Raw genomic sequence first — 52,606 nt, 5'->3', positions numbered from 1 at the left:
ATCCTGAAGTTCGGCGAGGACGCCCAGGCCGCCACCCCGGTGTACGAGGACAGCAAGCCGCAGGCCGTGGTCACCCTCGCCCCCGGCGAGACCGCCTACGCCGGAATCCGCACCTCCTCCGCCGACGGCTCGGGCCAGAACGGCTACAAGGTCACCTCCCTGGAGGTCTACCTCGAAGGCTCAGACGACTCCAAGTCCGTCGAACTCCCCGGCGGCTCCGTCTACATCGACGACACCGCCCAGGTCACCTACTGGCAGAGCGACCTGTCCAACGCACTCGACTGACGACCGCCGGCCTTCGCCGGCCCACAGACCCGGGGAGCCGACTTCCCCCCGGCTTCCCGTCCCGATGGCCCCCGCCGCTGCCCTGCGGCGGGGGCCATCGGTTTTCCGGGCGAGGCCATCCCCTCGACGCCCCCGAGGTGCGCGGTGCCGCGAACCGCGTGTCCTCGATTCTCGGAGTGGCGCCGGGCCCGCCGCCGTGCAGCGGTCTGGAGCACCAGGTGGACCGCGTCGGTGTCGCGCCCGATCGAGCAGCCCGGCGGCAGACCGGGACTTTGCCGTCGATCCGGCGGGCGCGAGCGCTGGTGGCGCGCGGTGCGCCGACTGGACATCCGCCGACCGCCGCAGGGCGAGCTGACCGAGGCCGAGCGGGCCGTCGTCGGCGAGCGGCAACCTGGACGTGCCGCTCTCGGTGACCCCGTCCGCAAGGACCAGCCCGCGGCTCAGATCCGTACCGCCCTTCACCCTCGTCCAGCGGTCCAGGCGGGAATCAGTGCATCGGGCACGGGATCGTCGGGCGGGTCCGATTCGCGCTGCACGCGACCACTTGCACCGAGGCGAATCCAGTACCCCGCAGGTACCAGCCGCCGACGACGTCTCCGCCCCAGCTGAGCCGGTCTTCCGCGGTGGCGAAGCGCTCGGCTTGCCGGGCGGGGTTCTTGTCGTGGGCGGTCATGAAGGACGGGGTTAGGCCGGTGACCTGGTCTCGGTACCAGGCAGAAGCCTTGTCCGGCGCTTCGAAGGTCGCCTTGATCGTTCTGGCTGGGCGTAGCAGCCAGTGTGCTACCTCCAGGGGTGGTACGTCACTTGCCATGAAGGCGGGGCTGGCAGCTGCGATCTGCTTCCACCCCTGGGGCGGGATGTTGTGGCTGCTGAGGTGGGGTGGTCGACGCGCCGATTCGTCGTCGTAGGTTCGGCGTTCTCCGGTCCAGCGGTAGCAGTGCCAGTGGTCGGGCTTGGGGGGTGCCGTCATGATGGGGCTCCTGCGTGGTGGGGAGCGGCCCCGCCCTGCGGCGGGGGTTGTCCAAGGGCGGGGCCGCGGTCTACCTATGGCGCCTGGCGTGGGCTACCTCGCGTACTGGCGCCCGTCGTCCGAGTCGCCAGGCGTCTGCCCGCCCGGTGTCGGGGCGTCGGTGTCGGGCATGGTGTCGCGGTCGCCCGGGTCGTGGCGGGCGGTGTGCTGTAATCGCATGGGCTACTCCTGTGAGTTGGGGTGTCCCCGCGCTGGTTGCGCGGTCCTCGTCCCGGCCCACTGGCCTGCAAGCGGGAGGCCGGGGCGAGGGGTCCGTGGGGTGGGCCGCCAGCGGTCCACCGGTCTATGTGGCGTCCGCCTTGTGGCAGTCGCAGTCACAGCGGACGGTGAAGATGAGCGCGCCGACGGTCGCGGGCGGTATGGGTGCCGCGCGTACCTCGCCTGGCCCTTTGCAGAAGGCGTGGATCTCGGCGGGCGTGGTGTCGGGCTCGGTCGTGTGCAGAGCGCAGTACGGGGACATGCGCCGGTTGCCGACGGGGACGGTCACCTCGTCTGCCGCTCGCGCTGCAGGGTGACCAGCACGTCGTACAGGTCGGCGTCGGGGTGCGGTCGTCGGCGGTTGCACTCCGGGCACAGGTGGCGCAGGCAGCCGGGCCCGGAGGCTGACGCGCGCAGCACGGTGATCGGTTCGCGGGTGGGCTTGTCGCAGCGATAGCAGCACTCGGTCACCGGGCGGCCCCCTCGCGTGGGCCGAGCGCCGCGCTGGTGGCGATCTTCAGCGCGGCGAGGAGAGCCGTCGGGTCGGTGAAGTACCGGCCGCACCGGAGCGGCACGCGCCAGTGCACGCCAGGCCCGGTCGTACGGGCCACCGGTGGCACCTCGATGTAGGCGGTCGCCCCCCACACCTCGATGCTGGGCAGCCGGCTCATGTCCCATGCGGCGGCTGAGCCGGGCGCGATCAACCAGTAGAGGACCTTGTCGAAGGGGTTCTTGATGACCGCGCCCGTCGCCTCGCCCAGCAGGTCGAGGGTGCGTTTGCCGATGCCGATGGAGAGGGGAACGCGCACGACGTCCCAAGATCGGCCAGCGGACTGCAGCTCCGTGTTACGGCCGCTTGGCGGTGCCCACGATCCGAAGTTGAGAGGGTCGGCGTCCATCGGGCTCGCCTTGGTCGCGGCGGGCACCCGCAAGGGTTCGGCCATGGTCGGAGTCGTCCCATCTGCCTGGTCGGTGTGGACAGGTAGATGGTTCTCCGCGGACAGCGCCACAAGTGACCCAGCGAGGGTCAGTCAGGGTCACTCGCCGGCGTGGCACCATTCCGCGAAGTTGCTGAGGCTCGCGGCATCGCCGCGCCGCAGTCGGCGGAGCGTGGCGATGTCCTCGCGCACCCATGGGTGGTCGCGGGTGTGCTGTGGAGCGATGTGACGGGCGGTCTGCAACGATTGGTACGCGTCGCGGGCCAACCCCGACCAGAGCTGGGCGCGAGCCAGATCGATATAGAACCCGCTCCGGCGCTCGGCAGGCAGAGAACGCGGCGGGGCCCAATCGCTGGCGACGGCCAGGGCCCGACGTACATGGTCACCGCCGAGGCTGACGGCAACGGAGACTTCATGGACGCGGACGCTGCACGGCCCGAACGCTGTGCCCTGGTAGACGTCCTCAGGTACAGCGGCCCCCAGGCGCAAAGCCTCCGTGAGGTGGTGATCCGCAGCCTCCACAAGTCTGGCTCGTCCAGCGATAACAGCGGCTCGCATGTGCAAGGCACCCAAGGCAGCGATCGCCGTATCGTCCTGACCAGTGGGTGCGTTGTCGATCGCAGCCTGCAGCGCGCGCAGCCCGGGGACGTACGCGCGGGCCGCGAAGAAGGTCTCGGTGCGGACGTAGGCGACGGTTGCGTCCAACAGAGGGTCCGAGGCGTATGGAACCGCCCACCGCATCAGGTCCACCAGGCGCGCAGACAGGTCCCGGGCGCCGTACTTGTACGCCACGGCGTCAGCGGTTCGCAGCGCGGAAACCAGCAGGCTCGCGGCCTCGGCGCGCTCTTCGGCCGGGGCGAGATGGAAGGCACGGGTCAGCTCGCCGATGAGGGACGGCAGATGGCGAGCGATCCGCACGTATTGAGCAGCCAAGCGCCATGTCACTGCCTCGTCCACTGCGGTGCGCAGCTCGGCCAGTGGCCGGACTGGCCCGTCGTCTGGGGCGTCATACGCGGCAATGACGGCTGACAGAGACGGCATGGCGGCGTGAACACGCGCGTCCGCCCGATCCCGGCTCCCCAGCAAGCGGGAGGTGTCGACGCCGATCGCAGCCGCTAATGCCTCCACGACACCGTCGCCGGCGCCCCGAGCACCCCGCTCGATCTTCCGTAGGGTGCCGACATGGACCCCGGCCGCGTCGGCCAACTCCTGCTGTGTCATACGTGCGATGCGGCGGTGGTAGGCCACGCGTTTGCCGAATGCGCGGGCGTTCTCAGTCGGCATGCTGGTGCTCCGTTCGGTGCGTCCACTCCGAACGGTAGCGAGCGGCCCCATATGTACGAGGCCACTTGCTTCATGCGGCGGCGAGCCGTACGAGGTCGAGCAGCGAGTCGATCTGCCAGTCCGCGGCGGCCGCCTCCACTGTGCCGGACCACAGATGGCCCCAAGGACCACGGCGCAGATGCGCGGCGCGCAGGCCCGCGGCCTTCGCCGGCTGCGTGTCGTTCGCGGGGTGATCGCCTACGTACACGGTCTCGCTGGGCGCGGTTCCTGCAAGGCCCAGAACGCGGGCGAAGAAGCGCGGATCGGGTTTGGCGATCCCCCACTCTCCCGAGGTGGCGATCTCGTCAACGGGCAGCTTGAGGTCCCGCAGCAGAACACCAGCGCGCACCGTCTGGTTGCCCGCGATGACGACGCGGATGCCCGCCTCACAAAGAGCAGCGAGCGCTGGACGCACATCTGGATACAGGTCGGACTCGTCGAGGTCCTCGCCGACTCCAGCGGCCTCCATCGCGGCTCGCTCGGCCGCTATGTCGATGTCGGGCCGGATGAGCCGCAGGGCTTCGGCGTTGTCACGCCCTTGAGCGACCACGGCGCCGACGAGGGCGGAGAGGGTATGGCGGGGGATGCCCAGCCAGTCAGCCCATGCCCCCCAAACGCGGTCGTCCCGGATCAACGTCTCGCCGACATCGAAGACAACTGCGCGAATCATGCGTGCAGCCTAGAACGGGGGCAGAACGGGTGAGTGCCAGATGCTCACCCTGACCCTGCGCAATCTGGAGCGCGACGGTCTGGTCACGCGACTGACTCCGGCCAGTCGGCGCGACAGCTCGCCGTAGCGCATGGGGCCGTCGGCCAGGGCGGCGAGGGCGAGGCCTGGGAACCGTGACCGAGCAGACCGTGATGCGCGCCGCCGTGGCACGGACGTACGGCGGACCGGAAGCCATAGAGATCCCCAAGGCGCCACGGCCCGCGCCGGGCCCCGGGCAGGTGCGGATCCGCGTGGCGGCGGCGACCGTCAACCCCGTGGACCTGCTGACCCGCGCCGGGACGCTGGTCACGGCCAGCCGGATCGCGCTACCCGTCCTCGTCCATCCCCGCCAGCACCAGCGGCAGCCTGGTCGCACCGCCGTCGGTGACCCGGACCGGGACGCCCCAGTCCTGCTGGTGCACATGGCAGGCCGGGTATTCGTTCAGCGGGTCGTCGTCGCAGGAGGCGGCCATCGCGGAGACGTGCAGCACACCCTCCGTCACCCCGTCCGTCAGCACCAGCTCGCGGCTCAGGTCCGTACCGGCCCCCTCGCCTCCCGCCAGCAGCTCGGGCGGGGTGGAGCTGACGAGCAGGCGGGTGGAGGGGCCGTAGCGGGTGTCGAGCTTCTGCCCGGCGGGGGCCTGGAAGACGACGTCGAGCCGCAGCGTCCCCGGGGCGATCTCGGTGGCGGCCCGCTGGGTGCGGTGGGCCACCGCCGCCACGCGTACGGCCTCCTCGGGCAGCCGCAGCCGGGTCAGCCGGTGCCGCGCCGACTCGACGACCACGATGTCGCCGTCCACCAACACGGCGTCCGACGGTTCGCGCAGATCCGTGGCGAGGGTGCTGACCTCGCCGGACGCCGGGTCGAAGCGGCGCAGCGCGTGGTTGTAGGTGTCCGAGACCGCGACCGAGCCGTCGGGCAGCGCGGTCACGCCGAGCGGGTGCTGGAACAGCGCCTGGTCGGCGGGGCCGTCGCGGTGGCCGAAGTCGAACAGCCCGGTGCCCACGGCCGTATGCACCACAAAGCCACCCTGACCGTCGCGCTCGACGTACCGCACCGCCGAGGTCTCGGAGTCCGCGATCCACAGCCGGTCGGCGGCCGCGGCCAGCCCGGACGGCTGGGCGAACCACGCCTCGGCGGCCGGCCCGTCGACCAGGCCCTCGTTCGTCGTACCGGCGGCCGCGCGCACCGTCCCGTCCGCCGGGTCGTACGTCCACAGCTGGTGGACGCCCGCCATGGCGATCCACAGCCGGTCCGCGAACCAGGCCACGTCCCAGGGCGAGGACAGGTCGACCTCACGAGCGGGCCCGGCGGCCGGGGACCCCTGCCACCACTGCCGCCCGGTCCCGGCGACCGTCCGCACCTCGCCGGTCGCCAGGTCCAGGGCGCGCAGCGCGTGGTTGACCGTATCGGCGACGATCACCGTGCCGTCCGGCAGCAGTGCAAGCCCCTGCGGCTCGCTGAACCGCGCCCGGTCGGCGGGCCCGTCGACGAGCCCCCGCTCACCGGCCCCGATCCGCCGCAGCACGCTCTCACCGTCCGCCGCCAGCTCCACCAGCTGGTGCCGTGTGGTGTCCGAGACCAGGAAGGTGCCGCCGGGCAGCAGCAGCGCCTTGCCGGGGAACCGCAGCTCGGTGGCGACCGGCTCCGGCGGCACATACGGACCGTCACCGCGCCGCAGCGTGCCCTTGACACCGTGCTCGGCCTCCAGCTCGGCCACCAGCGTCTCGAGCGCGTGCGCATGCCCCTCGCCCGCGTGCTGGGCGACCACGTACCCCTCGGGGTCGATCACGACCAGCGTCGGCCAGGCCCGTACGGCGTACTGCTTCCAGGTGGCCAGCTCGGGGTCGTCGAGCACGGGGTGATGCACCTCATAGCGCTCGACGGCGTCGACGACCGCCTGGTGCTCGGCCTCGTGGACGAACTTCGGCGAGTGCACACCGACGATGACGACGGTGTCGCGGTGCTTTTCCTCCAGCTCACGCAGCTCGTCCAGGACGTGCAGGCAGTTCACACAGCAGAAGGTCCAGAAGTCCAGGATCACGATGCTGCCTCGGAAGTCCGCGAGGGACAGTTCCTTGCCGCCGGTGTTGATCCAGGTACGTCCTTGCAGCTCAGGGGCGCGGACACGGGCTCGCTTGCTCATGACGTCAAGAGTGCCACTCGTACGCCGGTGGGCGTCGGGTGCCCCTCGCGTATCCGTGGGCTCGCCTGGCCAAGGCGAGCCCACAGGCATCACCCGGTGGGTTACGCCGCCGGGTACGCGGAGCCGCCCGCCTGGTGGGTCCTGGGCTTGGTCACCTTATTGACCCGGTAGGTGCCCGTCCACGCCCTCATGGCGGTGCTGGTGCCCAGCTTCACCCAGGTGGGCTGCTGGTAGGACTGGCAGATCAAATAGTCCCCGTACCAGTTCCAGAAGCCCCGCTCCTCGTAGACGTCGAACTGGTACTGCTTGTAGACGATCGCGGCGCGGACCAGATAGTGCGCCTTCTCCGGAAGGTTGAGCTCGGCCTTCTTGGTCCTGCTCTCCGTCTTGCTGATCTCGAATCCCAGGCCGGCGCTGATCCCGTCCTCGCTCATGCCGAAGGTGGCACTGACCTTGCTGGTGAGGTCCACCTTGTACTCCCAGGTGGTCTTCGCCGGCCCCGGCATGCTCTGCACGTAGTCGGGGGTGTCAGGCCACTCGTAGACGGTCTTGACGAACTTCTTGTTCTTGATCTGCTTCGTGCCGGTCGAGCAGGACGTGCCCTGCTTCTTGGACTGCTTCGTCGACTGCTTTGCCGCCGCGATGCCGATGGTGTCGGCGGGCTTCGCGGAGGCGTCGGTGGTGAAGAGGTCGTCGCCCGCGACGACCGCCGCGCCGCCGGCGAGCAGGCTGCCGGCGAGGGCCGCGACCACCAGGTTGCGGGTCCGCCCGGCTCGTGTGTTGCGCATGCTGATGCTCCTGCGTTGAAGGAATGAGGCTCCTGTCGCGCCTGCCTGCGGTCGTCGACACCGGTGAGCGGCAGGGCGGGCCCGGCAGTACGCGGGGTGGCGCCTTCGACGGGGGCGCTGCCCGGCGGTGCGGGGCGATGGGCAAGAGCCTCGGGGTGTCCGGCGCGTCCGGCAACGGTTCCGGGCGTCCGGGCCCGTCCAGGATCGTCTGTGCAGGTCAGCGTGGGTGTCCGGGCTTGTGTCCGCGAGGTGGGACAAGGTCCGGAAAGCCGGGATCCCGTCCGGTCGGGGCGGTCGGACGGGATCTCGGTGGGGGCAGCGGCCGTCAGGGACGGCTCAGCAGCAGCGCATCTCCGCCTGGGCCTTGCTGAAGTCCCCCGCCGCGAAGGCCTTGGCGGGGATCGTGAAGTACATCGTCCCGGAGTCGCCCCAGCCCCATCCGAGCTCCGAGTCCTCCGGCAGCTGGAGCAGATGGACCGCCGGGCCGTCGGCGTCGCGGCGGGTCACCCAGAACGCGTACGAGGTGTCGGGCCAGCCGAAGGCGCAGTGGCTGCCGGAGGTGTTGCCGTTGAGGTCGCTCATCACATCGAGAATGAGCGAGGGCGCGCCCCAGTGCTCCTCCCGGTCGTACTCGACATCGCCGTCCTCGACGTCCCAGGAGTCCGGGAGCATGGTGACCTCGACCGCGTGGACGGGGGTGGCCGGATAGCTCCGCGCCGGTGCGGGGGCGGCGGTCTCGACCGCCCGTGCCGGATCGGCGGGTATGACGCGGCACGCCTCAGGCTCGTCCGCCAGCCTCGAGTACTTCTCGTACGGCAGGTCGGGATCGAGATAGAAGAAGTTGAGCAGGCCCGGCCGTGTGGGCAGTTGGTCCCCGAGCCAGGGGGCGAGGGCGTCGGTGTCGAGGACGGCGTGCAGGGACAGCGGGATGCCGCCGACCTCGGGCCAGGCGGTGCCCGGTTCGAGGAGGGCGGGGCCGCCGAGCCGGCAGCGGCCGGTGGCCGGGGCGTCGTCCGTGGGGGATTCCAGTCGAAAGCCGCGGCGGGCCATGGCGGCGAACTGCCGGCCGGCCTGCTCGCCGAGCCGTTCGGCGCACTCTCGGCTCATCTCGGAGGGATCGTCGAATTGCATACCGGCATGGTCCCAACTCGCTCTGACAGGAGGCGAGGTGCGGCTGTCCGAAGGGGTCTGAGCTGCGCAGACAGATCCGGACTGTCCCAGACGGCCCATGCGTTGCCGGACACCCTCGCGCCCCAGCAGCCTCCCTTCCATGCCCCGAGCCAGGGGCACCGCGAAGGAGGTTGTGATGGGAGAGCACATACGGGCCGCCGAGCGCCGCACCACGTCGTCGTCGGCCGCCCACGCCAAGCCGCGCGCCGCGCGGCGAGGGCCGCTGGCCACAGTGGTACGGGCGGCGGTGCGCACCGCCGCCATGGCCGTGCTGACCGTCCTCGCGGTCCTGGCGGGGGCGCTGCTGGCCGTGCACGGACCGGACGACCGGGACTCCGCGCAGTCGCCCGCGCCTTCTCGGCAGGTGACCTTGGCTCCGCCGGCCGAGGCGAAGACCCCGGCCGAGCAGCCCAAGGAGGGGAAGGACGACGGGGGCGCCGACGCCCGGCCGGGCACCGCCCGCCCCGCCGCGCCGACGACGGTGGTGCTGGTCTACGGCGACACGCTGTACGGCCTCGCCGAGAAGAACCACACCACCGTCAAGAAGCTTCAGCACCTGAACGAGTTGGGCAGCTCGACCCTCATCTACGCCGGCGACACCCTGAATCTGCCCGGGACGGTCGCGGGGGACACCGGCGAGCGACCGTCGTCGGCCGACGACGGGCCCAGGGCCGATGACAGCGGCAAGAAGACCGCCAAGACCAAGGCCAAGAAGCACGTCAAGAAGCCCGCTAAGAAGCACGCCACAGGCCGCGCCGCCAAGGCCGTCGGCTACGCCCGCGCCCAGCTCGGCAAGCCCTACGTCTGGGGCGGCACCGGCCCCCGCGGCTATGACTGCTCCGGTCTGACCATGCGCGCCTGGCAGGCCGCCGGGGTCAAGCTCCCCCGCACCACCTGGGCCCAGCGCTACGCCGGCAAGCAGACCACCCGGGCCGAACTGCGCCCCGGCGACCTGGTCCTGTCCAACGGCGACGGCCATGTCGCCCTCTACATCGGGGGCGGCAAGGTCATCCACGCCCCGGGTACGGGCCTCACCGTCCGGCTGGCCCCCCTGCCCGCGCCCGAAAGGGTCACCGGCTACCGCCATATCGCGGGCTGAGGCAACACCCCAGAGATTTCAACCGGATCGTCCGGATTCCTCCGGATCTGCGGCGGGCGACCGTGCACTGTACCACCGCTCTCAGCGACCGAGCGGCGAATCCGGGCCTACGATCAGACGCGAAAGCACTCCCGGGGTGCTCGTGCGCAGCGTAACTTAAACGCACACACAAGCACCCAGCCCGCGTACGAACCGCCCGAGGGGTCCCGTGACCGTCCATCCCAGCCTGCAGACTTCCATCGACGCCTGGACCCATTCCGTCGAAGCGATATTCGAGTTGGTGAATCCGCTTGTCGAAGGGGAGTGGAACCGGGCCACCGAGTGCCCCGGATGGTCGGTGCGCGACGTGGTCTCGCATGTCATCGGCCTCGAGACCGAGATGCTCGGCGATCCGCGCCCGATCCACTCGTTGCCGCGCGACCTGTACCACGTCACCAACGAGCACGCGCGCTATATGGAGGTCCAGGTCGACGTACGGCGCTGCCACACCGCGCCGGAGATGACCTCCGAGCTGGACTACACCATCATCCGCCGCAACCGGCAGCTGCGGAACGAGAAGCGCCAGCCGGACGCCATGGTGCGCTGGCCGGGCGGGGGCGAGATGGCCCTGGAGAAGGCCCTGCTCGCGCGGGCCTTCGACGTATGGGTGCATGAGCAGGATCTGCGGCGGGCGCTCGGGAAGCCGGGCAATCTGGACTCGCCGGGCGCGATCATCGCCCGGGACCGACTGCTGGCCGCGCTTCCGAAGGTGGTCGCCGAGGACGCGGGCGCGGCGCCCGGCTCGGCGGTGGTCTTCGATGTGCACGGCGCGCTGGAGTTCATGCGGACGGTGCGGGTCAACGCGGAGGGCCGGGCCACCATCGACGGCAGCGTCTCGCTGGGGCCGACCGTGACGATCGCGGTGGACTGGGAGACGTATCTGCGCCTGGCGTGCGGGCGGGTGCGGCCGGAGGCGGTCGCCGACAAGCTGAAGATCGAGGGCGATCAGCAGCTGGCCGACGCGATCCTGGCCAACTTCGCCGTCACGGCCTGAGGCGCCGGCCCAAGGCCCCGGCCCAAGGCGCCCCGAGGCGCCTGGGGGAGGCCTCAGGACGTAAGCGTCCCCCAGGGGACAGGCAGGACGGGCGGGACAGGCGGCGTCACGCCGGTACGTGCACCGCCTCGACGCGGCTCGCGACGACGCGCTCGCGCTCCCGGCGGTGCGCCCGCCCGCGCAGCCGCAGCACCTGCGTGATGCCGAGGGCCTGGAGGACGAACACGGAGGCGAAGGCGGCGCGGTAGTTGCCCCCGGTCGCGTCGAGCAGCACGCCGATGGCCAGCAGGGTGGTCATCGAGGCGGTGAAGCCGCCCATGTTGACGATGCCCGAGGCGGTGCCAAGACGCTCCGGCGGGTTCGCGGGGCGGGCGAAGTCGAAGCCGATCATCGAGGCGGGTCCGCAGGCGCCGAGTACGACGCACAGCGTGATCAGCAGCCACATGGGCGCGTGGTCGCCGGGCCAGGCCAGTACGGCGCCCCACAGCAGCGCGGTGGCCCCGACCGTGCCGAGGGCGAGCGGTGCGCGGGCGGCGTGGTGCCGGGCGATGACCTGTCCGTAGACGAGGCCGACCGCCATGTTGGAGAGCACGACGAGGGTCAGCAGCTCGCCGGCGGACGCGCGGGACAGCCCCTCGGCCTCCACCAGGAAGGGCAGCCCCCACAGCAGCAGGAAGACCATCGCGGGGAACTGGGTGGTGAAGTGCACCCACATGCCGAGGCGGGTGCCCGGCTCGCGCCAGGCCGCGGCGATCTGGCGGCGGACGAAGGCGGCGCCGGAGTGGGTGGCCGGGACGGGCTCGTACCCCTCCGGGTGGTCCTTGAGGAAGGCCAGCACCAGGACGAGGACGAGCGCACCGCCGATCGCGCTGCCCGCGAAGGTCGGGGTCCAGCCGAGGGTGTGCAGCGCCTGGGCGATCACCAGGGTCGAGATCAGGTTGCCCGCCATCCCGAACAACGCGGCGACCTGCGCGATCATCGGTCCGCGGCGGGCCGGGAACCAGCGCGAGCCGAGCCGCAGCACGCTGATGAACGTCATGGCGTCACCGCAGCCCAGCAGCGCGCGTGAGGCCAGCGCGAAGCCGTACGTGTGGGAGAACGCGAAGCCGAGCTGGCCGGCGGTGAACAGCACGACGCCGAACGTGAGCACCTTCCTGGTGCCCAGCCGGTCGACCATCAGGCCGACAGGTATCTGCATGCCCGCGTACACGAGCACCTGAAGGATCGAGAACGTCGACAGCGCCGAGGCGTTGATGTGGAACCGCTCGGCGGCGTCCAGGCCGGCCACACCCAGGCTGGTGCGGTAGGTGATGGCCATGAAGTAGACGGCGACCCCGATGCCCCAGACGGCGGCGGCACGCCGCCCTCCGGGCGGATCGCCGGGCAGCCGGACGTCGCTCATCGCTCCTCACCCCGGGCGAGGTTGTTCACCCAGCTGATGTGGCGCTCGACGAGCCCGGCGGCGGCCGTGGCATCTCCGGAGCGCAGGGCGGTCAGGATCTCGGTGTGCTCGGTGATGTTCTTGGCGATGCGGTCGGGCTCGGCGTGCATGGTGGCCACGCCCATCCGCAGCTGGCGGTCCCGCAGCTGGTCGTACAGATGCGCCAGGATGCCGTTGCCCGCGGCCCGTACGATCTCGGCGTGGAAGCACCGGTCGGCGACCGCGAAGGCGTTCAGGTCCCCGGCCGCCGCGTGCTCCTTCTGCTCCTCCAGCAGCTCCTCGAGCCGGGCGAGCAGCCGCTGCCCGGCCGGAACGACCTTGGCGACGGCGTGCCGCTCGACCAGCAGCCGGGTCTCGACGACGTCCGCGATCTCCTGCGCCGACACGGGCAGCACCAGGGCGCCCTTCTTCGGATAGAGCTTGAGCAGCCCTTCGGCCTCGAGCCGGAGCAGGGCCTCGCGCACGGGGGTGCGCGAGACGCCGACGGCCTCGGCGAGATCGCCCTCGGTCAGCAGTGTGCCGCCCTCGTAGCGGCGGTCGAGGACGGCTTTTTTGACATGCGCGTAGACGCGTTCGGCGGCGGGTGGCTGTTTGGCGGTCGGGCTGACGGGGACGGGAGCGGGAGGCATGCGCACATCATAGATACAACACGTATGCGTGGCATGGACCGTCCGGGATATGGAATGTCGCCGTCATCATGCCGACGGCCCGGCTGCGGGAGGCAGCCGGGCCGTACGGGAGGGGGTGGGGGCCTCAGCCTCGGGTTCAGCCCCGGGTTCAGCCCCGGTATCAGCCCCGGGTTCAGCCCCAGGTGATGAGGCGCTTGGGCTGCTCCATGACGGCCGCGATGTCCGCGAGCACCTTGGAGCCCAGCTCGCCGTCGACCATGCGGTGGTCGAAGGAGAGCGCGAGCGTGGTCACCTGGCGCGGCTTGACCTTGCCCTTGTGGACCCACGGTTGGAGCTTGACCGCGCCGAAGGCGAGGATCGCGGATTCGCCGGGGTTGAGGATCGGGGTGCCGGCGTCGATGCCGAAGACACCGACGTTGGTGATGGTGACCGTACCGCCGGACATCGCCGCCGGACTGGTCCGGCCCTCGCGGGCGACGGAGACCAGCTCGCCCAGGGCGGACGCCAGTTCGGGCAGGGTGAGCGAGCCCGCGTCCTTGATGTTGGGGACGATCAGCCCCCGCGGCGTGGCGGCCGCGATGCCGAGATTGACGTAGTCCTTGTAGACGATCTCCTGGGCGGCCTCGTCCCAGGACGCGTTGATGTCCGGGTTGCGCCGGATGGCCACCAGGAAGGCCTTGGCGACCAGCAGCAGCGGGTTCACCCGCAGCCCGGCCATGTCCGGGTCCTGCTTGAGGTCGGCGACGAGCTTCATGGTGCGCGTGACGTCGACGGTGATGAACTCGGTGACGTGCGGGGCCGTGAAGGCGCTGCTGACCATCGCCTGGGCGGTGGCCTTCCGTACGCCCTTGATCGGCACCCGGCGCTCCCGGCTCTCCCGGCCGACGACCGAGGCAGGGGCCGCCTCCGCCACGGCCGCTGCGGGCTCCGCCCCGGGCTCGGCCACGGCGGCGGGCGCGGGGGCCGCGGCCGCGTGGACGTCGTCGCGGGTGATGGTGCCGTCGGGGCCGGTCGGGGTGACCGTCGCCAGGTCGATGCCCAGGTCCTTGGCGAGCTTGCGGACCGGGGGCTTGGCCAGCGGGCGCGCGGCCTTGGCCTGGCCGTTCAGCTCGGCCTGCGACGGCGCGACGGCCGGCTCGACGGCCGGGGCAGGCGCGGGAGCCGCCGGGGCGGCGGCAGCGGGCGCGGGCTGGGCAGGGACGCCCCGGGCGGGCGCCGTCTCAGCAGCACCGGCCCGCGGCTTGCGCGGGCGGCGCTTGGTGGACGAGGGCGCCGCGCCGTAGCCGACCAGGTTGGCCTGACGCCCCTCCGGTTCGGCAGCCTCGGCGGCTTCGGCGGGCTCGGCCGGGACGGCGGCGGGCTCCGAAACGGCACCTGCGTCCCCCGCGCCCGGCTGGGTGTCCACCGAGATGATCGCGGTGCCCACGTCCACCGTCGCGCCCTCGCCGAAGCGCACCTCGTGCACCACACCGTCGAACGGGATCGGTAGTTCGACCGCGGCCTTCGCGGTCTCGACCTCACACACCACCTGGCCGTCGGCGACCCTGTCGCCCGGCGCCACGTACCACTTGAGGATCTCCGCCTCGGTGAGTCCCTCGCCCACATCGGGCATCTTGAACTCACGGAAGCGCTGATCGGTTGCAGTCATGGTCACGACTCTCCTCAAGCCCTTCAGTACGCCAACGCGCGGTCTACGGCGTCGAGCACCCGGTCGAGGCCAGGGAGGTATTCGTCCTCCAGCCGCGACGGCGGGTACGGGGAGTGGAAACCGCCGACCCGCAGCACCGGGGCCTCAAGGTGATAGAAGCACCTCTCGGTGATCCGCGCGGCGATCTCCGCGCCGGTGCCCAGGAAGACCGGTGCCTCATGGACGACGACCAGCCGGCCGGTCTTCTCGACGGACCGCTGAAGGGTGTCGAAGTCGATCGGCGACATCGACCGCAGGTCCACGACCTCGAGCGACTTTCCCTCCTCGGCGGCCGCGCCGGCGGCGTCGAGCGCGACCTTGACCATGGGGCCGTACGCCGCGAGCGTCAGATCGGTCCCGGCCCGGGCCACCCGCGCGGTGTGCAGCGGGTCGGGGATCGCGGCCGTGTCGACCTCGGACTTGTCGTGGTAGCGGCGCTTGGGCTCGAAGTAGATCACCGGGTCGTCGCTGTCGATGGCCTGCTGCAGCATCCAGTACGCGTCGGACGCGTTGGACGGCGAGACCACCTTCAACCCGGCCACATGCGCGAACAGCGCCTCGGGCGACTCGCTGTGGTGCTCGACCGCGCCGATGCCGCCGCCGTACGGGATCCGGATGACGACCGGCAGCTTGACCTTGCCGAGCGACCGGGCGTGCATCTTGGCGAGCTGCGTGACGATCTGGTCGTACGCGGGGAAGACGAACCCGTCGAACTGGATCTCCGCCACCGGGCGGTAGCCGCGCAGCGCGAGCCCGATCGCGGTGCCGACGATCCCGGACTCGGCGAGCGGGGTGTCGATCACCCGGTCCTCGCCGAAGTCCTTCTGGAGGCCGTCGGTGATGCGGAAGACCCCGCCGAGCTTGCCGACGTCCTCGCCCATGATCAGGACCTTGGGGTCGTTCTCGAGCGCCGTGCGCAGCGAGGCGTTGATCGCTTTGGAGAGCGACATCTTCTGGGCGGCCATCTCAGTTGCCCTCCTCGGCGGCAGCGAACGAAGCCTGGTACTCGGCGAACTGAGCCCGCTCCTCGTCGACGAGCGGATGCCCGTCGGCGTAGATGTGCTCGAAGAGCGCCATGTCGTCGGGGTCGGGCATGGCCCGTACGGAGTCGCGCACCCGCTTGGCGAGCGCGTCGCTCTCCTTCTCGAGATCGGCGAAGAAGGCGTCGTCCGCCAGGCCCTGGGCGGTCATATAGGTGCGCAGCCGCGAGATCGGGTCCTTGGTCTCCCACAGCTCCCGCTCCTCGGCCCGGCGGTAGCGGGTCGGGTCGTCGGAGGTGGTGTGGGCGCCCATCCGGTAGGTGAACGCCTCGATGAGCATGGGGCCCTGGCCGGTGCGGGCGCGCTCCAGCGCGGCCTTGGTGACCGCGAGGCAGGCCAGTACGTCGTTGCCGTCGACCCGTACGCCCGGGAAGCCGTAGCCCTGGGCGCGCTGGTAGAGCGGGACGCGGGTCTGCCGCTCGGTGGGCTCGGAGATGGCCCACTGGTTGTTCTGGCAGAAGAACACCACCGGGGCGTTGTAGACCGCGGCGAAGGTGAACGCCTCGGCGACATCGCCCTGGCTGGAGGCCCCGTCCCCGAAGTAGGCCAGGACCGCGGAGTCCGCGCCGTCCTTGGCCACGCCCATCGCATAGCCGGTCGCGTGCAGCGTCTGCGAGCCGATGACGATGGTGTAGAGGTGGAAGTTGTTGCTGTTGGGGTCCCAGCCGCCGTGGTTCACTCCGCGGAACATGCCCAGCAGATTCACCGGGTCCACGCCACGGCACCAGGCGACACCGTGCTCGCGGTAGGTGGGGAAGACGTAGTCGTCGTCCTGAAGGGCCCGGCCGGAGCCGATCTGGGCGGCCTCCTGGCCCAGCAGTGAGGCCCACAGGCCCAGCTCGCCCTGGCGCTGCAGCGTGGTGGCCTCACCGTCGAAGCGGCGGGTCAGCACCATGTCGCGGTACATGGCGCGCAGCTCGTCGGGGGTGGGGTCCAGGGAGTACTCGGGGTGCTCGACCCGCTCACCCTCGGGGGTCAGCAGTTGGACGAGCTCGGGCTGGTCGGCCGTCCGCCGCTTCGCGCTGGTGCGCTTGGCTCCGCTGCTACGGCGCGGTTTGCGCGCTGCAGTGCTCTCCACGGTCACGTGTGCTCCTCCGTCTGTCCGGCCCCCGGGATCCGCCGGCGGCCAGTTGCGGCTCGCTCGCTCGACGACAGCGCACGGGGTGGGTGCGCCGAAGACCGACCGGGCGTGACAGGTATCCCGGCGGCTGGCCCTGCAAAGGGCACGTTACCCAGTGGGTCGCATCTCTGCGTAACCCCCTCTGACCTGCAATTTTGCTTGGATTTCCAAGTAAATCAGGCAGAAGTGGAACAACCACTGGTCACAGCCCCGCAGCCCGCCGGAACAACGGCACGTTATCTCCCCGGACAACGGCGCGGAAAGACATTGAAAGACTTGAGAAGACCCTCGGAAGACGCAGTGTGTGAGACTGGATTCGTGCGCGAAGAAGGAAAAATCAGCATTTTCCTACTCGACGACCATGAAATCCTACGCCGCGGTCTTCATGACCTCCTCTCGGGCGAGCCGGACATGGTCGTGGTCGGCGAGGCGGGCACCGTGGCCGAGGCCCTGGCCGGCATCCCCGCGGCGCGCCCCGAAGTCGCCCTGTTGGATCTGCGGCTGCCGGACGGCAGCGGTGTCGAGGTCTGCCGGGAAATCCGTGCCCACCATCCGGACATCAAGTGCGTGATGCTCACCTCCTTCGCCGACGACGCGGCCCTCATCGACGCGATCATGGCGGGCGCGTACGGCTATGTCCTCAAGGACGTCGGCAGCGGCGAACTGCTCAGGGCGGTACGGGACGTGGCCGCGGGCCGCTCCCTGCTCGACCCGGCCGCCACGGCCCGCCTGCTGGAGCGGATGCGTACGGACGCCGAGGGGGCGGGCGTGGGCGCCGGCGCGGGTGAACTGGGCGACGACCGGAGCGCCGATCTCACCGTGCAGGAGCGCCGGATCCTTCTGCTGATCGGGGAGGGGCTGACCAACCGCGCGATCGGCGAGCGGCTGCATCTGGCCGAGAAGACGATCAAGAACTATGTCTCCGGGCTGCTGGCCAAGCTCGGCATGGAGCGCCGCTCGCAGGCCGCCGCGTACGTGGCCCGGCTCCAGGCCCAGGCGCAGGCACACGCCCCGCCGCCCGCTCATACGCAGTCTCAAGCGCGGGATCAGGAGCGGGCCCGGGCCGAGGAGCGGAAGACCCAGCCGCAGAAGCACTGAGCTGAAGCACTGACCTGAAGCACTGAGCGGACCCCCGAGTCAACTCGCGCCGTACCGCCCACGCCCGTTGATCTAACATCTGGCGCGTGCCGCGCTCACATGTAACCTCCGCCGAGAAGACCGCTCCCGACGGGGAAACCCTGAGCGCGCTGTTGCGCCGCTACGACGGCCCCGGCGAAGCGGTGTCCTGCGAACGCGTCGCCGAAGGACTGCTCAACCGCGGCTACCGGCTGGCCACCACCCGCGGTCGGTTCTTCCTCAAGCACCACTTGGACGGGGACCGCGCGGCCATCGACCACCAGCACCGCGTGACCAAACAACTGGAAGAACTAGGGGTGCCCGTCGCCCCGGCCGTCCCCGACGCCGACGGCCGCACCGTCGCGGTCATCGGCGGCCGCTGCTACGCCCTGCACCCCTGGGTCGACGGACAGCACCGGGTCGGCGGCGAGCTGACCGCCCCCCAGTCGTCACGGCTCGGCGGGCTGCTCGGACGCGTCCACACCTGCCTGGAGCAGGTCGTGGTGGCCCGCGCGGCCGACCGCCAGCCCCCTGAGGCCTCGGCCGACCCGGAGTACACCTTCGCGCTGATCGACCGGCTGCTCACCCTCACCCGTGGCCGCCGCCTGCGCGACCCCTTCGACGAACTCGCCGAGCACCGCCTGGTCGAACGGCGCGCGCTGCTGGAGCGGCATGCCCACCGCCGCCCGGAGGCCGACGCCATCCCGGCCACCGGTTGGGTCCATGGCGACTTCCACCCGCTGAATCTCCTCTACCGCGATACGGAACCCGCCGCGATCGTCGACTGGGACCGGCTCGGGGTGCAGCCCCGCGCCGAGGAGGCGGTCCGCGCCGCCGCGATCTTCTTCGTACGGCCGGGCGGCCCGCTGGAGCTGGACAAGGTGCGCCCGTACGCGCGGGCGTACCGCCGTACGACGGGCGCCGGGGCCGCCGAGATGGCGGCGGCCGTACACCGGGTGTGGTGGGAACGGCTCAACGACTTCTGGATGCTGCGCTGGCGCTACCAGGACGGCGACCGGCGCGCCGATCCGCTGTTCCCCGCGGCGGCGGCCCTGGCGGTGTGGTGGACGCGGGAGTACGAGGCGGTCCGCGACGCCTTCTGCGGCTGAGTCCCTTCAAACAGCGGGACAACGCGCGATGGGGCGCGCCTACGCGTAGGCGCGCCCCATCGGAGGATCAGTGAGCCCGTCAGCCGGTGACCCCGTCAGCCGCCGAGCCCGGGGCCGGCCGGATCGGTCGGGTCGGTGGTGGGGTCCGTCGTGGGCGGAGTCGTCGTCGGGGTGGTCGGATCGTCGGTCGGAGTCGTCGGATCGTCCGTCGGCGTGTCCGTCGGCGTGTCCGTCGGATCGTCCGTCGGCGTGTCCGTCGTGGGCTCGGTGTAGGTGGGCGAGGACGGCTCCGCACTGCCGGGGTAGCCGCCGCCGGTGTCCCCGGAGGTCTCCGTGGGCGAGGACGTCTCCGTCGGGTCCTCCGTCGGGTCCTCCGTCGGCTTCTTGGAGTGGGTCTGCGAGGTCGACGACTCCGGCTTGCCCGGCTGCTTCCCACCGCCCTTGTCGCCGCCGAAGTCCATGGCGAACGCGACCCCTGCCGCGATGGCGATCACCGCGAGTACGGCGAGCAGCCACAGCTTGCCGCGGCCACCGCGGCCACCGGAGCCGTTGTCGTACCCGCCGTCGTAGCCGCCGTCGTCGTCGCGCCGGCCCCCCAGGATCGGCTGCTGGGTCGTGTTGCCGTGCCCGGGATGGGGCAGCGCGGTGGTGCCGGCCATGCCCATGGCGCCCGTGGAGCCGCCCAGGTGCTGGGTGACCGGGCCGGTGTTCCAGGTGCCGGTGTGGCCGCCCGCGTCGATCAGCATCTGCAGGGCGTACTGCGCCAGGCCGCGCATCTCCTCGGCGCTCTGGAACCGGTCGTCCGGGTCCTTGGCGAGCGAGCGCATCACGAGCCCGTCGAGCTCCGGCGGCACCATGCCGCCCGAGACCTCCGACGGCGGCACCGGCATGTCCTGAACATGCTGGTAGACCACCGACAGCGGGGTCTCGCCGACGAACGGCGGGCGCAGCGCCAGCAGCTCATAGAGCAGACAGCCGGTGGCGTACAGATCGGAGCGGTGGTCGACGGCCTTGCCGAGGGCCTGCTCCGGCGAGAGGTACTGCGGCGTGCCCATGACCATGCCGGTCTGAGTCATGGTGGAGGCGGCCCCGTGCAGGGCGCGGGCGATGCCGAAGTCCATCACCTTGACGGCGCCGCTGTGGGTGATGATCACGTTCGCCGGCTTGATGTCGCGGTGCACGATGCCGTGCTGATGGCTGTAGGCCAGCGCCTCCAGCACCCCCGAGACGATGATCAGCGCCTGGTCCGGCGGCGGCGCCTCGGCGTTGACCAGAAGATCGCGGATCGTACGGCCCTCGACCAGCTCCATGACGATGTACGGCACAGTGCTTTGAATGGATCCAGGCTGGCCGACGACGTCCTCGCCGGAGTCGTAGACCGCGACGACGGCGTGGTGGTTGAGCCCGGCGACCGACTGGGCCTCGCGGGTGAAGCGGGCCTTGGAGACCGGGTCCTCCGCCAGATCGGCGCGGAGCAGCTTCACCGCGACCGTACGGCCGAGCCGCACGTCCTCGGCGGCGAACACCTCGGCCATCCCGCCGCGGCCGAGGCGGCCGGTGAGCCGGTAGCGTCCATCGCCGACCAGCCCGCCGTTACCCCACGCTTCCGGGGAGTCCGACATTCCGGACCCGGTGGCGTCAGGTTCGGAGGGCCCCTGGGCGCTCTGGGTCTGTGCCATCGGTCCTCGCCGTCTGATCTGGGTGGGGGTCATCGTGATCGCCCCGCTCGCGGGCGGTACGGTTTCCTGCTAGGGCACGCTACAGGGTCCGTGCCACTCGCCGGTTCCTGATGGACCGGCCATCCAACCTGTTGTAGGTGAGGCCATGCAAATCGCGTGACGGGTTCTTGCACATCCGGTCACGGAACGGGCACGTCGCTTGACGTGTCCGCGGCCTGGGGCAGACTGGGCCAGGGTATCGACTACAAGAAGATCAACAGGTCAGAACGTGCGCGTCAAGGTAGTGAGTGCGCCGAGGGGGACGTAAGAAATGAGCCAGCAGGGCGCACCAGGCCGCTACGAAGGGAAATCGCTCGCCGGCGGCCGCTATCAACTGCGGGACCTGCTCGGCGAGGGCGGTATGGCCTCCGTCCACCTGGCTTACGACAGCGTGCTCGACCGCCAGGTAGCGATCAAGACCCTGCACACCGAGCTGGGCCGCGAACAGTCCTTTCGCGAGCGCTTCCGCCGCGAGGCCCAGTCGGTCGCCAAGCTGACCCACACCAACATCGTCTCGGTCTTCGACACCGGCGAGGACACGATCGACGGCTCCGTGATGCCGTACATCGTCATGGAGTACGTCGAGGGCCAGCCGCTGCGCGCCGTCCTCGACGCCGATGCCCGGCAGTTCGGCGCGATGCCCACGGAAAAGGCGCTGAAAATCACCGCCGACGTGCTGGCCGCGCTGGAGATCAGCCACGAGATGGGGCTGGTCCACCGCGACATCAAGCCCGGTAACGTGATGATGACCAAGCGTAATGTGGTCAAAGTCATGGACTTCGGCATCGCCCGCGCCATGCAGTCGGGCGTGACCTCCATGACCCAGACCGGCATGGTCGTCGGCACCCCGCAGTACCTCTCGCCCGAGCAGGCCCTCGGCCGCGGTGTGGACGCCCGCAGCGACCTGTACTCGGTCGGCATCATGCTCTTCGAGCTGCTGACGGGCCGGCTGCCGTTCGACGCGGACTCGCCGCTCGCCATCGCGTACGCGCATGTCCAGGAGGAGCCGGTCGCTCCCTCCACGATCAACCAGTCCATTCCCCCGGCGGTGGACGCGCTGGTCGCCCGCGCCCTGAAGAAGAACCCGAACGAGCGGTTCCCCACCGCCGAGGCCATGCGCGACGAATGCGACCGCGTCTCGCGCACCGGCCAGACCGGCGCCACCCCGATCATCATCAGCGGCGGCCCGCCCGCCCGCAGCGGCTCCGGCGTGGGCTCGGCGGTCTTCCCGCCGATCGGCCAGCAGCCCCCCGGCCCGGGCATGGGGAGCGTCCAGACCCCGTACCAGCCGCAGTCCTCCGGCGGCTTCGGCGGCTTCGGCCCCTCCACCCCGCCGCCGCCCGGCCAGCCGATGGCGCAGCAGGGCTACAACACCCCGGCGCCCGCTCCGACCCCGGCCCCCGCGCCGTACGCGCAGGGCGGGGCCAACACCCCGCCGCCGTACACCGTCTCGCCCGCCTCGGCCCCGGCCTCGGGCGGCGGCCACGGCGGTGACAACGGCAACAAGCGCGTGATCATCGGCTCGGCGGTCGTCGCGGCGATCGCGGTCATCGCCGTGGTCCTGGTGATCGCCCTCAGCGGCGGCGGGTCCGACGACGGGGGGCAGGCGCGCGACGACGGCAAGGACACCAAGACCGCCACGGCGTCCTCGGCTCCGTCCGGGTTCCGCGAGGGCGACAAGGCCAAGACCATCGACCCGGAGAAGTGCAAGGACGCCTCGGAGTCGTACGAGCAGAAGGGCGCCTACAACGTGCCCGACTTCCAGAACCTCTACATCGACTCGGTGAAGAAGTGCATCCGGGACGCGGGCTGGAAGTACCGCGTGACCACCGAGGACGAGAACCTGTGGGGCAAGGGCACCGTCCTCAACTACACGTACCGCAACTACGAGCCGTACGACCCGAAGACCGACACCATCGAGCTGACGGTCTCCACGGGGCTGCCGGGCTGAGCCCGCTTCCTTCTCTCAGCCTCCGGCTCGAAGGGGCCCGGCATCCGCCGGGCCCCTTTCCGCATCACAGTGTGGTGAAGCCCGTACGCCAGGTGGGGTGGAGCGGCCGCCAACCGAGCCGACGGGCGCGGGTGTTGTCGGCCCCGCGCTCCCAGCCCGCCCGGCCGCCTTCCACGGCGGGGGCGGGAGCCGGCGCGCCCACCGCGGCCGCGAACGCCGGCAGCCACGCGCGGGCCGCCGCCGGTTCGTCGTCCACGACATTGACCGTGCCGCTCGGCCAGTCCAGCGCGGCCACCGCGGCGCGGGCGGCATCCTCGACATGGATGAACGAGCTGACCGCGTCGCCCGCCACGACCGGGCCGATCAGCGCCGCCGCCGGATCCGCCGCCACCGGATCCTTCACTGCTGCATCCGCCGTCGCCTGCTCGCCGCGCAGCGCGGCCTCCAGCGGCCCGCCCCGCACGTACCAGGTCCCGGGGCCGTAGAAGGTCCCGTAGCGCAGTACGACATGCGTCTCGATCTCCGCCGCCGCCTCCTCCAGCGCTCGCAGACTGCCGACCATCCCGGCCCGCGGCGGCTCCGCCGCCGTATCGAGCGAGGTGGACTCGTCGGCCGGGGCGTCGCCGGGCGCGTAGGCCCAGGAGATCGACTGGGCGACGATACGCGTCACCCCGGCGCGCTTGGCGGCGTCGACGAGGTGACGGGTGCCCTCCCTGCGGATCCGCCCGTTCGCGGCGCGGTCGCCGTGCGCCAGGTCGGTCAGCTGGTGGATGACCGCCTCGGGGGCGGCGGCAGCGACCGCCCGGTGCACGCTGTCGGCGTCGAAGACGTCGACGCGTACGGCCGAGGCCCCCTGCGCGCGTAGCCGCTCCGCCCCCTGCGGGGTGCGCGTACCGCCGGTCACCTCGTGTCCCGCCGCGACGAGAAGCGGGACGAGGCGGCGGCCGACGGCGCCTGTGGCTCCCGCGACGAAGATGCGCATGGTGGCGGACCTCTCTCGCGACGGGCCGCCCCGGAGGACTCAGGAGTCCTCCGGGGCGGCCCGCCGTAGGTAAAAGGGTCGGTCGATGGCTAAGGATCGGTTGACAGCTAAGGGTCGGCTGACGGCTAAAGGTACGGGCCAGAACGCGCGCTGCCGTGCTGCGGCCCGCCCTCGCCGTCCTCGCCGCCGAGGCCCGGCGGCAGGGCCCGGCGCATCTGCTCCAGCTGCGCGCGCGCCGCCATCTGCTGGGCGAACAGCGTCGTCTGAATGCCGTGGAACAAGCCCTCGAGCCAGCCGACCAGCTGGGCCTGGGCGATCCGCAGCTCGGCCTCGGTCGGGACCGCGTCATCGGTGAAGGGAAGGGAAAGGCGCTCCAACTCGCCGATCAGCTCGGGCGCGAGGCCGTCCTCCAGCTCCTTCACCGAGCTGGCGTGGATCTCCTTGAGACGGACCCGGCTGGCCTCGTCGAGAGGCGCCGCGCGGACTTCCTCCAGAAGCTGCTTGATCATGCTGCCGATGCGCATGACCTTGGCCGGCTGTTCGACCATGTCCGTCACGGGAACCTCGCGCGACTCGTCGTCACCGCCGCCGTCGCCGGAAGTGGCGCTCCCGAGGGCCATGCCGTCCGGGCCGACGACCAGGACGTGCGGGCTCTCCTGCGATCGTTCGTTCATCGGCTGGTTCATAACCCCCATTGTTCCGCACGAGCACCCGTACGGAGGGGGAGGGTGGTCAGGATCAGGGCACAGCGGCAACCTCACTGGCGGCGCAGCCGCAGCCCGAGGAACGCCAGCCCCAGGCCGAGCCCCATCAGGGCCAGCCCGGTGCCCAGCGGCAGCACGCGCAGCGTCCGCCCGGTGGGCACGGCGTCCGTCCGCGCGGCGTCGGCGGGGTCGTACGCGTCCTCGTACGAGCCCTGCGGCCCCTGCGTCCTCTGGCTCTGTTTGCGCTGCCCCTCCCGCCCCTCCCCCGTGGCCTCGCCGGCCCGCCGCGAGGGCGCGGGCCCGACCGACGCGGCGGGCGGTGCGGCATCGGGCTCATCGGTGCGCCCGGGGTGCGCCCGGCCCTCTCCGGCGCGGGTCCCGGCCAGTTCGTCGTTGTCGTCGGCACGCGCCACGAGGGGTACGGCCGACAGCGCCACACCGGCCATCACCAGCACGGCCGGCAGCGTGCGCAGCCTACGAAGCGCAGGTCTCACGGTCGTCACCCTCCCGTGCCGAGCCGTCGCATGACCGTTTCAGCGTCACACGACGGCATGGGCACGGCACCCGGGGCCGCCCAGGCTTAGACCATCCAGCCGCCTCGGACCGCCAGCCGCCTCGGGCCGTCAGCCGCCTCAGACCGTCAGCAGCACCTTGCCGATATGGCCGCTCTGCTCGAGCACGCGGTGCGCCTCGGCCGCTTCGCGCATCGGGATCGTACGGTCGACGATCGGGCGCACCCGGCCGCTCTCGACGAGCGGCCAGACGTGCTCGCGCACCGCCGCGACGATCGCCGCCTTCTCCGCGAGGGGGCGGGCGCGCAGGCTGGTGGCCATGACGGCGCCGCGCTTGGCCAGCAGCGCGCCGAGGTTCAGCTCGGCCTTCGCGCCGCCCTGCAGACCGATGATCGCCAGCCGTCCGTTGGTGGCGAGGGCCGCCACGTTCCGGGCGAGGTACTTCGCGCCGACGATGTCGAGGATCACATCGGCTCCGGCGCCCTCGGTGGCCGTGCGCACCTCCTCGACGAAGTCCTGCTCGTGGTAGTCGATCAGGATGTCGGCGCCCAGCTCACGGCAGGCCGCCAGCTTGTCCGCGCTGCCCGCCGTGACCGCGACCCGCGCGCCGACCGCCTTCGCGAGCTGGATCGCCATGGTGCCGATGCCGCTGGAGCCGCCGTGCACCAGCAGGGTCTCGCCCGGCCGGAGGTGGGAGAGCATGAAGACGTTGGACCACACGGTCGCGGCCACCTCGGGGAGGCCGGCCGCGGTGACCAGGTCGAGGCCGGGTGGCACGGGCAGCACCTGCCCCGCGGGCACGGCCACCTTCTCGGCGTAACCGCCGCCCGCGAGCAGCGCGCACACCTCGTCGCCCACCGCCCAGCCGCTGACGCCGGGGCCCAGCGCCGCGATCCGGCCCGAGCACTCCAGACCGGGGTGGTCGGGGGCGCCCGGGGGCGGCGGATAGTGGCCCTGGCGCTGCAGCAGATCGGCGCGGTTCACGCCGGCGGCCGCGATATCGACCAGGACTTCGCCCTCGCCGGGTACGGGATCGGGGACCTCCGCCCACACGAGGGCGTCGGGGGCGCCGGGTTCGGGGATGGTGATCGCATACATGGCGGGGAGGCTACTCCTTACGTTCCGGGCCAGGCGGTGGACCAGGGCAGGTCAAGGACCTCGACCTCGCTGCCCCGGTCCGCGCCGCCGGGCGGGATGACGGCCAGGCCGTCCGCGACGGCGACGCCGCGCAGCATGGCCGGGCCGTTGAAGCGGAGCGGACGCGCCTCGTCGCCCTGGAAGACCACCGGGACCAGGCGGGTGTCGCGCGGATGGCCGTGGACGGCGGCGGTCAGCGGGGCGGGGCAGGGGGTGGGTGTCGGGCGGCCCGTCAGCGTGCGCAGCAGCGGCTCGGCGAGGGTCAGCAGACCGGAGACGGCGGCCAGCGGATTGCCTGGCAGCCCCACGAGGTGCTTGTCCGGGGCCAGACGGGCCAGCAGCATCGGGTGGCCGGGGCGCACCGCCACCCCGTCGACCAGCAGCTCGGCGTCCAGTCGGCGCAGGGTGGGGTGGACGTGGTCGACGGGTCCTGCGGCCGTACCGCCGGTGGTCAGGACGACATCGGCGGTCGATCCGGCCACCGCCGCGTACAGCGACTCCGCGTCGTCGGCCAGCCGGCGGGTCGCCAGCGGCTCGGCGCCGAGCGCGCGCAGCCAGGGGGCGAGCATCGGGCCGAGCGCGTCGCGGATGCGGCCGTCGTGGGGGAGGCCCTGCCGCAGCAGCTCATCGCCGAGGACGAGGATTTCGACACGGGGCCGGGGCACGGTCGGCAGCTCGTCGTATCCGGCGGCGGCGGCCAGACCCAGTATCACGGGGGTGATCAGGGCGCCCGCGGGGAGCAGCAGATCGCCGCTGCGGCACTCCTGGCCGCGGGGGCGGATGTCCTGGCCGGGGCTGACGGGGTGGGCGGGGGCGGCGTACAGCCAGCCGTCGCCCGCGGTGCCGTGTTCGGTGCCGTGCGCGGTGCCGTGTTCGGTGCGCAGCACGGCGGTGGCGCCGGGCGGGACGCGGGCACCGGTGGCGATACGGATCGCGTGGCCGTCGGGGAGCGGATCGGCCTCGGCGTGGCCGGCCAGGATCGAGTGCCCTGCGGCGGGGAGCCGCCAGGGGCCGGGGCCGGCGAGGGCCCAGCCGTCCATGGCGGAGGTGTCGAAGGACGGCAGGTCGGTGAGGGCGGTGAGGGGCGCGGCCAGGACGTGGCCGAGGGCGTCGGCGAGCGGGCGGGCGTGCGGGGCGGCCTGGGCCGCAGCCTTCCGGGGGGCGCGGGCCGCGATCGCGCGGGCGTCGGGCCAGGGGGTGCCGGGCCGGTGGGCAGGGGCCGGGGAGGTGGGGCCGGGGCCCCGGGGTGGCCGTGCCCGGTCCGTCGTTGTCGCTGTCGCTGTCGCTGTTGCCGTCGGGCCGTGGAGCGCCGGGTCGGGGAATGCCGAGTCGTGGAGCGCCTGATCCGGGGACGGCGGTTCGTGCAGCGCCCGGCTCTGGGATGCCGGGGCCTGGGGCGCCGCGTTCTGCGGTGTCGGGTCCCAGGGATCGGTCCACTCGGGGGGCTCGGGGCGCACCGGGCGGCCGGAGGGCTCGGGCTGCTCGGGCCATGTCTCAGGGCGGCGCCGATACGTGCCCTGGTCCTTGGCCAGCGCCAGGGCCTCGTCGAACTCGCGGTCCAGCGCGTCGCCGCCGCGGGGCTCCCGGTCCGTCATCCCGTCGACTCGGCCTCTTCGGCCCACCGGGCGGCCAGCGCGGCCGCCTTGCCGGTGGCGGCGGCCAGCGCCTCGGGGCCGCCGCCCTGCTGGGCGGCCGCGTAGCCGACGAGGAAGGTGGTCAGCGGTGCGGCGGGCCTGGCGACGCCGTGCGCGGCGTCGCGGGCGAGGTCGAGAAGGGCGGCGGTGTCGACATCGAGGTCGATGCCCAGCTCCGCCTTGACTGCGGCGATCCATTCATCCAACACGTGTCCATGCTCCCTGATCCGTGCGCGGGCAGTGGTGATGTCCTCCCAGGTGTCGCAGTCGAAGGAGGCAGTGGGGTGATGCAGACGGCCGAGCTTCAAGTCGGCGGTGAGCAGCCGCAGGGGCAGTCCGGCCAGACCGCCGTGCTCCGCCGCGAGCAGGGCGACCTCCCGGCGCAGCGGCTCGGCCCGGTACGCCGCGACCAGCGGCTGCTCGCGGCCGTCCGAGTCGGTGAGCAGCACCCCTTCGGCCTCGCCGAGGCCGTTGACGAGCGCCCCGACGGTCTCGCCCGTGAGGAACGGCAGATCCGCGGAGAGCAGAAGGACGACGGGCTCCGTGGTCCGGCGCAGTCCGGCGTCGACGGCCGCGACCGGCCCGCCGCCCGGCGGCTCCTCGCGGATCCAGTGCACGGGCCGCGCGGTCGGTCTGCGCGGGCCGACGACGACGGTCCGCTCGGCGCCCCGGCAGGCGTCGAGCACCCGGTCGAGCAGCGGCCGGGCGCCCACCCGCAGCGCCGGCTTGTCGGCGCCGCCCAGCCGCCGGGCGGCGCCTCCGGCCAGGATCACAGCGTCATACGTCACCCCATGAGTATGTCCCGGTGACGGCCGAGTACCGCCTCCGTCGCCACGACCTACACGGACCGCAGCAGAACCGCCGGATGTTCCACGCAGTCGGCCACATAGCGCAGGAAGCCGCCCGCGACGCCGCCGTCGCAGACCCGGTGGTCGAAGGTCAGCGACAGCTGCACCACCTGCCGTATGGCCAGCTGGTCCTGGTGCACCCACGGCTTCGCCGCTATCCGGCCGACGCCGAGCATCGCGGCCTCGGGGTGGTTGATGATCGGTGTCGAGCCGTCGACACCGAAGACGCCGTAGTTGTTGAGCGTGAAGGTGCCTCCGGTCAGCTCGGCGGGGGTGAGGGTGCCGGAGCGGGCGGCCTCGGTGAGGCGGGTCAGCTCGGCTGACAGCCCGGCCGTGTCCCGCGTGTGCGCGTCGTGCACCACGGGCACCACGAGGCCACGTTCGGTCTGTGCGGCAAAACCGAGGTGGACATCGGAGCGGCGCGTGATCTCGCCCTCGCTGACGGTTGCGTTCAGCTCGGGGTGGCGGGCCAGGGCCGCCGTGCAGATGCGGGCGAGGAAGGCGAGCAGGGAGATCTTGGGCCCCGCCGCGTTCATGGCCGCGCGGGCGGCGAGCAGTTCCGTCGCGTCGGCGTCCACCCAGCACGTCGCGTCGGGGATCTCCCGTCGGCTACGGGCCAGCTTCTCGGCCCCGCGTACGCCCCGCACCGGGACGCGCGTCCCATCGGCCCCGCGCGCGCCCGCGGCGACCGGCGCCGGGGCCGGGGCAGCTTGTGCAGCCTGCGCGGCCTGTACGGCCCTTTCCACGTCCCCGCGCAGGATCAGCCCGTCGGGCCCGGAGCCCCGCAGCTCGCGCAGGTCCAGTCCGTGCTCGCGAGCCAGCCGCCGGACGAGCGGCGAGATGACGGAAACCGGGCCGGGCGCCGGCCGTGCCGCGCCGTTGGCCTCCGGGCCGGACCCCGGCGCGGGCGGTACGGGGCGCGTGGCGACCGGGTTGGCCGCGGCGGCCGGGCCGCTCGCGGCGACCGGGCCACCGCGGGTCGTTGTCGGTGCGAGGCCCCCGGCCAAGCCCTCGGCAACGCCCCCACCAAGGCCTCCGCCAACTCCCCCAACCGGGCCGGAGGCCGGGGCCGGCGGGGCCGGACGGATGCGGCGGCGCCGCGCGGAGGGGGCCGAGGTGCCGTAGCCGACCAGCACATTGCCGGACCCGCCCTCGGCAGCCGGAGCCCTGCCGTCAACCGCCGAGGACCCGCTCCCGACGGCTGAGGACCCGCCCCCGACGGCCTGCGTCCCGCCCTCCGCGGCCGGCACGGCGACCGTCAGCAGCGGCGCGCCGACCGGCAGTTCGGTGCCCTCCTCGCCGAAGCGGGCGGTCACCACCCCGCCGTACGGGCAGGGCACATCCACCAGCGCCTTGGCGGTCTCGACCTCCACGACCGGCTGGTCGACGGCGACGACCTCGCCGACCTCCACCAGCCAGCGCACGATCTCCGCCCCGGTGAGCCCTTCACCCAGATCGGGCAGGGTGAACTCGCGCACCTCCGCCATCACACCGCCCTCCCCTCGGTCCACTCCGACTCCCACTGCAGCCGGGCCACCGCGTCCAGCACCCGGTCCACGCCGGGCAGATGGTGCCGCTCCAGCATCGGCGGCGGATAGGGGATGTCGAATCCGGCGACGCGCAGCACCGGCGCCTCCAGGTGGTGGAAGCAGCGCTCGGTGATCCGGGCGGCGATCTCCCCGCCGGGGCCGCCGAAGCCCGTGGACTCGTGGACGACGACGGCCCGCCCGGTCCGGCGGACGGAGGCGCACACCGTCTCGTCGTCGAAGGGCACCAGCGACCGCAGATCGACGACCTCCAGGTCCCAGCCCTCGGCCGAGGCCGCTTCGGCGGCCTCCAGACAGACGGGCACCGAGGGCCCGTACGAGATGAGGGTGGCGGTCCGCCCGCCGGTGGCCGGGCGGCGCACCACGGCGCGGCCGATGGGGGCGACCTCCTCGGGGTGGTCGGGGGACCATTCGGCCTTGGACCAGTAGAGCCGCTTGGGTTCGAGGAAGACGACCGGGTCGTCGGAGGCGATGGCGGCGCGCAGCAGCCCGTATGCGTCGGCGACGGTGGCCGGAGCGACCACATGGAGGCCGGGCGTCGCCATGTAGTACGCCTCGGAGGAGTCGCTGTGGTGCTCCACACCGCCGATGCCGCCGCCATAGGGCACCCGCACGGTGATGGGCATCGGCAGGGCGCCGCGGGTGCGGTTGCGCATCCGGGAGACATGGCTGACAAGCTGCTCGAAGGACGGGTACGCGAAGGCGTCGAACTGCATCTCGACGACGGGCCGCAGCCCGTACATGGCCATGCCGACGGCGGTGCCGAGGATGCCCGCCTCCGCGAGCGGGGTGTCCGTACAGCGGTCGTCGCCGAACTCCTTGGCGAGCCCGTCGGTGATCCGGAAGACGCCGCCCAGTGTGCCGACGTCCTCGCCGAGGACGTGGACGGCCGGGTCGGCGGCCATCGCGTCGCGCAGCGCGCGGCCCAGGGCCTGGGCCATGGTGGCGGGCTTGACCGCGGTCGTCGTCATCGCTCGCCCTCCTCCGCGGCGAGCTCCGCGCGCAGCGCGTCCGCCTGCTCGCGCAGCTGGCCGGTCTTCTCGGCGTAGACATCCTCGAAGAGGTCCATCGGGTCCAGGGCCGGGTCCTGGTGCATCCGTGTCCGCAGATCGGCGGCCATCCGCTCGGCGGCGTCGCGCGCGGCCTGTACGGCCTGGTCGTCGAGCAGGCCGCGGTCGCGCATCGCTTCCTCCAGCAGGGTGATGGGGTCGTGGGCGCGCCAGGCCTCCACTTCGGCGTCGGAGCGGTAGCGGGTGGCGTCGTCGGCGTTGGTGTGGGCCTCGAGGCGGTAGGTGACGGCTTCCACCAGAGTGGGGCCGCCGCCCGCGCGCGCCCGGCGGACGGCCTCGCCCAGGACCTGGTGCACGGCCACCGCGTCGTTTCCGTCGACGAGCCGGCCGGGCATGCCGTATCCGACGGCCTTATGGGCGAGGGAGGGGGCGGCGGTCTGCTTGGCGAGCGGGACGGAGATCGCGAAGCCGTTGTTCTGGATGAGGAAGACGACGGGGGCCCGCCACACCGCCGCGAAGTTCAGCGCCTCATGGAAGTCGCCCTCGCTGGTCCCGCCGTCGCCGACCAGGGCCAGCGCCACCACGTCGTCGCCCTTGAGGCGGGCGGCGTGCGCCAGGCCGACCGCATGCGGCAGCTGGGTGGCCAGCGGGGTGCACAGCGGGGCCACCCGGTGGTCGCGCGGGTCGTAGCCGGAGTGCCAGTCGCCGCGCAGCAGGGTGAGGGCATGCACCGGGTCGAGCCCGCGCACGACGGCGGCGAGGGTGTCGCGGTAGCTGGGGAAGAGCCAGTCCTGCTCGCGCAGCACAAGGCCGGCGGCGACCTGGCAGGCCTCCTGCCCGGTGGAGGAGGGGTAGACGGCGAGCCGGCCCTGCCGGGTCAGGGCGGTGGCCTGCGTGTTGTACCGGCGGCCGCGCACCAGCTCTCCGTAGAGCCGGGTCAGCAGGGCCGGGTCGATATCGGCCGCGGCATCGGTGCCCAGCAGGCGGTACGGCTCGGCATCGGGCAGCAGCGGCGCGGCGTCGACCCGCGGCTGCCAGGCGGGCGGGGGAGTAGGCCGATAGGCACCGGGCTGCTCAAGGACCGTCATGGCGCGACCTCCTGCGGGCAGAGAGCTGATGGGGCGGGCAGCCCCCTCCCTACCGATTGTTCGGTCGATGACGCATTTTGGCTACAGGCGGCCTCAGCCTGTGGACAAACGGTTCAGCAGGACATGAGATGTGGCCAGGACGTCCATGAAGGGGAGGCGGCGCGGTATGCCGGGCGAACAGATGGCCAATCCGGACGACAAACCTCCCGCCCGTCCACTGGACTCGATCGACCGCGACATCGTGCGCATGCTCCGGGCGGACGGCCGCGCCTCGATACGCTCCGTGGCCGAGCGGGTGCACGTCTCGCGCGCCAATGCCTACGCCCGCATCAACCGCCTCATCGACGACGGGGTGATCCGCGGTTTCAGCGCCCGGGTGGACCAGGAGCGGGCCGGGCAGGGCGCGTCGGCGTACATCACGTTGAAGATCGTGCAGAACTCGTGGCGCACGGTCCGCGAACAGCTCAGGCAGCTTCCGGGCGCCGCTCATATCGCCCTGGTCAGCGGGGACTTCGATGTGCTGCTGCTGGTCCACACCGAGGACAACCGCTCACTGCGCGAGCTGGTCCTCACCCGTATCCAGGCCATACCCGAGGTGCTGAGCACGCGGACGCTGCTGGTCTTCGAGGAGACCGACCTCGACTCCGATCTCTTTTGAGGCTCGGTTCTCCCCCGGCTACCGCTGAGAGGTGCCCCCGGGGGCGGGCCTCAGACGCGCAGCCCCGCGAACGCCGTACGGACCACCGCGTCGGCCACCTCGTCCGCGGTCGCGGCTCCGCCCCGGCCCGGCCGGTACCACTCCACAATCGAATTGATCATGCCGAAGAGCAGCCGGGTCGCCAGCCGGGCGTCCACGTCCGGCCGCAGGTCGCCGTCCGCCACGGCCTGTTTGACCAGTTCGGCGACCTCATGGTCGAAATCCCGCCGCCGTGCCATGGCCCACCGCTCGGTGTCCGTGTTCCCGCGCACGCGCAGCAGCAGGGTGACGTACGGCAGCTCCCCCATCAGCACCTCGGTGGTGCGCCGGGTCACATGCTCCAGCCGCTCGACCGCCCGCCCGTCGCGCGCCTCCGGCTCCTGGAGGATGCCGAACAGCCCGTCGAGGGCGCGGCTTATGGCCAGCCGCAGCAGCTCTTCCTTGCCTTTGACGTGGTGGTAGATCGACGACTTGGAGATCCCGGCGGCGCGCGAAAGGTGCTCCATGGAGGTGCCGTCGTAGCCGCGTTCGTTGAACACCTCCACGGCGACCGCGAGCAGCGATTCGGGGGTGTAGGTGTCGCGCTTCGGCATCGTCATGATGAGAACTGTTCTTCTTCGGCGGCCGCGCGCCGCATCAGCGATTGGGACGGGGCATAACGACCGGTGGGATAGGCCTGGTGAAGATTCAACAGGATGTCGCGCACCCAGCGCGCACCGAGCTCGCTCCCCCAACGCAGCGGCCCGACAGGGTAGTTCACACCCAGCCGCATCGCGGTGTCGATGTCCTCCGGACTCGCCACCCGGCGCGCGGCGGCGTCCATGGCGAAGTCGGCGAGCATCGCGACCGTACGGGCCACGATCATGCCGGGGACGTCCTGGATCACGCTGACCTGCTTCCCGAGCGCCTGGAAGAGCCCGGTCGCGGCCCGCACGGCTTCGGGAGAGACGGTTTCACCGGGGGCGAGGGCCATCCGGGTGGCGGTGCGGTAGTCCAGCGCCAGGTCGAACCGGATGCACGGGACGGGGGAACCGGCGGTGGCCGACGAGCCGTCGGTGAGAGCCAGGCGGGTGCCGTCGGGCAGGGCGATGAAGCCTCCGGGCGGGGCGTCGGCGGCCGGGTCCTCCCAGGTGACCGTGATCCCCGCCTCCTCGATCAGCCGCGGCAGCTCCCCCGCCGGCCCCGATCCCGACCCCGGCCGGCCCCTGTGGACCACGACCTTTTCCGGGGCCCGGCACGGCTCGGCGGTGTACGGCTTCGGGGGCGGCGCGCCCTCGGCGTAGTCGTACCAGCCCCGGCCCGCTTTACGCCCGTACAGGCCCGCGTCGACGAGCCGCCGCTGGGCGAGGGACGGGGTGAACTTCGGATCGTGGAACATCGCGTCCCACACCGACCGGGTGACGGCCTCGTTCACGTCCTGTCCGATCAGGTCGGTCAGCTCGAACGGGCCCATCGCGAACCCGCCGCAATCGCGCAGCACGGCATCGACGGTGGCCGGGTCGGCGGCGCCCTCCTCGTGGACGCGAAGGGCCTCGGCGTAAAAGGGGCGGGCGATCCGATTGACGATGAAGCCGGGGGTGTCGGCGCAGCGCACCGGGGTCTTGCCCCAGGCCGCGACGGTCTCGTACGCCCGGTCGGCGGCGGCCTCGTCCGTCGCGAAGCCGCGGACCACCTCGACCAGCGGCAGCAGCGGTGCGGGGTTGAAGAAGTGCAGGCCCAGGAGGCGGCCGGGGCGGCGCAGGGCGCCCGCGACGGCGGTGACGGACAGGGAGGAGGTGTTGGTAGCGAGCAGACAGTCGTCGGAGACGACCGATTCGAGGGCGGTGAACAACTGCTGCTTGGCGCCCAGGTCCTCCAGGATCGCCTCGATGGCCAGCTCCGCGTCCGCGAGCCCGGCGAGCCCGGTGACCGGGGTGAGCCGGCCCAGGGCGGCGTCCCGCACGGCGGGCGCGAGCCGCCCCTTGTCGACCAGCCGCTCGAGGCGGGCGGCGATGGCGTCGGCGGCCTGCGCGGCGCGGCCGGGAGCGGCGTCGTAGAGCCGTACGGGGTGCCCGGCGACCAGCGCGACCTGCGCGATTCCCTGGCCCATGGTGCCGGTGCCGACCACGGCGACGGTGCCGGCGGGTTCGATCCTCCGGTCGATCGCAGTCATGCCGCTGATCCTCTCGGACGAAGTTATCCACAGGTGCGCCAGGCCCTCTTGTCCCGACCGATCGTTCGGTTACTCTAACTCTGACGGCCAGGCCGTCGTCTCCCGCTCAGCTCAATCCCAGCTCGACGAGGAGTTGGTCAGTCGTGACCGCCGGACTCACCACAGCGCAGTTGACCGAGCAGCACCGCCCCACCCTCGACCAGGCTCTGGAGGCCATCCGTACCCGTGCGTACTGGTCGCCGCACCCCGAGCATCCAAAGGCTTACGGAGGGGCCGACGCGAGCGGGCGGGAGAGCCTGAGCCCCGCCGAGGGCCAGGCGGCCTTCGACGAGCTCCGCGGTCGGCGCTTCGAGCTGGACCAGCCCGGCGCGGACGGCTGGACCGCCACCGAGACCTCGCCGTACGGCATCGAGCTGGGGGTGGAGTATCCGCACCCGGACATCGAGGTGCTGCTCCCGGCGATGCGGGCCGGGATGCCTACCTGGCGGGACGCGGGTCCCGAGGCGCGCGCCATGGTCTGCCTGGAGATCCTGGCCCGGATCAGCGCCCGCTCCCATGAGTTCGCCCATACCGTCATGCACACCAGCGGGCAGGCGTATCTGATGGCGTTCCAGGCCGGCGGGCCGCACGCCCAGGACCGCGGTCTGGAGGCGGTGGCCTATGCCTTCGCGGAGCAGACGCGCACCCCCGCCGCGGCCGAGTGGACCAAGCCGCAGGGCAAGCGCGATCCGCTGCGGCTGCGCAAGACCTTCACGGCCGTCCCCCGCGGCATCGCCCTGGTCATCGGGTGCAACACGTTCCCGACGTGGAACGGCTACCCCGGCCTGTTCGCCTCCCTTGCCACGGGAAACGCGGTATTGGTCAAGCCGCACCCCCGGGCCGTGCTGCCGCTGGCCCTGACCGTCCGGGTGGCGCGCGAGGTGCTGCGGGAGGCCGGCTTCGACCCCAATCTGATGGCCCTGGCCGCCGAGCAGCAGGACGAGGGCCTGGCCAAGGTGCTCGCCGTGCGCCCCGAGATCCGCGTCATCGACTACACGGGCTCCACCGCCTTCGGCGACTGGCTGGAGACCCATGCCCGCCAGGCCCAGGTCTTCACCGAGAAGGCCGGGGTCAACACGGTCGTGATCGACTCCACCGATGACTACCAGGGCATGCTGGACAATCTGGCCTTCTCCCTGTCCCTGTACTGCGGCCAGATGTGCACCACCCCGCAGAACCTGCTGATCCCCCGGGACGGCATCGCCACGGACGCCGGCCCCAAGTCGTACGACGAGGTGGTCGCCGATCTGGCGGCGGCCGTCGAGCGGCTGCTGGGCGACGACGCGCGGGCGAGCGCCCTGCTCGGCGCGATCGTGAACCCCGGGGTCAAGGAGCGGCTCGAGGCCGCCCCCGGCCTCGGCGCGACCGCCCTTGCCTCCCGCTCGGTGACCCACCCCGACTTCCCCGACGCCACGGTCCGCACCCCCGTGATCGTCAAGGCCGACGGCGCCCGGAAGTTCTGGGAGGCGGCCGACGCGGAAGCGCCCTACCTCTCCGAATGCTTCGGCCCGGTGTCCTTCGCCGTCGCCATGGACTCCACGGCGGACGCGGTCGACCTGCTGCGCCGCACCATCCGCGACAAGGGCGCGATGACCGTCGGGGCGTACACCACCTCCCCGGACGCGGAGCGGCTGATCGAGGAGGCATGTCTGGAGGAGTGCGCCCAGCTGTCGCTGAATCTGACCGGTGGGATCTACGTCAACCAGACGGCTGCCTTCTCGGACTTCCACGGCGCGGGCGGCAACCCTTCGGCCAACGCCACCTTGTGCGACGGGGCGTTCGTGGCCTCCCGCTTCCGCATGGTCGAGGTCCGCCGCCCGCTGTAGCGCCGCGGCGCCTCCGGTGCCCTCCGCGGCGCCGGCTCAGCCGCTCACCTGGGCTGGGCCGGCGGGGTCTGGGCCGGCCCTCCCCAGTGGAACAGCGCCATGGCCACGCTGGTGGCCAGGTTGTAGCTGGACACCTGAGGCCGCATGGGGAGGGCCACCAGCCTGGTGGCCCGCTTCCGCACCTCCGGCGAGATCCCATGCCGCTCGGATCCGAACGCGAGCAGCGCGTCATCGGGGATCGCCACGGACCGGATGTCCTCCCCCTCCGGATCCAGGGCGTACAGCGGCCCCGGCGGAAGGTCGTCGCTCGCCAGCCGCTCCACGGCGGTGGCGAAGTGCAGCCCCGCACCCGACCGGACCGCGTTCGGATGCCAGGGGTCGATATCGCCGGTGGTGACCACCCCCGCGACCCCGAACCCGGCGGCGAGCCGCACCACGGCCCCCACGTTCCCCAGGTTGCGCGGGTTGTCCAGCACCACGACCGGCGCCGATCTGGACGGCCCCGCCAGCTCGTCCAGATTCCCCCGCCGATCGCGTCTGACCGCCAGCGCGGCCACCTGCGTCGGATGGGCCCTCGGCACAAGGTCGCGCAGCGTCTTGGCCGACACCTCGACCAGGCGCTCCTCGATCACCGCGGTCAGATCCCCGGCCAGGTCGTCCGCGAGAGCGAGCGCGGCGGCCTTGTCGCTCGTGACCGCGATCCGCACCTCCGCGCCGAACCGGAGCGCGTGCTTCAGCGCATGGAAGCCATCCAGCAGCACGGTCCCCTCAGCGGCCTCATGCCACCGCCGCACGGCCGTCACGGCCTCGTCGTCACCCATGCCCACAGCCTACGGTCGGCCCTCGACGCTCTCCTCCGTCCGCTGGCGCGGCAGCCGGACCGTCTGCGCCCGGACGCGGTCGCGGACCTTGTTCGCCCGCCTCCCGACCCAGCGCAGAAAGTTCGTCGGGAGGAAGATCGCATCCGCCGCGATCATGGCCAGGGAGAAGAAGGGCAGCCCCAGCAGCACCGCGATCCCGATGTGCTCCAGCACCAGCAGGACGAGCATCACGTTCTTGACCCGCCGGTTCAGCAGCGTGAAGGGGAAGGCGACCTGCACGATGACCGTGCCGTAGGTGAGCACCATGACCACAAGGCCGCTGCCGGCCAGCACATCGGCCAGCGCGGGCCAGGGCGAGAAGTAGTCCAGGTGCAGCGGGTAGTAGAGCGCGGTGCCGTCCTGCCAGCGCGAGCCCTGGACCTTGTACCAGCCGGCGGAGGCGTACAGCAGACAGACCTCGCCCATGATCACCAGCACCGCGCCGTTGTGCACGAGGTTGGCGAGGATGTCCAGGAGAGTGCGCGGCTCACCGGGTGCGTAGCGCCGGACGAGCCACCAGGCGCCGTGCGCCGCCCACACCCCCCACAGCGCCATGCCCCAGCCGACGCCGGGCAGCGGGCCGTAGGACGACCAGTCGAGACGGGCCGAGGGGTTCAGCTGCGCCCACAGCAGGGCCAACCCGGTCAGCGTCCACAGCACGATTCCGGTGGTGTCGCGCGGCTCCGGCGCCCCGGGCCCGCGCCGCGCCGCGCGGCGGGCGTCCAGGGACCACACCCGCCCGCACCGGGTCAGCGTCAGATACATCGCCACCAGGTGGATGATGTTGTCGCCGCCGTCCCCCACGAAGACGCTGCGGTTCTGCAGGGAGATCACGCCGAGCATGAACAGCACGGACATGGTGCGGGTCCGCCAGCCGAGCAGGAGCAGCACACTGGAGACGACGGCGAGGGCGTAGACGGTGTCGAACCACAGGCCGCTGTCGGACCACATGAGCGCGCTGAAGGCGCCGTTGCCCTCGATGAGCTGATGGGCCATCTCCCAGCTCCACGGGCCCTCGGGCCCGTACAGCTCCTGGCGGTGGGGCCATTCGCGCAGCAGGAACAGCAGCCAGGTGAAGGAGAAGCCGATCCGCACCACGGCGGTCTGGTACGGGCCGAGCGCCGATCCGGTGACGCGGCCGTAGGCCCGGATGATGGTGGCCTCGACGCGGGCGGCGGCCTTGGCGCGGGGCGCCGCCGGGGGCAGGGAAGGGCGGGGAGGGGGCGGGGGCAGCGGCGGCTGCGGCGGGAGGGCTGGGGTCGTCACCGGCGCTTCGCCTCCGGCAGGTCGGCGGCGGTGACCGGCCACCAGGGCAGCTCCCGGCGGATGGGACGGGTGTCGATCTTCTCTTCACTCCACGACGGGGCGGCCAACTGCCGGGTGAGCGAACGCAGCTGGATCCGCTGCACCGTGCCGCCGTCCTGCTTCAGGCCCAGGCGGAGTATCGCGAGCCGCCGCAGATACTGCGCCGAGAGCTGTCCGCGCAGCCCGTTCGGCCGCTCCTGGGCGTCATGCGAGAGAAGGTAGAAGTCCCAGGCGCGGCGCAGCTGGTTCTGCTGGGTGTGGCTGGGCAGCGGATTGTGCCTGATGGCCGCGCCGTCCTGGGCCGACAGGTCTCGCCACCCGGTGGTCGCGGTGCCGCCCTCGGGGGTGCGGATCTCGGCGCGTACCTGGACGGCGATGTTCTGCTGGAGGGGGTTGGGGGCGAAGAGCTTCCAGTTCCGTTCGAATTCTGGATATATGTAGTCGTCTATCGCCTCGCTGTGCTGCTTACTGACCGTGTTGGCCGGGGAGACGTTCAGGAAGGCCATCCCGAGGTGGACGGCCACGGCGGCCACGGTCACCGCGAGGCCCACGGCCACGACGAGCTGCGAGGGCAGCGACAGCAGGCTCCCCGCTCTCGTCTCCCCCGCTTCTTGCTCTCCTTCCTCCCCCTGCTCCCCTCTCTCCCCTTTCTCTCCTTTCCCTATGACCTGCCCCGTCTCCACCATTCCCGCCCCGATCCCGTGGTCCCCGGCCGCGCGCCGCACACTGCACTCTCCGTGCCTTCCGCGCTTTCCGCGGCCCTTACGCCCCGGAACGGTACCGATGAGCGCGCGCAGGGCACAGCGCCCCGGAGTTATCCACAGGCTTGACACCCCACGTTCCCCCGGCACACCATTGAACCGAACGATCGGTCGGTCGGGCGCGGGCGACAGCCCGGCGGGGACGGCGAAGGGGCTTCGCATGACGACGATGGCGGCTGACGCGGAGGCGTATCAGACAGTGTTCGACGCCGCCCTGGCCACGGACGAGCGCATCGAGCCCCGCGACTGGATGCCCGACGCATACCGCGCCTCGCTGGTGAGACAGATAGCCCAGCACGCACACTCCGAGATCATCGGCATGCAGCCGGAGGCCAACTGGATCAGCCGGGCGCCCTCGCTGCGCCGCAAGGCCATCCTCATGGCGAAGGTCCAGGACGAGGCGGGACACGGCCTGTATCTCTACAGCGCCGCCGAGACACTGGGCACCAGCCGCGACGAGCTGCTCGACAAGCTCCACTCCGGCCGCCAGAAGTACTCCTCGATCTTCAACTACCCCACCCTCACCTGGGCCGATGTGGGCGCGATCGGCTGGCTGGTCGACGGCGCGGCGATCACCAACCAGGTGCCGCTGTGCCGCTGCTCCTATGGGCCGTACGCACGGGCGATGGTCCGGATCTGCAAAGAGGAGTCCTTCCACCAGCGCCAGGGATTCGAGCTGCTGCTGAGCCTGAGCCGCGGCACCGAGGCACAGCGCGCGATGGCGCAGGACGCCGTGGACCGCTGGTGGTGGCCCTCGCTGATGATGTTCGGCCCGCCCGACGAGGCATCGGCCCACTCCGCCCAGTCCATGGCCTGGAAGATCAAGCGCCATTCGAACGACGAGCTCCGCCAGCGCTTCGTCGACATCTGCGTCCCGCAGGCCGAAGCGCTCGGCCTGGCCCTCCCCGACCCCGACCTGAGGTGGAACGAGGACCGGGGCCACTACGACTTCGGGCCGATCGACTGGGAGGAGTTCCGCGAAGTGCTCCGGGGAAACGGGCCGTGCAACACCCAGCGCATCTCCCAGCGGCGGCGGGCCCATGAGGAAGGCGCCTGGGTGCGCGAGGCGGCCGCGGCGTATGCGGCCAAGCACGGAGAGGCCGGAGCATGAGCGACGGCACCAGCGGTGAGTGGCCCCTGTGGGAAGTGTTCGTGCGCGGCAGGCGCGGCCTGTCCCACACCCACGCCGGCAGCCTGCACGCGCCGGACGCCGAGATGGCCCTGCGCAGCGCCCGCGATCTGTATACGCGGCGCTCCGAGGGCGTCTCCATCTGGGTCGTGCCGTCCGACCGGATCACCGCCTCCTCGCCGGACGAGAAGGATCCGTTCTTCGAGCCGGCCGCCGACAAGCCCTACCGCCATCCGACCTTCTACGAGATCCCCGAGGGGGTGCGGCACCTGTGACCGCCGCCGCACTCGCCCTCGGCGACGACGCCCTGGTGCTCTCCCACCGGCTGGGGGAGTGGGCGGGGCACGCCCCGGTGCTGGAGGAGGAGGTCGCCCTCGCCAATATCGCCCTGGACCTGCTCGGGCAGGCGCGGGTGCTGCTCTCCCTGGCGGGCGACGAGGACGAGCTGGCCTATCTGCGGGAGGAGCGCGCCTTCCGCAATGTCCAGCTCGTCGAGCAGCTCAATGGCGACTTCGCCCACACCATCGCCCGCCAGCTGTACTTCTCCACCTATCAGCAGCTGCTGTACGACCGGCTGGCGCGGGGTGACGGCCCCTTCGCCCCGCTGGCCGCCAAGGCGGTCAAGGAGGTCGCCTACCACCGCGACCACGCCGAGCACTGGACCCTGCGGCTGGGCGACGGCACCGCCGAGAGCCATGAGCGGATACGGCGCGGCCTGGAGTCGCTGTGGCGGTTCACCGGCGAGCTGTTCGAGCCGGTCGAGGGGTGCGAGGTGGACTGGACCGCCCTGCACGACGAGTGGCTGGCGCGGATCACGGCCGTGCTGGACCGGGCCACCCTGGCCGTGCCCGAGGGCCCGCGGCGCGGCGCCTGGGCGGCCGGCGCCGGGCGGCAGGGCGTCCACACCGAGCCGTTCGGCCGGATGCTGGCCGAAATGCAGCATCTGCACCGCAGCCACCCGGGGGCGTCATGGTGACGCCCGCGCCCGCGACCCCGCTCGAGACCCGGCTGCGCGAGCTGGCGGGTGCCGTGCCGGATCCGGAGCTGCCCATGGTGAGCCTGGCCGAGCTCGGGGTGCTGCGCGCGCTGCGCGTCATGGCGCCGGGCCGGGTCGAGGTCGAGCTGACCCCCACCTACACCGGCTGTCCCGCGCTGGAGTCGATGGCCGCCGATGTCGAACAGGTGCTGCACGACCACGGCATACCCGAGGTGACGGTCCGCACCGTCCTCTCCCCGCCCTGGTCGACGGACGAGATCAGCGCGGAAGGCCGCCGCAAGCTGGCCGAGTCCGGCATCGCACCGCCCGGCCCCCGCGCCGCGGGCGGGCCCGTCGCCGTCGACCTGACGGTGCGCTGCCCGCACTGCGGATCGACCGACACCAAGCTGCTCAGCCGCTTCTCCTCCACCTCCTGCAAGGCGCTGCGCCGCTGCGAGACCTGCCGCGAACCCTTCGACCACTTCAAGGAGTTGTGATGGCCGCCGAAGGCGTGGCGGCGCCCGTGCCCCGCCATGGCGCCTTCCATCCACTGCGGGTGATCGCGGTCGACCGGCTCACCGACGACTCGGTCGCCGTCACCCTCCAGGTCCCGCCCGCGCTGCGCGAGACCTTCCGCTTCTCTCCGGGGCAGCACATCGCGGTGCGGCGGTTCGCCGACGGCGCCCAGATACGGCGGACCTACTCGATCTGCACACCGGCCCCGGCCCCCGAGGGGCCCTCGGCCCTGCGGGTCGGGGTGCGGCTGGTCGAGGGCGGCGAGTTCTCGACGTATGCCCTCAAGGAGCTGGCGGTCGGCGAGGTCATGGAGGTGATGGCCCCGGCCGGCCGGTTCGTACTGGACCCCAGGCCCGGCCACTTCGCCGCCGTGGTCGGCGGCAGCGGCATCACCCCCGTTCTGTCCATCGCGGCGACGCTGCTCGCCCGCGAGCCCCGGGCCCGCTTCTCCTTGATCCGTAGTGACCGCACCACCGCCTCCACGATGTTCCTGGAGGAGGTCGCCGATCTGAAGGACCGCTGGCCCGGCCGGTTCCAGCTGGTGAGCGTCCTCTCCCGGGAGGAGCGGCAGGCCGGGCCGGTCTCCGGACGGCTCGACGAGGAGCGGCTGACCGGGCTGCTGCCGGCGCTGCTGCCGATGGAGTCGGTGGACGGCTGGTTCCTGTGCGGGCCGTACGGGATGGTGCGCGGCGCCGAGCGGGCGCTGCGCGCCCTCGGGGTCGCCCGCCGCCGCATCCACCAGGAGATCTTCCATGTGGACGCCGGGGACAGCGAGGCCGTCCTCGCGGGGCCGAGCCCGGCCGCGGCCCCGGCCCGCTCCATGGTGACGGCGACCCTGGACGGCCGGTCGGGCACCTGGCCGGTGCGGGAGGGCGAATCGCTGCTGGCGGCCGTGGAGCGCAACCGCCCGGACGCGCCATACGCCTGCAAGGGCGGGGTCTGCGGGACCTGCCGGGCGTTCCTGGTCTCGGGCGAGGTACGGATGGACCGGAACTTCGCGCTGGAGCCGGACGAGGTGGCGGCCGGTTATGTGCTGTCCTGTCAGTCGCACCCGGTCGACGAGCGCGTGGAGCTGGACTTCGACCGCTGAACCGCCGCGGCGCGCCCCGACCGGGTGGTCGGCGTCCCCGAAAGGGCGGGCTTGCGCGGGCGTTCCCTTCTTGTAGAACCTGTTCTATCTTGACGGGCCGTCAGACCAAGCCATGGCGCGGGAGGACGGACAGTGGACTTCACCTTCACCGAGGAGCAGCAGGCGGCCGCCGAGGCGGCGAAGGCGGTCTTCTCCTCCGCCTCGCCGGACGGGGTGCCAAGCCCCGCGCTCACGCCCGGCGCCGTCGCCGACGACCTCGACCGCCGGCTGTGGGGCAAGGCCGCCGACGCCGATCTGCTCGGACTCCTCCTGGACCCGCGGTACGGCGGAGCCGGCCTTGACCCCATCGCCCTGTGCCTGGTGCTGCGCGAGGCCGGCCGGGTCCTGGCCCGTGTGCCGCTGCTGGAGTCCACCGCTGCCGCACTCGCCGTCCAGCGGTACGGCGGGGAGGAGCTGCGCGCCGCCGTGCTGCCCGGCGTCGGCCGGGGCGAGCTCGTGCTGACCGTCGCGCCCCACGGCCGCACCGGCCACGACGCGGCCGAACTCGCCGTACAGGCATGCCACGCCGACGGTGCGGACGCCGCCAGTGGCGCGGGCGGCGACGGCGGCCCCTGGGTCCTCGACGGCGCTCAGACCGCCGTGCCCTGGGCCCACAGCGCCGACCGCATCCTCATCCCCGCCCACACCGAAGCGGGCCGGACGCTTCTCGCGCTGGTCCCCCACGACCGCACCGGTGTCACCCTCAGCCCGCAGATCTCCACCAGTGGCGAACGGCTCGCCGAGATCCGCCTGGACTCCGTACGGCTGGACGGCTCCGAGGTGCTGACGGCGGACGGCGCCTGGGAGTGGCTGCGCCATCTCCTCACCACCGGCATCTGCGCGCTCGCGCTGGGCCTCGGCGAAGCGGTGCTCACCCTGACCAGCTCCTACACCAGCGAGCGCGAGCAGTTCGGCTTCCCGCTCGCCACCTTCCAAGCGGTCGCCGTCCAGGCCGCCGACCGCTATATCGATCTGCGCGCGATGGAGGCCACGCTGTGGCAGGCCGCCTGGCGGCTGGCCACGGACCGCGAGGGCGCCCCGGCCACGCCCGGGGCGCTGCCCGTCGCGGGGGATGTCGCCGTGGCCAAGATCTGGGCCGCCGAGGGGGTGCGCCGCGTCGTCCAGACCGCACAGCATCTGCACGGCGGCTTCGGCGCGGCGACCGACTATCCGCTGCACCGCTACCACGCCTGGGCCAAACAGCTGGAGCTGTCCCTCGGCCCCGCCGCCGCCCACGAGGAGGCACTGGGCGACCTACTTGCCGCCCACCCGCTCGGCTAGGCCCTGCCCGGGCGCCCGACTAGAGCACAAAGGCCCCGTCGGCCGTGGCGCCCCGCCCGCTCACCAGCGGGCGGCCCGCCGCCTGCCAGGCGAGCATGCCGCCGTCCACATTCACCGCGTCCAGACCCTGGGCGACCAGATACTGCGTCACCTGCGCCGACCGCCCGCCGACCCGGCACACCACATGCACCCGTCCGCCATCGCCCAGCGCCTCGGTCAGCTCACCGAACCGGGCCACGATCTGCCCCATGGGGATATGCAGGGCGTCCTCGGCGTGCCCTGCGGCCCACTCGTCGTCCTCCCGCACATCCAGCAGGAACCCATCGGCCGGCACCGCCGCGACCTCCACCTCGGGAAGCGGGGCAAATCCCATCACATACACCTCTCACACGACCTGGCAGCTGAGGGAAACCTACTACCGCACGAGCTCCGCCAGCTGATTCTCCTTCTCGGCGACCTTGGTCAGCAGCTGCTCGGCGATCTCGTCGAGCAGCCCATCGGGGTCCTCCGGCGCCATCTTGATCATCGCGCCGATCGCGCCGGACTCCAGCTCGGCGGCGACCTGGGCCAGCATCTCCTTCCGCGCGGCCAGCCACTCCAGCCGGGCGTACAGTTCCTCGCTGCGGCTCCACCGGCGCTCGGGCGGCGGCGGACCGGCCGCCCACTCCTCGGCCAGCGCCTGCAGCCGCTCCTCGTCCCCGGCCGCGTACGCCGCGTTGACCCGCACGATGAACTCGCCGCGCCGCTCCCGCTCGGCTCCGTCCTCCGCCAGGTCCGGATGCGCCTTGCGGGCCAGCTCCCGGTAGATGCGGCGCGCCTCCTCGCTCGGCCGCACCCGTGGCGGCGGCTGCACCGGCTGCTCGGTGAGCATGGCGGCCCCCTCGGGTGACAGCCCGTCGGAGTCGAGCCAGCCGTGGAACAGCTCCTCGACCTGCGGCATCGGCAGCACCAGCCCCCGCGCCTCCCGCGCCTTGCGGATGTCCTCGGGGTCACCTGTGCGCGCCGCCACCGCCTCGGCGATCAGCGCGTCCAGCTCGTCGAGGCGGGAGTACATCGGCCCGAGCCGCTGGTGGTGCAGCCGGGAGAAGTTCTCGACCTCGATGCGGAAGGTCTCCACCGCGATCTCGAACTCGATCAGCGCCTGCTCCGCCGCCCGCACCGCTCGCTCAAGCCGCGCGGTGGCTTCCGCGTCCGCCGCCGCCTCGGCCTCCGCATGCGCGTCCGCCGCCGCGTCCGTGCCTGGCTCCGCGTCCGTGCCCGCGTCCGACGGCACACCCGCCGCCGACTCCGACGGCTCCTCTGATCGGGCTTCGGGCCGGGTGTGTGATCGCTCGTGCGATTCAGCCTGGGGCTCTGCCTCCGGCACCGGCTGCCGGGCCTGCTGCTGCGCTTCCGGGTTCGTCACCCGCTCACCCTACGTCCGGCGGCAATCGGGCCGGGGAGGTGTCACACCCCCAACTCGGCCGCTATCCGCCCGCCCCGCACCGCGGCGAGAAGCCGCGCATGGTCCTCCTCCGTGCGGTCCGCGTACGCCACCGCGAACTCGGCGACCGCCTCGTCCAGCTCGTCCCCCTTTCCGCAGTACCCCGACAGCAGCCGCGGGTCCACGCTGTGCGCATGCGCCCGCGCCAGCAGCGCGCCCGTCATCCGCCCGTAGTCGTCCAGCTGGTCGGCCGCCAGCGCCACCGGGTCCACGCTTCCCTTCCGGTTGCGGAACTGCCGCACCTGATAGGGGCGCCCCTGGACCGTGGCCCAGCCCAGCAGGATGTCGCTGACCACCTGCATCCGCTTCTGGCCGAGGACCACCCGCCGCCCCTCATGCGCGACGGCGGGCACCTCGAAGCCGGCCTGCCGCACATACGGCAGCAGCGCGGACGGCCGCGCCTCCTTGATCTGCAGCACCATCGGCTCACCTCGGTGGTCGAGCAGCAGCACCACATACGACCGCGTCCCCACGCTTCCGGTGCCCACCACCCGGAACGCCACATCGTGCACCGCATAACGGGCCAGCAGCGGCAGCCGGTCCTCCGGCAGCGTCCCCAGATACTCGCCCAGCGCCGACGCCACGGCCGCCGCCTCCGCGTCCGGCACCTGCCGCAGCACCGGCGGCGCGTCCACGAAGCGCCGCGCCACCGGCCGCCCGGACGGACTCTCCCCGTCCGGCACGGCCTCCGTCGACCTGGCGGCGAACCGCGCGCTCGTGTTCCGCCGCGCCTTCTCCGAGACCCGCTGCAATGTGCCGACCAGGTCCTTGGCGTCCGCGTGCGAGACCAACTCCTCGTCCGCGATCGCGTTCCACGCGTCGGCGGCGGGCAGCTTCGACAGCAGCCGCAGCGTGCGCCGGTAGGAGCCCACCGTGTCATGGGCCGCCGCCCGGCAGATGTCCTCGTCCGCTCCCGCCTCCCGCCCGGCCAGCACCAGCGAGGCGGCGAGCCGCTTCACATCCCACTCCCACGGGCCGTGGATGGTCTCGTCGAAGTCGTTGAGATCGATGACCAGGCCGCCGCGGGCGTCCCCGTACAGACCGAAGTTGGCGCCGTGGGCGTCCCCGCAGAGCTGCGCGCCGACGCCGGTCACCGGCGTGGCCGCCAGATCGTGGCCCATCAGCCCGGCCGCCCCGCGCAGAAAGGAGAAGGGGGAGGCGGCCATTCGCCCGACCCGGATCGGGATGAGCTCCGGCAGCCGCCCGGCGTTGGACCGCTCGACCGCCTCCACCGCGTCCGGCCGCCCCACGCCCCGCGGCAGCTCGCGATGGGCCGAGCGGGGCACCCGCTCCCGCAGCGCCTTCCCTTCCTGCCGGGCCGCACCGCTCCCCGGCCACTGGGCGAACCCCGGGACATGCGGCAGCCGCCGCACCGCCTCCTCGCCGCGCTCGCCGTCCGTCATCACGCGCCCCCCGTTCAACACGCGCCCCCCACTTCCCCGCCGGCACAACCACCGGCCATGTCGCAGATATCGAAGACGTCGAAGACGACGAGACCGACGACCAGACCGACGGCCAGACCGGCAACCGGCCCCGGACGCAGGCCCGAAGACTTCGACTGCCATGACCGTACAGCCCGCCGCGAAAACCCGTCACGGCCTGTGGATAACCTCGCCGACCGCCGCGAACGCCCTGCTCAGAACCCGCTCAGAAGGCGAGGGCCGGCTACCGGCACTCCTCGTCCTCGGCCATGTACCGCTCCGCCCACCGAGCCAGCTCGCTCAGCGCGGGCTCCAGCGCCCTGCCGCTCTCCGTCAGCCGGTAGGTGACCCGCAACGGCGGCCCCGCGTCGACCTCCCGCAGCGCCAGCCCCGCCGCCACCAGCTCTGTGAGCCGGTCGGTCAGCATGCGCTCGCTGATCTTCGGGATGGCCCGCCGCAGCTCGGCGAAGTACGCGGGCCGCGTCATCAGGACGGTCACGATGAGCCCGGTCCACCGCTTGCCGAGCAGTTCGAAGACGCGGGTCATCGTCCCGTCGACCTTCATGCACGTCTTCTCGTCGTGCTCCGCGCGCCCGCCGCCACCCGCCATGGAGCACAGCGTACTGCCACTTCAACCTATACTGCAGAAAAGTAAGTTCCTATGCTATTCATAGCTACGTAGAAATTTTTCGCGCTTACCGCCGGGCCGGCCACCAAGCCGCCCCGACGCCGAGCCCCGTTATCGGAAGGTCCTCATGCCCACGCTTCTGCACATCGACAGCTCCCTCTTCCCTGCCGACGCCTCCGCCTCCCGTGCCGTCACAGCCACCTTCCGCAAGGAGTGGGAGGCCCAGCACCCCGACGGCACGGTCATCTACCGCGACCTGGCCGCCGAGCCCCTGCCGCACCTGGACGGCCTCGCCGCCGCCGCGGGCTTCACCCCCGCCGAGCAGCGCACTCCGGAGCTCGAGGCCGCCTTCGCCCTGCGGGACAGCCTGGCCTCCGAGCTGGAGCGGGCCGACGCGGTTGTGATCGGCGCCCCGATGTACAACTTCACGATCCCCTCCTCCCTCAAGGCCTGGCTGGACCACGTGATCATCGCGGGCCGTACAGCGATGGCCCAGCCGTCCACCACGTCGGGCACCCCGACGATCGTCGTCGCCAGCCGTGGCGGCGGCTACGGCCCCGGCACCCCGCGCGAGAGCTTTGAATTCGTCCTCAACTACCTGGGCAAGACGCTGACCGAAATGCTCTCCCTGGACGTCGAGTTCATCGTCCCGGAGCTGACCCTGGCCCGCACCAACCCGGCCATGGCCGACCTGGTCGACCTCTCCGACGCCTCCAAGGCGCAGGCCCACGAGGAGGCGGCCGCCAAGGCCAAGACCGTCACCGCCCGCCTCGCCGCCTGACCCGTACCGGGTACCGCACCGCCACCCCACCACCCGTCGGCCCGGCCCGACCGCCCGGCGGGCCCCCAGGGCCTCCCCCGTATGCCGGCGCCGCCACGCACCGCGAGGGCTGCGACAGCGCGCAGCGGGGGAGGCCCCACTCGCGGCCGTCCTGGAGCCGGCATCGGGGTGTACGCATGCACCACCGGGCCGGTTCACCGAAACCGCCGTGACCTGCGGCACAGGGGAAGAGACACGCCAAAACCCGCGCGCCGAAACCCACCCACCCGAAATGGCGCGCCCGAAACAGCGCACCCAAACGCGAAACGGGCCCCTCCGGCGCGACTTTCGTCACACAGGAGAGACCCGCTCCGACTGGTGCGCGAGGGGGGAGTTGAACCCCCACGCCCTTTCGGGCACTGGAACCTGAATCCAGCGCGTCTGCCTATTCCGCCACCCGCGCATGGGTGCTGCCGACCGAATCACCGCCGATTTCCGAACCGAACCTTCCGGTTCAGCCGATCTATGCGGTGCGCCTTCCGACATCCAGAACATTAGCACGCCGTCCAGGGTGGATTCACACGCGTTACCGACGCCCCAGCACCCGCCCGACCGGATAGCGACCCGGTTGCGGGACACTGTCATGAAGGCACCTCTACGATCCCTGTGAGAGGTGACACTGCTCCGCAGGGCCAGGAAGGGGAACCACCCGATTTCCCGACGCGTGGATACGATCAGTAAGCAGTATGAGGACGACACTGAGCACGACTGAGGAAGGAGGTGCCCCGTGGGAGTACTGAAGCGCTTCGAGCAGCGTCTCGAGGGTCTCGTGAACGGCACCTTCGCCAAGGTGTTCAAGTCAGAGGTCCAACCCGTCGAGATCGCGGGCGCGCTCCAGCGTGAGTGTGACAACAACGCCAGCATCTGGAACCGCGACCGGACCGTCGTCCCCAACGACTTCATCGTCGAACTGAGCGCGCCCGACTACGAGCGGCTGAGCCCGTACTCGGGCCAGCTCGGCGATGAGCTCGCGGGCATGGTGCGCGACTACGCCAAGCAGCAGCGCTACACGTTCATGGGCGCCATCAAGGTCCATCTGCAGAAGGCCGACGACCTCGACACCGGCCTGTACCGCGTGCGCAGCCGCACCCTGGCGTCCAGCGAGTCCCAGGGCCCGCAGGGGGCCCGCAGCGCCCCAGCGGCGCCCCAGCAGCGCCCCAGCAGCGGCTACGGCTATCCGCCGCAGCCCTCGGGCGCACCCCCCATGCCCCCCGCCCCGCCGTCCGGCGCCCGCTCCGCGCCCCGCGCGGGCGGTCCCGGCGTCGGTGCGCAGCCGCACGGGCAGACCCGCCGGTGGATCGAGATCAACGGCACCCGCCACCAGATCTCCCGGCCCACCCTGGTCCTGGGCCGGAGCACCGACGCCGACGTACGGATCGACGACCCCGGCGTCTCGCGCAGACACTGCGAGATCCGGGTCGGATCGCCCCCGACCGTCCAGGATCTGGGGTCGACCAACGGCATCGTGGTAGACGGACAGCACACCACACGCGCTACGCTCCGCGACGGCTCGCGCATCGTCGTGGGCAGTACCACCATCGTTTACCGGCAAGCCGAAGGGTGAAGCGGGGGCAATGTCAGAGCTGACCCTCACGGTCATGCGGTTGGGTTTCCTCGCCGTACTGTGGCTGTTCGTCATCGTGGCCGTCCAGGTCATCCGTAGCGACCTGTTCGGGACCCGCGTGACGCAGCGCGGTTCGGCGCGGCGCGGCGCCCCCGACCGGCCGCAGCAGCGGCAGGCGGCGACGCCTCCGCCACAGCGCCAGCAGCCGGCCGGCCGGGGCGGCAGCCGCGGCCGCCGTGGCGCCCCCACCAAGCTGGTCGTCTCCGAGGGCACGCTCGCGGGCACCACCGTCGCCCTCCAGGGGCAGACCATCAGCCTTGGCCGGGCCCATGACTCGACCATCGTGCTGGACGACGACTACGCCTCGAGCCGGCATGCCAGGATCTACCCGGACCGCGACGGCCAGTGGATCGTCGAGGACCTCGGGTCCACCAACGGCACGTATCTCGACCGGACCCGACTCACCACACCGACACCGATTCCGCTGGGCGCGCCGATTCGTATCGGCAAGACCGTCATCGAGCTGCGGAAGTAGTACGACCATGACGACCGGAGGGTGGGCAGCGTGGTTGGCAAGGGGCTGTACCCGGAGCCGACGGGCGAGGTGCGCATGAGTCTGTCACTGCGTTTCGCCGCCGGATCGCACAAAGGCATGATCCGGGAGGGCAACGAGGACTCCGGCTATGCCGGCCCCCGGCTGCTCGCCATCGCCGACGGCATGGGCGGCCAGGCCGCCGGTGAGGTCGCCAGCTCGGAAGTGATCTCCACACTCGTCCAGCTCGACGACGACGTCCCGGGCTCGGACATCCTGACCTCCCTGGGCAGCGCCGTGCAGCGCGCCAATGACCAGCTGCGCATGATGGTCGAGGAGGACCCGCAGCTGGAGGGCATGGGCACCACGCTCACCGCCCTGCTGTGGACCGGCCAGCGGCTCGGCCTCGTCCACGTCGGCGACTCGCGCGCGTATCTGCTGCGCGACGGCGTGCTCACCCAGATCACCCAGGACCACACCTGGGTGCAGCGCCTCGTCGACGAGGGCCGGATCACCGAGGAGGAGGCGGGCACCCACCCGCAGCGCTCCCTGCTGATGCGCGCTTTGGGCAGCGGCGACCACGTCGAGCCCGACCTGTCCATCCGGGAGGTCCGGGCCGGGGACCGCTATATGATCTGCTCCGACGGCCTGTCCGGCGTGGTCAGCCACCAGACCCTCGAGGACACCCTCGCCAGCTATCAGGGCCCGCACGAGACCATTCAGGAGCTCATCCAGCTCGCGCTGCGCGGCGGCGGCCCCGACAACATCACCTGCATCGTCGCCGACGTCCTCGATGTCGACGGCAGCGACACCCTCGCCGGGCAGCTCAACGACACCCCGGTCATCGTGGGCGCGGTCGCCGAGAACCAGACCCCCCTCGGGGACGGCGGCGCAGCGCACACCCCCGCCGGACGCGCCGCGGAACTCGGGCGCAACCGCGGTGTGGCGCCGGGGGAGGCCCAGGGGGGCTTCGGCCCGCCGGGGAGCGGCGACCCGTCGCTCGGCGGTCCGCCCGAGGGCAGCTACGGGACGTACGCGGACGGCGACTTCGCCAAGAAGGGCGGCCGCAAGAAGTGGATCAAGCGGTCGCTGTACATCGCGCTGGGCCTCGCCGTGGTCGGCGGCGGCCTCTACGGCGGCTACCGCTGGACGCAGACGCAGTACTACGTGGGCACCAACGGCGACCATGTGGCGATCTACCAGGGCATCAGCCAGGACCTCGCCTGGATCAAGCTCAACAAGGTCCATGAGGACCACCGTGAGATCGAACTCAAGTACCTCCCGGTGGACCAGCGCAGCCGGGTCGAGGACACCATCGCGGTCAGCAGCCTCAACCAGGCCAAGGACAAGACCAAGGACCTGGCCACCCTCGCCAGCGCCTGCAAGAAGTCGGATGCGCAGCGCCAGGCCGAGGAGAAGCAGCAGGACCTCACCAACGGCAAGGACAAGAACAAGGACAAGGCGAGCGGTTCCTCCGGCGGCAAGGCCCAGACC

The 52,606-nt window shown here is 72.0% G+C and carries 52 protein-coding genes and 1 tRNA gene (1 of these 53 running past the window's edge); 18 read left to right on the top strand and 35 right to left on the bottom strand.

Annotated features, from left to right (window positions below):
- Window positions 1-285: DUF4232 domain-containing protein (locus ACWDSL_RS06300; protein ID WP_450482230.1), on the top strand; the 285-nt coding region annotated here is incomplete at its 5' end.
- Between the two features lie 487 nt (window positions 286-772).
- Here the strand turns inward: ACWDSL_RS06300 and ACWDSL_RS06295 are convergent.
- From ACWDSL_RS06295 to ACWDSL_RS06250, 10 genes are all read right to left on the bottom strand, one after another.
- Window positions 773-1,255: a hypothetical protein gene (locus ACWDSL_RS06295; protein WP_450482228.1), complete on the bottom strand. Its 483-nt coding sequence runs from the start codon at window positions 1,253-1,255 to the stop codon at window positions 773-775.
- A gap of 93 nt (window positions 1,256-1,348) precedes the next feature.
- Entirely contained in the window at window positions 1,349-1,474 is a 126-nt protein-coding gene (locus ACWDSL_RS06290) for a hypothetical protein (RefSeq protein ID WP_256981780.1), read from the bottom strand.
- A gap of 124 nt (window positions 1,475-1,598) precedes the next feature.
- Window positions 1,599-1,802: a hypothetical protein gene (locus tag ACWDSL_RS06285; protein WP_450482226.1), complete on the bottom strand. Its 204-nt coding sequence runs from the start codon at window positions 1,800-1,802 to the stop codon at window positions 1,599-1,601.
- On the bottom strand, window positions 1,799-1,984 hold the full coding sequence (locus ACWDSL_RS06280; RefSeq protein WP_450482224.1) for a hypothetical protein: 186 nt from the start codon (window positions 1,982-1,984) through the stop codon (window positions 1,799-1,801). Before ACWDSL_RS06280 ends, ACWDSL_RS06285 begins: the two co-directional genes overlap by 4 nt.
- A complete protein-coding gene (locus ACWDSL_RS06275; protein WP_450482222.1) occupies window positions 1,981-2,457 on the bottom strand; it encodes a hypothetical protein in 477 nt (158 codons plus the stop codon). The genes ACWDSL_RS06280 and ACWDSL_RS06275 overlap by 4 nt, the downstream gene beginning before the upstream one ends.
- A 93-nt stretch (window positions 2,458-2,550) precedes the next feature.
- On the bottom strand, window positions 2,551-3,735 hold the full coding sequence (locus ACWDSL_RS06270; RefSeq protein WP_450482220.1) for a helix-turn-helix domain-containing protein: 1,185 nt from the start codon (window positions 3,733-3,735) through the stop codon (window positions 2,551-2,553).
- Window positions 3,736-3,805: 70 nt separating this feature from the next.
- Window positions 3,806-4,444, bottom strand: coding sequence for an HAD family hydrolase (locus ACWDSL_RS06265; RefSeq protein ID WP_450482218.1), 639 nt, complete (start codon window positions 4,442-4,444; stop codon window positions 3,806-3,808).
- Between the two features lie 365 nt (window positions 4,445-4,809).
- A complete protein-coding gene (locus ACWDSL_RS06260; RefSeq protein ID WP_450482216.1) occupies window positions 4,810-6,630 on the bottom strand; it encodes an NHL domain-containing thioredoxin family protein in 1,821 nt (606 codons plus the stop codon).
- 101 nt (window positions 6,631-6,731) lie between these two features.
- Window positions 6,732-7,418 carry a hypothetical protein gene (locus ACWDSL_RS06255; protein WP_450482215.1) on the bottom strand — a complete coding sequence of 229 codons (687 nt, stop codon included), beginning with the start codon at window positions 7,416-7,418 and terminating at the stop codon, window positions 6,732-6,734.
- Window positions 7,419-7,754: 336 nt separating this feature from the next.
- Window positions 7,755-8,549, bottom strand: coding sequence for a DUF1963 domain-containing protein (locus ACWDSL_RS06250; protein ID WP_450482213.1), 795 nt, complete (start codon window positions 8,547-8,549; stop codon window positions 7,755-7,757).
- Window positions 8,550-8,724: 175 nt separating this feature from the next.
- Between ACWDSL_RS06250 and ACWDSL_RS06245 the strand changes: the two genes are divergently transcribed.
- Both ACWDSL_RS06245 and ACWDSL_RS06240 read left to right on the top strand, forming a co-directional pair.
- Entirely contained in the window at window positions 8,725-9,687 is a 963-nt protein-coding gene (locus tag ACWDSL_RS06245; protein ID WP_450482211.1) for a C40 family peptidase, read from the top strand.
- A 208-nt stretch (window positions 9,688-9,895) separates the two neighbouring features.
- Entirely contained in the window at window positions 9,896-10,720 is an 825-nt protein-coding gene (locus tag ACWDSL_RS06240; RefSeq protein ID WP_450482209.1) for a maleylpyruvate isomerase family mycothiol-dependent enzyme, read from the top strand.
- A 106-nt stretch (window positions 10,721-10,826) separates the two neighbouring features.
- Here the strand turns inward: ACWDSL_RS06240 and ACWDSL_RS06235 are convergent, their stop codons facing one another.
- The 5 genes from ACWDSL_RS06235 to pdhA (ACWDSL_RS06215) form a co-directional block, all read right to left on the bottom strand.
- Entirely contained in the window at window positions 10,827-12,122 is a 1,296-nt protein-coding gene (locus ACWDSL_RS06235; RefSeq protein WP_450482207.1) for an MFS transporter, read from the bottom strand.
- Window positions 12,119-12,790 (bottom strand): GntR family transcriptional regulator, encoded by a 672-nt coding sequence (locus ACWDSL_RS06230; protein ID WP_450482205.1) that lies wholly within the window; start codon window positions 12,788-12,790, stop codon window positions 12,119-12,121. The genes ACWDSL_RS06235 and ACWDSL_RS06230 overlap by 4 nt, the downstream gene beginning before the upstream one ends.
- Before the next feature lie 172 nt (window positions 12,791-12,962).
- Window positions 12,963-14,438: a dihydrolipoamide acetyltransferase family protein gene (locus ACWDSL_RS06225; protein WP_450482203.1), complete on the bottom strand. Its 1,476-nt coding sequence runs from the start codon at window positions 14,436-14,438 to the stop codon at window positions 12,963-12,965.
- A gap of 23 nt (window positions 14,439-14,461) precedes the next feature.
- Window positions 14,462-15,442: an alpha-ketoacid dehydrogenase subunit beta gene (locus ACWDSL_RS06220; RefSeq protein ID WP_450482201.1), complete on the bottom strand. Its 981-nt coding sequence runs from the start codon at window positions 15,440-15,442 to the stop codon at window positions 14,462-14,464.
- 1 nt (window position 15,443) lies between these two features.
- Window positions 15,444-16,601 (bottom strand): pyruvate dehydrogenase (acetyl-transferring) E1 component subunit alpha, encoded by a 1,158-nt coding sequence (gene pdhA, locus ACWDSL_RS06215; protein ID WP_450482199.1) that lies wholly within the window; start codon window positions 16,599-16,601, stop codon window positions 15,444-15,446.
- A gap of 354 nt (window positions 16,602-16,955) precedes the next feature.
- Between pdhA (ACWDSL_RS06215) and ACWDSL_RS06210 the strand changes: the two genes are divergently transcribed.
- Both ACWDSL_RS06210 and ACWDSL_RS06205 read left to right on the top strand, forming a co-directional pair.
- Window positions 16,956-17,735: a response regulator gene (locus ACWDSL_RS06210; RefSeq protein WP_450482197.1), complete on the top strand. Its 780-nt coding sequence runs from the start codon at window positions 16,956-16,958 to the stop codon at window positions 17,733-17,735.
- Window positions 17,736-17,821: 86 nt separating this feature from the next.
- A complete protein-coding gene (locus tag ACWDSL_RS06205) occupies window positions 17,822-18,862 on the top strand; it encodes a phosphotransferase (protein ID WP_450482195.1) in 1,041 nt (346 codons plus the stop codon).
- Between the two features lie 95 nt (window positions 18,863-18,957).
- Here ACWDSL_RS06205 and ACWDSL_RS06200 read toward each other — a convergent pair whose 3' ends face one another.
- Entirely contained in the window at window positions 18,958-20,541 is a 1,584-nt protein-coding gene (locus tag ACWDSL_RS06200; protein WP_450482193.1) for a protein kinase domain-containing protein, read from the bottom strand.
- Between the two features lie 310 nt (window positions 20,542-20,851).
- Between ACWDSL_RS06200 and ACWDSL_RS06195 the strand changes: the two genes are divergently transcribed.
- The gene (locus ACWDSL_RS06195) at window positions 20,852-22,531 is read left to right on the top strand and encodes a protein kinase domain-containing protein (protein WP_450482191.1); all 1,680 of its coding nucleotides are present in this window, start codon (window positions 20,852-20,854) and stop codon (window positions 22,529-22,531) included.
- Window positions 22,532-22,595: 64 nt separating this feature from the next.
- Here ACWDSL_RS06195 and ACWDSL_RS06190 read toward each other — a convergent pair whose 3' ends face one another.
- The 9 genes from ACWDSL_RS06190 to pdhA (ACWDSL_RS06150) form a co-directional block, all read right to left on the bottom strand.
- Window positions 22,596-23,513 (bottom strand): NAD-dependent epimerase/dehydratase family protein, encoded by a 918-nt coding sequence (locus ACWDSL_RS06190; protein WP_450482189.1) that lies wholly within the window; start codon window positions 23,511-23,513, stop codon window positions 22,596-22,598.
- 125 nt (window positions 23,514-23,638) lie between these two features.
- The gene (locus ACWDSL_RS06185) at window positions 23,639-24,199 is read right to left on the bottom strand and encodes a bacterial proteasome activator family protein (protein WP_450482187.1); all 561 of its coding nucleotides are present in this window, start codon (window positions 24,197-24,199) and stop codon (window positions 23,639-23,641) included.
- Window positions 24,200-24,270: 71 nt separating this feature from the next.
- Entirely contained in the window at window positions 24,271-24,711 is a 441-nt protein-coding gene (locus ACWDSL_RS06180; protein ID WP_450482185.1) for a hypothetical protein, read from the bottom strand.
- A gap of 138 nt (window positions 24,712-24,849) precedes the next feature.
- A complete protein-coding gene (locus ACWDSL_RS06175) occupies window positions 24,850-25,827 on the bottom strand; it encodes an NAD(P)H-quinone oxidoreductase (protein ID WP_450482183.1) in 978 nt (325 codons plus the stop codon).
- Between the two features lie 17 nt (window positions 25,828-25,844).
- Window positions 25,845-27,461 (bottom strand): molybdopterin molybdotransferase MoeA, encoded by a 1,617-nt coding sequence (locus ACWDSL_RS06170; protein ID WP_450482181.1) that lies wholly within the window; start codon window positions 27,459-27,461, stop codon window positions 25,845-25,847.
- Window positions 27,458-28,288 carry an NTP transferase domain-containing protein gene (locus ACWDSL_RS06165; protein WP_450482179.1) on the bottom strand — a complete coding sequence of 277 codons (831 nt, stop codon included), beginning with the start codon at window positions 28,286-28,288 and terminating at the stop codon, window positions 27,458-27,460. Before ACWDSL_RS06165 ends, ACWDSL_RS06170 begins: the two co-directional genes overlap by 4 nt.
- A 50-nt stretch (window positions 28,289-28,338) precedes the next feature.
- Complete coding sequence (locus ACWDSL_RS06160; protein ID WP_450482240.1) at window positions 28,339-29,835, bottom strand: dihydrolipoamide acetyltransferase family protein; 1,497 nt, start codon at window positions 29,833-29,835, stop codon at window positions 28,339-28,341.
- On the bottom strand, window positions 29,835-30,866 hold the full coding sequence (locus ACWDSL_RS06155) for an alpha-ketoacid dehydrogenase subunit beta (protein WP_014178015.1): 1,032 nt from the start codon (window positions 30,864-30,866) through the stop codon (window positions 29,835-29,837). Before ACWDSL_RS06155 ends, ACWDSL_RS06160 begins: the two co-directional genes overlap by 1 nt.
- A complete protein-coding gene (pdhA, locus tag ACWDSL_RS06150) occupies window positions 30,863-31,993 on the bottom strand; it encodes a pyruvate dehydrogenase (acetyl-transferring) E1 component subunit alpha (protein ID WP_358637840.1) in 1,131 nt (376 codons plus the stop codon). The genes ACWDSL_RS06155 and pdhA (ACWDSL_RS06150) overlap by 4 nt, the downstream gene beginning before the upstream one ends.
- 166 nt (window positions 31,994-32,159) lie before the next feature.
- Here pdhA (ACWDSL_RS06150) and ACWDSL_RS06145 point away from each other — a divergent pair, with 166 nt between their 5' ends.
- On the top strand, window positions 32,160-32,651 hold the full coding sequence (locus tag ACWDSL_RS06145) for an Lrp/AsnC family transcriptional regulator (protein WP_089507452.1): 492 nt from the start codon (window positions 32,160-32,162) through the stop codon (window positions 32,649-32,651).
- A gap of 50 nt (window positions 32,652-32,701) precedes the next feature.
- Here ACWDSL_RS06145 and ACWDSL_RS06140 read toward each other — a convergent pair whose 3' ends face one another.
- Both ACWDSL_RS06140 and ACWDSL_RS06135 read right to left on the bottom strand, forming a co-directional pair.
- Complete coding sequence (locus ACWDSL_RS06140; RefSeq protein ID WP_450482176.1) at window positions 32,702-33,289, bottom strand: TetR/AcrR family transcriptional regulator; 588 nt, start codon at window positions 33,287-33,289, stop codon at window positions 32,702-32,704.
- On the bottom strand, window positions 33,286-34,842 hold the full coding sequence (locus tag ACWDSL_RS06135; RefSeq protein WP_450482174.1) for a 3-hydroxyacyl-CoA dehydrogenase: 1,557 nt from the start codon (window positions 34,840-34,842) through the stop codon (window positions 33,286-33,288). Before ACWDSL_RS06135 ends, ACWDSL_RS06140 begins: the two co-directional genes overlap by 4 nt.
- Window positions 34,843-34,985: 143 nt before the next feature.
- Here ACWDSL_RS06135 and paaN point away from each other — a divergent pair, with 143 nt between their 5' ends.
- Window positions 34,986-36,707 (top strand): phenylacetic acid degradation protein PaaN, encoded by a 1,722-nt coding sequence (gene paaN, locus ACWDSL_RS06130; RefSeq protein WP_450482172.1) that lies wholly within the window; start codon window positions 34,986-34,988, stop codon window positions 36,705-36,707.
- Window positions 36,708-36,751: 44 nt separating this feature from the next.
- Here paaN and ACWDSL_RS06125 read toward each other — a convergent pair whose 3' ends face one another.
- The 3 genes from ACWDSL_RS06125 to ACWDSL_RS06115 are packed head-to-tail and all read right to left on the bottom strand — an operon-like array spanning window position 36,752 to window position 39,558.
- Window positions 36,752-37,528 (bottom strand): TrmH family RNA methyltransferase, encoded by a 777-nt coding sequence (locus tag ACWDSL_RS06125; protein ID WP_450482170.1) that lies wholly within the window; start codon window positions 37,526-37,528, stop codon window positions 36,752-36,754.
- A 9-nt stretch (window positions 37,529-37,537) separates the two neighbouring features.
- The gene (locus ACWDSL_RS06120) at window positions 37,538-38,833 is read right to left on the bottom strand and encodes an HTTM domain-containing protein (RefSeq protein WP_450482168.1); all 1,296 of its coding nucleotides are present in this window, start codon (window positions 38,831-38,833) and stop codon (window positions 37,538-37,540) included.
- Window positions 38,830-39,558: a DUF5819 family protein gene (locus ACWDSL_RS06115; protein WP_450482238.1), complete on the bottom strand. Its 729-nt coding sequence runs from the start codon at window positions 39,556-39,558 to the stop codon at window positions 38,830-38,832. Before ACWDSL_RS06115 ends, ACWDSL_RS06120 begins: the two co-directional genes overlap by 4 nt.
- Before the next feature lie 235 nt (window positions 39,559-39,793).
- Here ACWDSL_RS06115 and paaA point away from each other — a divergent pair, with 235 nt between their 5' ends.
- The 6 genes from paaA (at window position 39,794) to ACWDSL_RS06085 (ending at window position 44,664) form a co-directional block, all read left to right on the top strand.
- Window positions 39,794-40,744 carry a 1,2-phenylacetyl-CoA epoxidase subunit PaaA gene (gene paaA / locus ACWDSL_RS06110; protein ID WP_450482166.1) on the top strand — a complete coding sequence of 317 codons (951 nt, stop codon included), beginning with the start codon at window positions 39,794-39,796 and terminating at the stop codon, window positions 40,742-40,744.
- Window positions 40,741-41,037 carry a 1,2-phenylacetyl-CoA epoxidase subunit PaaB gene (gene paaB, locus ACWDSL_RS06105; protein WP_450482164.1) on the top strand — a complete coding sequence of 99 codons (297 nt, stop codon included), beginning with the start codon at window positions 40,741-40,743 and terminating at the stop codon, window positions 41,035-41,037. The genes paaA and paaB overlap by 4 nt, the downstream gene beginning before the upstream one ends.
- Window positions 41,034-41,738: a 1,2-phenylacetyl-CoA epoxidase subunit PaaC gene (gene paaC / locus ACWDSL_RS06100; protein WP_450482162.1), complete on the top strand. Its 705-nt coding sequence runs from the start codon at window positions 41,034-41,036 to the stop codon at window positions 41,736-41,738. The genes paaB and paaC overlap by 4 nt, the downstream gene beginning before the upstream one ends.
- Window positions 41,732-42,235 (top strand): 1,2-phenylacetyl-CoA epoxidase subunit PaaD, encoded by a 504-nt coding sequence (gene paaD, locus ACWDSL_RS06095; RefSeq protein ID WP_089507439.1) that lies wholly within the window; start codon window positions 41,732-41,734, stop codon window positions 42,233-42,235. The genes paaC and paaD overlap by 7 nt, the downstream gene beginning before the upstream one ends.
- Window positions 42,235-43,344, top strand: a complete 1,110-nt coding sequence (locus ACWDSL_RS06090; RefSeq protein WP_450482159.1) for a 2Fe-2S iron-sulfur cluster-binding protein — start codon at window positions 42,235-42,237, stop codon at window positions 43,342-43,344. Before paaD ends, ACWDSL_RS06090 begins: the two co-directional genes overlap by 1 nt.
- A 132-nt stretch (window positions 43,345-43,476) precedes the next feature.
- Window positions 43,477-44,664: an acyl-CoA dehydrogenase family protein gene (locus ACWDSL_RS06085; RefSeq protein ID WP_450482157.1), complete on the top strand. Its 1,188-nt coding sequence runs from the start codon at window positions 43,477-43,479 to the stop codon at window positions 44,662-44,664.
- A gap of 19 nt (window positions 44,665-44,683) precedes the next feature.
- Here the strand turns inward: ACWDSL_RS06085 and ACWDSL_RS06080 are convergent, their stop codons facing one another.
- The 4 genes from ACWDSL_RS06080 to ACWDSL_RS06065 all read right to left on the bottom strand — a co-directional run bounded on the left by ACWDSL_RS06080 (window position 44,684) and on the right by ACWDSL_RS06065 (window position 48,178).
- Entirely contained in the window at window positions 44,684-45,037 is a 354-nt protein-coding gene (locus tag ACWDSL_RS06080; RefSeq protein WP_450482155.1) for a rhodanese-like domain-containing protein, read from the bottom strand.
- A 42-nt stretch (window positions 45,038-45,079) separates the two neighbouring features.
- On the bottom strand, window positions 45,080-45,937 hold the full coding sequence (locus ACWDSL_RS06075) for a hypothetical protein (protein WP_450482236.1): 858 nt from the start codon (window positions 45,935-45,937) through the stop codon (window positions 45,080-45,082).
- Between the two features lie 173 nt (window positions 45,938-46,110).
- Window positions 46,111-47,550, bottom strand: coding sequence for a DUF2252 domain-containing protein (locus tag ACWDSL_RS06070; RefSeq protein WP_450482153.1), 1,440 nt, complete (start codon window positions 47,548-47,550; stop codon window positions 46,111-46,113).
- Window positions 47,551-47,812: 262 nt separating this feature from the next.
- The gene (locus tag ACWDSL_RS06065; RefSeq protein WP_385617219.1) at window positions 47,813-48,178 is read right to left on the bottom strand and encodes a winged helix-turn-helix transcriptional regulator; all 366 of its coding nucleotides are present in this window, start codon (window positions 48,176-48,178) and stop codon (window positions 47,813-47,815) included.
- 145 nt (window positions 48,179-48,323) lie between these two features.
- On the opposite strand from ACWDSL_RS06065, the gene ACWDSL_RS06060 reads away from it, so the two are divergent.
- Window positions 48,324-48,977 (top strand): FMN-dependent NADH-azoreductase, encoded by a 654-nt coding sequence (locus ACWDSL_RS06060; RefSeq protein WP_450482150.1) that lies wholly within the window; start codon window positions 48,324-48,326, stop codon window positions 48,975-48,977.
- Between the two features lie 355 nt (window positions 48,978-49,332).
- Here ACWDSL_RS06060 and ACWDSL_RS06055 read toward each other — a convergent pair.
- A tRNA-Leu gene (locus ACWDSL_RS06055) sits at window positions 49,333-49,419 on the bottom strand.
- Window positions 49,420-49,743: 324 nt separating this feature from the next.
- On the opposite strand from ACWDSL_RS06055, the gene ACWDSL_RS06050 reads away from it, so the two are divergent.
- From ACWDSL_RS06050 to ACWDSL_RS06040, 3 genes are all read left to right on the top strand, one after another.
- The gene (locus ACWDSL_RS06050) at window positions 49,744-50,580 is read left to right on the top strand and encodes an FhaA domain-containing protein (protein WP_450482148.1); all 837 of its coding nucleotides are present in this window, start codon (window positions 49,744-49,746) and stop codon (window positions 50,578-50,580) included.
- 10 nt (window positions 50,581-50,590) lie between these two features.
- Window positions 50,591-51,115: an FHA domain-containing protein FhaB/FipA gene (locus ACWDSL_RS06045; RefSeq protein ID WP_450482146.1), complete on the top strand. Its 525-nt coding sequence runs from the start codon at window positions 50,591-50,593 to the stop codon at window positions 51,113-51,115.
- A gap of 75 nt (window positions 51,116-51,190) precedes the next feature.
- A protein-coding gene (locus ACWDSL_RS06040) for a PP2C family protein-serine/threonine phosphatase (RefSeq protein WP_450482234.1) crosses the window boundary here: on the top strand, window positions 51,191-52,606 show its 5' portion. The gene runs 213 nt beyond the window's last position; 1,416 of the gene's 1,629 nt are visible here — the first part of the coding sequence; its start codon is at window positions 51,191-51,193; the stop codon falls past the right edge of the window.

It is taken from the genome of Streptomyces sp. NPDC000941 (assembly GCF_053599555.1).
This window is presented reverse-complemented; position numbering and strand designations above follow the sequence as displayed.

Bases quoted from the DNA above. Each gene is read 5' to 3' on its own strand.
- ACWDSL_RS06080 (WP_450482155.1), bottom strand. From the start codon at position 45,037: ATGGGATTTGCCCCGCTTCCCGAGGTGGAGGTCGCGGCGGTGCCGGCC.
- ACWDSL_RS06200 (WP_450482193.1), bottom strand. From the start codon at position 20,541: ATGGCACAGACCCAGAGCGCCCAGGGGCCCTCCGAACCTGACGCCACC.
- ACWDSL_RS06065 (WP_385617219.1), bottom strand. From the start codon at position 48,178: ATGGCGGGTGGCGGCGGGCGCGCGGAGCACGACGAGAAGACGTGCATG.
- ACWDSL_RS06185 (WP_450482187.1), bottom strand. From the start codon at position 24,199: ATGAACCAGCCGATGAACGAACGATCGCAGGAGAGCCCGCACGTCCTG.
- ACWDSL_RS06245 (WP_450482211.1), top strand. From the start codon at position 8,725: ATGGGAGAGCACATACGGGCCGCCGAGCGCCGCACCACGTCGTCGTCG.
- pdhA (WP_358637840.1), bottom strand. From the start codon at position 31,993: ATGACGGTCCTTGAGCAGCCCGGTGCCTATCGGCCTACTCCCCCGCCC.
- ACWDSL_RS06230 (WP_450482205.1), bottom strand. From the start codon at position 12,790: ATGCCTCCCGCTCCCGTCCCCGTCAGCCCGACCGCCAAACAGCCACCC.
- ACWDSL_RS06175 (WP_450482183.1), bottom strand. From the start codon at position 25,827: ATGTATGCGATCACCATCCCCGAACCCGGCGCCCCCGACGCCCTCGTG.
- paaB (WP_450482164.1), top strand. From the start codon at position 40,741: ATGAGCGACGGCACCAGCGGTGAGTGGCCCCTGTGGGAAGTGTTCGTG.
- ACWDSL_RS06255 (WP_450482215.1), bottom strand. From the start codon at position 7,418: ATGCGCAACACACGAGCCGGGCGGACCCGCAACCTGGTGGTCGCGGCC.
- ACWDSL_RS06265 (WP_450482218.1), bottom strand. From the start codon at position 4,444: ATGATTCGCGCAGTTGTCTTCGATGTCGGCGAGACGTTGATCCGGGAC.
- ACWDSL_RS06270 (WP_450482220.1), bottom strand. From the start codon at position 3,735: ATGCCGACTGAGAACGCCCGCGCATTCGGCAAACGCGTGGCCTACCAC.
- ACWDSL_RS06295 (WP_450482228.1), bottom strand. From the start codon at position 1,255: ATGACGGCACCCCCCAAGCCCGACCACTGGCACTGCTACCGCTGGACC.
- ACWDSL_RS06250 (WP_450482213.1), bottom strand. From the start codon at position 8,549: ATGCAATTCGACGATCCCTCCGAGATGAGCCGAGAGTGCGCCGAACGG.
- ACWDSL_RS06090 (WP_450482159.1), top strand. From the start codon at position 42,235: ATGGCCGCCGAAGGCGTGGCGGCGCCCGTGCCCCGCCATGGCGCCTTC.
- ACWDSL_RS06135 (WP_450482174.1), bottom strand. From the start codon at position 34,842: ATGACTGCGATCGACCGGAGGATCGAACCCGCCGGCACCGTCGCCGTG.
- ACWDSL_RS06260 (WP_450482216.1), bottom strand. From the start codon at position 6,630: ATGAGCAAGCGAGCCCGTGTCCGCGCCCCTGAGCTGCAAGGACGTACC.
- ACWDSL_RS06275 (WP_450482222.1), bottom strand. From the start codon at position 2,457: ATGGCCGAACCCTTGCGGGTGCCCGCCGCGACCAAGGCGAGCCCGATG.
- ACWDSL_RS06060 (WP_450482150.1), top strand. From the start codon at position 48,324: ATGCCCACGCTTCTGCACATCGACAGCTCCCTCTTCCCTGCCGACGCC.
- paaD (WP_089507439.1), top strand. From the start codon at position 41,732: ATGGTGACGCCCGCGCCCGCGACCCCGCTCGAGACCCGGCTGCGCGAG.
- ACWDSL_RS06290 (WP_256981780.1), bottom strand. From the start codon at position 1,474: ATGCGATTACAGCACACCGCCCGCCACGACCCGGGCGACCGCGACACC.
- ACWDSL_RS06155 (WP_014178015.1), bottom strand. From the start codon at position 30,866: ATGACGACGACCGCGGTCAAGCCCGCCACCATGGCCCAGGCCCTGGGC.
- ACWDSL_RS06195 (WP_450482191.1), top strand. From the start codon at position 20,852: ATGAGCCAGCAGGGCGCACCAGGCCGCTACGAAGGGAAATCGCTCGCC.
- ACWDSL_RS06140 (WP_450482176.1), bottom strand. From the start codon at position 33,289: ATGACGATGCCGAAGCGCGACACCTACACCCCCGAATCGCTGCTCGCG.
- ACWDSL_RS06225 (WP_450482203.1), bottom strand. From the start codon at position 14,438: ATGACTGCAACCGATCAGCGCTTCCGTGAGTTCAAGATGCCCGATGTG.
- ACWDSL_RS06115 (WP_450482238.1), bottom strand. From the start codon at position 39,558: ATGGTGGAGACGGGGCAGGTCATAGGGAAAGGAGAGAAAGGGGAGAGA.
- ACWDSL_RS06160 (WP_450482240.1), bottom strand. From the start codon at position 29,835: ATGGCGGAGGTGCGCGAGTTCACCCTGCCCGATCTGGGTGAAGGGCTC.
- ACWDSL_RS06235 (WP_450482207.1), bottom strand. From the start codon at position 12,122: ATGAGCGACGTCCGGCTGCCCGGCGATCCGCCCGGAGGGCGGCGTGCC.
- ACWDSL_RS06190 (WP_450482189.1), bottom strand. From the start codon at position 23,513: ATGCGCATCTTCGTCGCGGGAGCCACAGGCGCCGTCGGCCGCCGCCTC.
- ACWDSL_RS06170 (WP_450482181.1), bottom strand. From the start codon at position 27,461: ATGACGGACCGGGAGCCCCGCGGCGGCGACGCGCTGGACCGCGAGTTC.
- ACWDSL_RS06045 (WP_450482146.1), top strand. From the start codon at position 50,591: ATGTCAGAGCTGACCCTCACGGTCATGCGGTTGGGTTTCCTCGCCGTA.
- ACWDSL_RS06220 (WP_450482201.1), bottom strand. From the start codon at position 15,442: ATGGCCGCCCAGAAGATGTCGCTCTCCAAAGCGATCAACGCCTCGCTG.
- ACWDSL_RS06070 (WP_450482153.1), bottom strand. From the start codon at position 47,550: ATGACGGACGGCGAGCGCGGCGAGGAGGCGGTGCGGCGGCTGCCGCAT.
- ACWDSL_RS06125 (WP_450482170.1), bottom strand. From the start codon at position 37,528: ATGGGTGACGACGAGGCCGTGACGGCCGTGCGGCGGTGGCATGAGGCC.
- ACWDSL_RS06145 (WP_089507452.1), top strand. From the start codon at position 32,160: ATGCCGGGCGAACAGATGGCCAATCCGGACGACAAACCTCCCGCCCGT.
- paaA (WP_450482166.1), top strand. From the start codon at position 39,794: ATGACGACGATGGCGGCTGACGCGGAGGCGTATCAGACAGTGTTCGAC.